At 71.7% G+C, this 56,244-nt stretch carries 47 protein-coding genes, 3 tRNA genes and 4 pseudogenes (1 of these 54 only partly in view); 28 read left to right on the top strand and 26 right to left on the bottom strand.

Annotated features, from left to right (window positions below):
- Both ACZ5TL_RS00940 and ACZ5TL_RS00935 read right to left on the bottom strand, forming a co-directional pair.
- A protein-coding gene (locus ACZ5TL_RS00940; protein ID WP_468586306.1) for an ATP-binding protein crosses the window boundary here: on the bottom strand, positions 1 to 473 show its 5' portion. The gene continues 166 nt to the left of window position 1, outside the view; the window shows 473 of its 639 coding nt (coding positions 1–473); the start codon lies at positions 471 to 473; the stop codon falls past the left edge of the window.
- A 169-nt stretch (positions 474 to 642) separates the two neighbouring features.
- Entirely contained in the window at positions 643 to 1,470 is an 828-nt protein-coding gene (locus ACZ5TL_RS00935) for a glycerophosphodiester phosphodiesterase (RefSeq protein WP_468586304.1), read from the bottom strand.
- A 287-nt stretch (positions 1,471 to 1,757) separates the two neighbouring features.
- On the opposite strand from ACZ5TL_RS00935, the gene ACZ5TL_RS00930 reads away from it, so the two are divergent.
- From ACZ5TL_RS00930 to ACZ5TL_RS00920, 3 genes are all read left to right on the top strand, one after another.
- Positions 1,758 to 3,182, top strand: a complete 1,425-nt coding sequence (locus ACZ5TL_RS00930; RefSeq protein ID WP_468586302.1) for a S1C family serine protease — start codon at positions 1,758 to 1,760, stop codon at positions 3,180 to 3,182.
- Positions 3,183 to 3,245: 63 nt separating this feature from the next.
- Positions 3,246 to 3,332: transfer RNA gene (locus tag ACZ5TL_RS00925), tRNA-Ser, on the top strand.
- A 418-nt stretch (positions 3,333 to 3,750) separates the two neighbouring features.
- Positions 3,751 to 4,977, top strand: coding sequence for a SpoIIE family protein phosphatase (locus ACZ5TL_RS00920; protein ID WP_468586300.1), 1,227 nt, complete (start codon positions 3,751 to 3,753; stop codon positions 4,975 to 4,977).
- Positions 4,978 to 5,110: 133 nt separating this feature from the next.
- On the opposite strand, the pseudogene ACZ5TL_RS00915 reads toward ACZ5TL_RS00920, so the two are convergent.
- The 4 genes and pseudogenes from ACZ5TL_RS00915 to ACZ5TL_RS00900 form a co-directional block, all read right to left on the bottom strand.
- Positions 5,111 to 5,317 (bottom strand): annotated as a pseudogene (locus tag ACZ5TL_RS00915) (site-specific integrase); the annotation flags it as partial.
- Between the two features lie 33 nt (positions 5,318 to 5,350).
- Positions 5,351 to 5,674 carry an integrase core domain-containing protein gene (locus ACZ5TL_RS00910; RefSeq protein WP_468586298.1) on the bottom strand — a complete coding sequence of 108 codons (324 nt, stop codon included), beginning with the start codon at positions 5,672 to 5,674 and terminating at the stop codon, positions 5,351 to 5,353.
- A gap of 194 nt (positions 5,675 to 5,868) precedes the next feature.
- A complete protein-coding gene (locus ACZ5TL_RS00905) occupies positions 5,869 to 6,084 on the bottom strand; it encodes a hypothetical protein (RefSeq protein ID WP_468586297.1) in 216 nt (71 codons plus the stop codon).
- Positions 6,081 to 6,254, bottom strand: coding sequence for a hypothetical protein (locus ACZ5TL_RS00900; RefSeq protein ID WP_468586295.1), 174 nt, complete (start codon positions 6,252 to 6,254; stop codon positions 6,081 to 6,083). Before ACZ5TL_RS00900 ends, ACZ5TL_RS00905 begins: the two co-directional genes overlap by 4 nt.
- A gap of 478 nt (positions 6,255 to 6,732) precedes the next feature.
- On the opposite strand from ACZ5TL_RS00900, the pseudogene ACZ5TL_RS00895 reads away from it, so the two are divergent.
- Positions 6,733 to 6,918, top strand: a pseudogene (locus ACZ5TL_RS00895) (MOSC domain-containing protein); the annotation flags it as partial.
- A gap of 1 nt (position 6,919) precedes the next feature.
- Here the strand turns inward: ACZ5TL_RS00895 and ACZ5TL_RS00890 are convergent.
- The 3 genes and pseudogenes from ACZ5TL_RS00890 to ACZ5TL_RS00880 form a co-directional block, all read right to left on the bottom strand.
- Positions 6,920 to 7,075, bottom strand: a pseudogene (locus ACZ5TL_RS00890) (MOSC domain-containing protein); the annotation flags it as partial.
- Between the two features lie 377 nt (positions 7,076 to 7,452).
- Complete coding sequence (locus ACZ5TL_RS00885) at positions 7,453 to 7,785, bottom strand: hypothetical protein (protein WP_468586293.1); 333 nt, start codon at positions 7,783 to 7,785, stop codon at positions 7,453 to 7,455.
- 105 nt (positions 7,786 to 7,890) lie between these two features.
- Positions 7,891 to 8,493: a hypothetical protein gene (locus tag ACZ5TL_RS00880; protein ID WP_468586291.1), complete on the bottom strand. Its 603-nt coding sequence runs from the start codon at positions 8,491 to 8,493 to the stop codon at positions 7,891 to 7,893.
- 203 nt (positions 8,494 to 8,696) lie between these two features.
- Between ACZ5TL_RS00880 and ACZ5TL_RS00875 the strand changes: the two genes are divergently transcribed.
- Positions 8,697 to 9,053, top strand: coding sequence for a hypothetical protein (locus ACZ5TL_RS00875; protein ID WP_468586289.1), 357 nt, complete (start codon positions 8,697 to 8,699; stop codon positions 9,051 to 9,053).
- Between the two features lie 235 nt (positions 9,054 to 9,288).
- Here ACZ5TL_RS00875 and ACZ5TL_RS00870 read toward each other — a convergent pair whose 3' ends face one another.
- Entirely contained in the window at positions 9,289 to 11,061 is a 1,773-nt protein-coding gene (locus ACZ5TL_RS00870) for a hydroxysqualene dehydroxylase (RefSeq protein ID WP_468586288.1), read from the bottom strand.
- Between the two features lie 1,904 nt (positions 11,062 to 12,965).
- Between ACZ5TL_RS00870 and ACZ5TL_RS00865 the strand changes: the two genes are divergently transcribed.
- Complete coding sequence (locus ACZ5TL_RS00865) at positions 12,966 to 13,481, top strand: DinB family protein (RefSeq protein WP_468586286.1); 516 nt, start codon at positions 12,966 to 12,968, stop codon at positions 13,479 to 13,481.
- A gap of 14 nt (positions 13,482 to 13,495) precedes the next feature.
- Here the strand turns inward: ACZ5TL_RS00865 and ACZ5TL_RS00860 are convergent, their stop codons facing one another.
- Positions 13,496 to 13,732: a hypothetical protein gene (locus tag ACZ5TL_RS00860; RefSeq protein WP_468586284.1), complete on the bottom strand. Its 237-nt coding sequence runs from the start codon at positions 13,730 to 13,732 to the stop codon at positions 13,496 to 13,498.
- A 200-nt stretch (positions 13,733 to 13,932) separates the two neighbouring features.
- Between ACZ5TL_RS00860 and ACZ5TL_RS00855 the strand changes: the two genes are divergently transcribed.
- Positions 13,933 to 14,691, top strand: coding sequence for a glycosyltransferase family 2 protein (locus ACZ5TL_RS00855; RefSeq protein WP_468586282.1), 759 nt, complete (start codon positions 13,933 to 13,935; stop codon positions 14,689 to 14,691).
- A gap of 197 nt (positions 14,692 to 14,888) precedes the next feature.
- On the opposite strand, the gene ACZ5TL_RS00850 is transcribed toward ACZ5TL_RS00855, so the two are convergent.
- A complete protein-coding gene (locus tag ACZ5TL_RS00850) occupies positions 14,889 to 15,101 on the bottom strand; it encodes a ferredoxin (RefSeq protein ID WP_468586280.1) in 213 nt (70 codons plus the stop codon).
- 305 nt (positions 15,102 to 15,406) lie between these two features.
- Entirely contained in the window at positions 15,407 to 15,736 is a 330-nt protein-coding gene (locus ACZ5TL_RS00845; RefSeq protein ID WP_468586278.1) for a hypothetical protein, read from the bottom strand.
- 509 nt (positions 15,737 to 16,245) lie between these two features.
- Here ACZ5TL_RS00845 and ACZ5TL_RS00840 point away from each other — a divergent pair.
- Entirely contained in the window at positions 16,246 to 20,355 is a 4,110-nt protein-coding gene (locus tag ACZ5TL_RS00840; protein ID WP_468586276.1) for an NACHT and WD repeat domain-containing protein, read from the top strand.
- 290 nt (positions 20,356 to 20,645) lie between these two features.
- Here ACZ5TL_RS00840 and ACZ5TL_RS00835 read toward each other — a convergent pair whose 3' ends face one another.
- The 3 genes and pseudogenes from ACZ5TL_RS00835 to ACZ5TL_RS00825 all read right to left on the bottom strand — a co-directional run bounded on the left by ACZ5TL_RS00835 (position 20,646) and on the right by ACZ5TL_RS00825 (position 22,556).
- A complete protein-coding gene (locus ACZ5TL_RS00835) occupies positions 20,646 to 21,170 on the bottom strand; it encodes a DinB family protein (protein ID WP_468586274.1) in 525 nt (174 codons plus the stop codon).
- A gap of 9 nt (positions 21,171 to 21,179) precedes the next feature.
- Positions 21,180 to 21,646, bottom strand: a pseudogene (locus ACZ5TL_RS00830) (hypothetical protein).
- Between the two features lie 34 nt (positions 21,647 to 21,680).
- On the bottom strand, positions 21,681 to 22,556 hold the full coding sequence (locus tag ACZ5TL_RS00825; RefSeq protein WP_468586272.1) for a bifunctional DNA primase/polymerase: 876 nt from the start codon (positions 22,554 to 22,556) through the stop codon (positions 21,681 to 21,683).
- 368 nt (positions 22,557 to 22,924) lie between these two features.
- On the opposite strand from ACZ5TL_RS00825, the gene ACZ5TL_RS00820 reads away from it, so the two are divergent.
- The 6 genes from ACZ5TL_RS00820 to ACZ5TL_RS00795 all read left to right on the top strand — a co-directional run bounded on the left by ACZ5TL_RS00820 (position 22,925) and on the right by ACZ5TL_RS00795 (position 28,477).
- Complete coding sequence (locus tag ACZ5TL_RS00820; protein ID WP_468586270.1) at positions 22,925 to 23,269, top strand: hypothetical protein; 345 nt, start codon at positions 22,925 to 22,927, stop codon at positions 23,267 to 23,269.
- Between the two features lie 240 nt (positions 23,270 to 23,509).
- Positions 23,510 to 24,424, top strand: coding sequence for a bifunctional MaoC family dehydratase N-terminal/OB-fold nucleic acid binding domain-containing protein (locus ACZ5TL_RS00815; protein ID WP_468586268.1), 915 nt, complete (start codon positions 23,510 to 23,512; stop codon positions 24,422 to 24,424).
- Positions 24,421 to 24,804, top strand: coding sequence for a MaoC family dehydratase (locus tag ACZ5TL_RS00810; RefSeq protein WP_468586267.1), 384 nt, complete (start codon positions 24,421 to 24,423; stop codon positions 24,802 to 24,804). Before ACZ5TL_RS00815 ends, ACZ5TL_RS00810 begins: the two co-directional genes overlap by 4 nt.
- Complete coding sequence (locus tag ACZ5TL_RS00805; protein WP_468586265.1) at positions 24,801 to 25,973, top strand: lipid-transfer protein; 1,173 nt, start codon at positions 24,801 to 24,803, stop codon at positions 25,971 to 25,973. Before ACZ5TL_RS00810 ends, ACZ5TL_RS00805 begins: the two co-directional genes overlap by 4 nt.
- A 132-nt stretch (positions 25,974 to 26,105) precedes the next feature.
- Complete coding sequence (locus ACZ5TL_RS00800) at positions 26,106 to 26,666, top strand: SigE family RNA polymerase sigma factor (protein WP_468586263.1); 561 nt, start codon at positions 26,106 to 26,108, stop codon at positions 26,664 to 26,666.
- 137 nt (positions 26,667 to 26,803) lie between these two features.
- Positions 26,804 to 28,477: a long-chain fatty acid--CoA ligase gene (locus ACZ5TL_RS00795; protein ID WP_468586261.1), complete on the top strand. Its 1,674-nt coding sequence runs from the start codon at positions 26,804 to 26,806 to the stop codon at positions 28,475 to 28,477.
- A gap of 52 nt (positions 28,478 to 28,529) precedes the next feature.
- On the opposite strand, the gene ACZ5TL_RS00790 is transcribed toward ACZ5TL_RS00795, so the two are convergent.
- The 3 genes from ACZ5TL_RS00790 to ACZ5TL_RS00780 all read right to left on the bottom strand — a co-directional run bounded on the left by ACZ5TL_RS00790 (position 28,530) and on the right by ACZ5TL_RS00780 (position 35,101).
- Positions 28,530 to 28,697 (bottom strand): hypothetical protein, encoded by a 168-nt coding sequence (locus ACZ5TL_RS00790; RefSeq protein ID WP_468586259.1) that lies wholly within the window; start codon positions 28,695 to 28,697, stop codon positions 28,530 to 28,532.
- 243 nt (positions 28,698 to 28,940) lie between these two features.
- Complete coding sequence (locus tag ACZ5TL_RS00785; RefSeq protein ID WP_468586257.1) at positions 28,941 to 33,953, bottom strand: PAS domain-containing protein; 5,013 nt, start codon at positions 33,951 to 33,953, stop codon at positions 28,941 to 28,943.
- A gap of 635 nt (positions 33,954 to 34,588) precedes the next feature.
- On the bottom strand, positions 34,589 to 35,101 hold the full coding sequence (locus ACZ5TL_RS00780; protein ID WP_468586256.1) for an SSI family serine proteinase inhibitor: 513 nt from the start codon (positions 35,099 to 35,101) through the stop codon (positions 34,589 to 34,591).
- Between the two features lie 211 nt (positions 35,102 to 35,312).
- On the opposite strand from ACZ5TL_RS00780, the gene ACZ5TL_RS00775 reads away from it, so the two are divergent.
- From ACZ5TL_RS00775 to ACZ5TL_RS00725, 11 genes are all read left to right on the top strand, one after another.
- A tRNA-Ser gene (locus ACZ5TL_RS00775) sits at positions 35,313 to 35,403 on the top strand.
- Between the two features lie 186 nt (positions 35,404 to 35,589).
- Positions 35,590 to 35,662: transfer RNA gene (locus tag ACZ5TL_RS00770), tRNA-Arg, on the top strand.
- A 97-nt stretch (positions 35,663 to 35,759) separates the two neighbouring features.
- The gene (locus tag ACZ5TL_RS00765) at positions 35,760 to 35,981 is read left to right on the top strand and encodes a hypothetical protein (RefSeq protein ID WP_468586254.1); all 222 of its coding nucleotides are present in this window, start codon (positions 35,760 to 35,762) and stop codon (positions 35,979 to 35,981) included.
- Between the two features lie 747 nt (positions 35,982 to 36,728).
- Positions 36,729 to 37,124 carry an HGxxPAAW family protein gene (locus ACZ5TL_RS00760; RefSeq protein ID WP_468586252.1) on the top strand — a complete coding sequence of 132 codons (396 nt, stop codon included), beginning with the start codon at positions 36,729 to 36,731 and terminating at the stop codon, positions 37,122 to 37,124.
- Between the two features lie 57 nt (positions 37,125 to 37,181).
- Positions 37,182 to 38,054 carry a DUF2797 domain-containing protein gene (locus ACZ5TL_RS00755; RefSeq protein ID WP_468586250.1) on the top strand — a complete coding sequence of 291 codons (873 nt, stop codon included), beginning with the start codon at positions 37,182 to 37,184 and terminating at the stop codon, positions 38,052 to 38,054.
- A gap of 106 nt (positions 38,055 to 38,160) precedes the next feature.
- Positions 38,161 to 38,901 carry a response regulator transcription factor gene (locus ACZ5TL_RS00750; protein ID WP_468586248.1) on the top strand — a complete coding sequence of 247 codons (741 nt, stop codon included), beginning with the start codon at positions 38,161 to 38,163 and terminating at the stop codon, positions 38,899 to 38,901.
- Positions 38,898 to 40,499, top strand: a complete 1,602-nt coding sequence (locus ACZ5TL_RS00745; RefSeq protein WP_468586246.1) for a sensor histidine kinase — start codon at positions 38,898 to 38,900, stop codon at positions 40,497 to 40,499. Before ACZ5TL_RS00750 ends, ACZ5TL_RS00745 begins: the two co-directional genes overlap by 4 nt.
- A 14-nt stretch (positions 40,500 to 40,513) precedes the next feature.
- Complete coding sequence (locus ACZ5TL_RS00740; RefSeq protein WP_468586244.1) at positions 40,514 to 41,980, top strand: bifunctional glycosyltransferase family 2/GtrA family protein; 1,467 nt, start codon at positions 40,514 to 40,516, stop codon at positions 41,978 to 41,980.
- Positions 41,977 to 44,070, top strand: coding sequence for a glycosyltransferase family 39 protein (locus ACZ5TL_RS00735; RefSeq protein WP_468586242.1), 2,094 nt, complete (start codon positions 41,977 to 41,979; stop codon positions 44,068 to 44,070). The genes ACZ5TL_RS00740 and ACZ5TL_RS00735 overlap by 4 nt, the downstream gene beginning before the upstream one ends.
- Positions 44,071 to 44,167: 97 nt before the next feature.
- Complete coding sequence (locus tag ACZ5TL_RS00730; RefSeq protein WP_468586240.1) at positions 44,168 to 45,664, top strand: MFS transporter; 1,497 nt, start codon at positions 44,168 to 44,170, stop codon at positions 45,662 to 45,664.
- A 164-nt stretch (positions 45,665 to 45,828) separates the two neighbouring features.
- Positions 45,829 to 46,656 (top strand): TetR/AcrR family transcriptional regulator, encoded by an 828-nt coding sequence (locus ACZ5TL_RS00725; RefSeq protein ID WP_468586238.1) that lies wholly within the window; start codon positions 45,829 to 45,831, stop codon positions 46,654 to 46,656.
- Here ACZ5TL_RS00725 and ACZ5TL_RS00720 read toward each other — a convergent pair.
- Both ACZ5TL_RS00720 and ACZ5TL_RS00715 read right to left on the bottom strand, forming a co-directional pair.
- Positions 46,589 to 47,059 (bottom strand): PPOX class F420-dependent oxidoreductase, encoded by a 471-nt coding sequence (locus tag ACZ5TL_RS00720; RefSeq protein ID WP_468586236.1) that lies wholly within the window; start codon positions 47,057 to 47,059, stop codon positions 46,589 to 46,591. The genes ACZ5TL_RS00725 and ACZ5TL_RS00720 overlap by 68 nt on opposite strands.
- Positions 47,060 to 47,069: 10 nt before the next feature.
- Positions 47,070 to 47,432 carry an STAS domain-containing protein gene (locus ACZ5TL_RS00715; protein WP_468586235.1) on the bottom strand — a complete coding sequence of 121 codons (363 nt, stop codon included), beginning with the start codon at positions 47,430 to 47,432 and terminating at the stop codon, positions 47,070 to 47,072.
- Positions 47,433 to 47,638: 206 nt separating this feature from the next.
- Here ACZ5TL_RS00715 and ACZ5TL_RS00710 point away from each other — a divergent pair, with 206 nt between their 5' ends.
- Positions 47,639 to 48,361, top strand: coding sequence for an ANTAR domain-containing protein (locus ACZ5TL_RS00710; RefSeq protein WP_468586233.1), 723 nt, complete (start codon positions 47,639 to 47,641; stop codon positions 48,359 to 48,361).
- Between the two features lie 57 nt (positions 48,362 to 48,418).
- Positions 48,419 to 49,120 carry an ANTAR domain-containing protein gene (locus ACZ5TL_RS00705; protein ID WP_468586231.1) on the top strand — a complete coding sequence of 234 codons (702 nt, stop codon included), beginning with the start codon at positions 48,419 to 48,421 and terminating at the stop codon, positions 49,118 to 49,120.
- Here ACZ5TL_RS00705 and ACZ5TL_RS00700 read toward each other — a convergent pair.
- The 3 genes from ACZ5TL_RS00700 to ACZ5TL_RS00690 all read right to left on the bottom strand — a co-directional run bounded on the left by ACZ5TL_RS00700 (position 49,103) and on the right by ACZ5TL_RS00690 (position 53,036).
- Positions 49,103 to 49,924 (bottom strand): YceI family protein, encoded by an 822-nt coding sequence (locus ACZ5TL_RS00700; RefSeq protein ID WP_468586229.1) that lies wholly within the window; start codon positions 49,922 to 49,924, stop codon positions 49,103 to 49,105. The two genes, ACZ5TL_RS00705 and ACZ5TL_RS00700, sit on opposite strands and share 18 nt — an antisense overlap.
- An 87-nt stretch (positions 49,925 to 50,011) precedes the next feature.
- A complete protein-coding gene (locus ACZ5TL_RS00695) occupies positions 50,012 to 52,450 on the bottom strand; it encodes an MFS transporter (protein WP_468587056.1) in 2,439 nt (812 codons plus the stop codon).
- A gap of 97 nt (positions 52,451 to 52,547) precedes the next feature.
- Positions 52,548 to 53,036, bottom strand: coding sequence for a MarR family winged helix-turn-helix transcriptional regulator (locus ACZ5TL_RS00690; RefSeq protein ID WP_468586227.1), 489 nt, complete (start codon positions 53,034 to 53,036; stop codon positions 52,548 to 52,550).
- 216 nt (positions 53,037 to 53,252) lie between these two features.
- Here ACZ5TL_RS00690 and ACZ5TL_RS00685 point away from each other — a divergent pair, with 216 nt between their 5' ends.
- On the top strand, positions 53,253 to 53,450 hold the full coding sequence (locus ACZ5TL_RS00685; protein ID WP_468586225.1) for a hypothetical protein: 198 nt from the start codon (positions 53,253 to 53,255) through the stop codon (positions 53,448 to 53,450).
- Positions 53,451 to 53,910: 460 nt separating this feature from the next.
- On the opposite strand, the gene ACZ5TL_RS00680 is transcribed toward ACZ5TL_RS00685, so the two are convergent.
- Together ACZ5TL_RS00680 and ACZ5TL_RS00675 are read right to left on the bottom strand one after the other, a co-directional pair.
- A complete protein-coding gene (locus ACZ5TL_RS00680) occupies positions 53,911 to 54,813 on the bottom strand; it encodes an RNA polymerase sigma factor SigF (protein ID WP_468586223.1) in 903 nt (300 codons plus the stop codon).
- A gap of 334 nt (positions 54,814 to 55,147) precedes the next feature.
- Entirely contained in the window at positions 55,148 to 56,041 is an 894-nt protein-coding gene (locus ACZ5TL_RS00675) for an RNA polymerase sigma factor SigF (RefSeq protein WP_468586221.1), read from the bottom strand.
- Positions 56,042 to 56,244: the final 203 nt, after the last annotated feature.

Below are 56,244 nucleotides of genomic sequence, written 5' to 3'. Positions count from 1 at the left end.
CGGACGCCCCAGTCGTCGGCGAGCGCGGTGATGATGTTCAGCCCGCGGCCGCCGTGCGCCGTGACGGACGGGGTCGCGGGGGCGGGGCGGGTCGGGCCGCCTCCGTCCGTGACCTCGACGACGAGCCGGCCGGCCGGTTCCACACGCCAGGCGGCGCGGACGTCTCCGTCGCCGGAGAGGGCGTCGCCCAGGGGCCTGCCGTGTTTGCACGCGTTGCTCAAGAGTTCGGAAAGGATCAGTACGGCGTCGTCGATGACCGATTCCGCTACACCGCCTCCGCGCAACTGCGTACGCATGCGGTGCCTTGCTTCTCCCACGCCCGCAGGGCCATGGGGTACGGCCATGCTCGACGACGTGGGCACCTCCTGTGCCACCACCAACGCCACCCCCGAGACCTCCTTCGCCCCACGCCACGGTGTGGATGCCCCATTGGCCTGTACCGGAAACCGGCCGGTCCGCGTCCGGTGACGCATTCACCACGATCGAATACGGAACGAACGCGCCGGAGCACTCCCTGTGACCGCGTGGCTGGAAACCATCGGTGTGGCCGAGATGGGAGGATCCCGCCTGTCCGCACATGGGGTCAAGAGGTGTGCGTGGGTCTTATGGGACGTGTGGGGTCGACGGGGCCGGCGCGGGGCGTCAGCGGCCGAGTTGGTCCAGCACCGCGCGCGGGCGGTTGGTGATGATGGCGTCGACGCCCAGCCCTACGCAGAGATCCACGTCCGACGGCTCGTTCACGGTCCACACGTGCACTTGGTGACCGGCCCCCTTCAGGCGCTCGATGTGAGCGGGGTGGTTGCGCACGATGCGGAGGGAGGGGCCCGCGATCCGCACGCCCGGGGGCAGCCGCCCGTCGCGCAGCCGGGGTGACACGAACTGGGTCAGATGGACCGTCGGCAGGGTCGGCGAGGCGGCACGCACGCGGTGCAGCGAGCGGGCCGAGAAGCTCATGACCCGGACCTGGGACTCCTCGGCGGAGGCCGGGGCGTCGAGGCCGAAGCGCTTCAGCAGCACCAGCAGCCGGTCCTCGACCTGTCCCGCCCAGCGCGTGGGGTGCTTGGTCTCGATGGCCAGTTCCACCCGGCGCCCGGCGTCGGCGACGAGTTCGAGCAGCCGCTCCAGGGTGAGAACGGACGTCGCCTCGCGGTCCTCCGGGCGGTGCTCCCAGTCGGGTTCCTCGTCGCGCGCCCTCCAGGCCTCGCCCGTCTTCCAGGAGCCGAAGTCCAGGGCTGCGAGATCGGCGAGTTCCAGTGCGGAGACCGCACCGCGGCCGTTGGACGTACGGTTGATCCGGCGGTCGTGTACGCACACCAGGTGGCCGTCGGCGGTGAGGCGCACATCGCATTCGAGGGCGTCCGCACCGTCCTGGATCGCCTTGGTGTACGCGGCCAGGGTGTGTTCCGGGGCGTCCTCGGAGGCTCCGCGGTGGGCGACGACTTGAATCACATGCTGCCGAGCGTGGGTCACCGCGTCATGGTGCCACCGTGTGCGGGTACGCGTCCGGTCGGACGGACACGGCGGTTGCTGCGGTCCGGACGGAGGCATTGGCATTGCACCCTTTTCGCCTTCAATAACCTATATAAAGAATGGCCCCGGACCCACAGCAACCGCTTATGGTGCTCTGACGGCCCGTGGGAAAAGCTGACGGCATACAAAGGGACAAGCACAGTGGTATCGCGCCGGACCGCCGACCAGCGTGACACAGCGCGACCGAGTGCGACCCAGAGGACAGCCGTGGATCGAGGAGAGAAGCTGTGAGCACCGAGAACGAGGGCACCGCGGTACCCCCCGCCCCGTCCGCACCCCCCGTGCCGGTGGACGCTCCCGCTGCTCCGGCGCCCCAGGGACAGGGCCCTCAGAGGCCGTACGGGCAGGACGCCCAGGGCCAGCCTCCGCAGGGCCGGGGCGCTGCAGGTGACGCCGGACACCCCGGCGTCTCCTCCTCCGCGCCCGACCCGTCCTGGCCCCCGCCCCCGCCGCCGACCGCCCCGTACGGCGACGGCGGTTCCGGGTCCGGCGAGGGCGGCTGGGGTGCTTCGTACCAGCAGCCGGCGCCGAAGCCCGGCCGCGGGCGCGGCGGTCTGATCGCCGGGGCCCTGGTGGCCGCGCTGGTCGCGGGCGGCGTGGGCGGCGGCCTCGGCTACACACTGGCGAAGGACAACGAGAGCACCGGCTCGACTACGGTGTCCGCCCCCACCAGCGGCGGCGACCTCAAGCGTGACCCGGGCACGGTCGCGGGTGTGGCCGCCAAGGCCCTGCCGAGCACGGTCACGATCCAGGCCGAGGGCACCAGCGGCGAGGGCGGCACGGGCACCGGCTTCGTCTTCGACAAGCAGGGCCACATCGTCACCAACAACCACGTGGTGGCGGACGCGGTGGAGGGCGGAAAGCTCACGGCGACGTTCCCGGACGGCAAGAAGTACGACGCCCAGGTGATCGGCAACGCACAGGGCTACGACGTGGCGGTCATCAAGCTCAGGAGCGCCCCCGATGACCTCAAGCCGCTCCCCCTCGGCGACTCGGACAAGGTGGCCGTCGGCGACGCGACCATCGCGATCGGCGCCCCCTTCGGCCTGTCCGACACGGTGACGACGGGCATCATCAGCGCCAAGAACCGCCCGGTGGCCTCCAGCGACGGCAGCGGCAGCCAGGCGTCGTACATGAGCGCCCTGCAGACCGACGCCTCGATCAACCCGGGCAACTCCGGCGGTCCGCTGCTGGACGCGCAGGGCAACGTCATCGGCATCAACTCCGCGATCCAGTCCACCGGCAACGGCGGCTTCGGCACCGGCCAGTCCGGCTCGATCGGCCTGGGCTTCGCCATCCCGATCAACCAGGCCAAGTTCGTCGCCCAGGAGCTGATCAAGACCGGAAAGCCGGTGTACGCGAAGATCGGCGCGTCCGTCTCCCTGGACGACAACTCCGACGGCGCCCGGATCACAGAGCAGGGCGCGGGCGGCGCGGCACCGGTCGAGCCGGGCGGCCCGGCCGCCGAGGCGGGTCTCAAGCCCGGCGACGTCATCACCAAGCTCGACGACCGGGTGATCGACTCCGGCCCCACCTTGATCGGCGAGATCTGGACCCACAAGCCCGGCGACAAGGTCACCATCACCTACGAGCGCGACGGCAAGCAGCGCACGGCCGACGTCACCCTGGGCTCCCGCGTCGGCGACAACTGACCCCCACCCGCCCGCGCCGACCCGTTACCCTTGTCCCCGCGCCGCCGATCACGGCCGGCGCGGGGAGGCGTGCCCGAGCGGCCGAAGGGAACGGTCTTGAAAACCGTCGTGGCAGCGATGTCACCGTGGGTTCAAATCCCACCGCCTCCGCGCAGGTCATAGATGTGCTGGTCAGAAGGGGCGTCCCTCAGTGAGGGGCGCCCCTTCTGCATGGGCTTGTCTCACCTTGATCCGGCCCTGTCGCCTTGTGGATCACCGCGTGTGGACCAGACGTGGACCAAGAAAACGAGAGAAGTAGCAGGTCAGGCGCCGTCCTACAGCGGGTCGTGGCACGGTGCACGGCAACTCGGAGGCGCACATTACCTGGGCGGCGATCACCCTGACGGCCAGGCGCCTTACGTGCGGCCAGGCGGCACCACCAGCCCTCAAGAGGGCGTCTCTCGCATTGGCAGCCTGATCTCGTAACACCACGCAGGCGTCCCAGAGCCGCCACGGGCGAGCCCGGACGCTGGACTGCCCGTAGATTGGAAGTGCCAGCAGTCGCGCTCGCGGCCCCGGAGAGCGTGTGATGACAGCGGACATCGATTTCGCGGCGTTCTTCGACGCCACACCAAGCCCGTACCTGGTGCTGGACTCGGATCTGGTGATTCGCTACGTCAACCCGGCATGCGTGCAGAGCACCGGGCGGGCCAGGGATGAGCTGATCGGGAAGTACTTCTTCGATGCCCTGCCGGAACGTCCCGGTTCCCCCGACGAGGCGCAGCGCAATCTGAAGGCGTCACTGCGCCTCGTCCTGGACACCGGGAAGCCGGACACCATGGTGCTGCAGCGGTACGACATCCCCCGGCCGGGTGGCTTCGAGGAGCGATGGTGGTCCGCGATCCACACCCCGATTCCCGGGGCTGACGGCAGGGTGAAGTGGATCGTCCAATGGAGCGAGGACGTCACCGGCTTCGCCCGCTCGGGCCGATCACGTCGGCTCACCGAGGAGTTCACCGACCAGGATCAGGGCATAGCAGCCCAGCTTCACGGACGGGCCCGAGCGCTGCACCGGCTGAACCAGGAACTGCGTCAGGCCCACGCCCGTGAACGGCAGGTCGCCGTCACCCTGCAGGAAGCCATGCTCTCCGTCCCCGACCTGGACCAGCACAGCAACATCGCCGTGCGCTACCTACCGGCGACCACATCGCTGAACGTGTGCGGCGACTGGTACGACGTCGTCGACCTGCCCCCCGACCGCTACGCCGTGGCCGTCGGAGACGTCGTCGGCCACGGCCTGCAGGCCGCCGCCGTCATGGGCATGCTCCGCAGCGCCCTCAGCGCAGCCATCCGCGCCATCCCCAGCCCCGCCCAGGCCCTGGAGGTCCTCGGTCTGTACGCCCGCTCACTGGACGGCGCAACGGCCGCAACCGCCGTCAAGGCACTCATCGACACTCGCAGCAGTCTGATCATCTATAGCAGCGCCGGACACCCACCGCCCGTCCTGCTCCACCCCGACGGGACCTGGGAACTGCTGGACCAGGCGACCGATCCGCCACTCGGCGCCCGCCCACACCATGTCCCCCGCCCCCAGGCCGGTCTGCCCTACAAACCGGGGGATACCTTCGTGTTGTACACCGACGGCCTCATCGAGCGCCGTGACGAGGACATCGACGCCGGCCTGGCACGCCTGACCACAGCCCTGGCTCAGAACAGCTCCCTCTCCCCTGACCACTTGGCCGACGCGTTGTTGGCCCGCCTCGACGTCGCTGGTGGCGGCCCTGATGACATCGCCCTCGTCGTCATCCGCCTATAACTCTGCGCGTCATCGACAGCTTCACAGCGCTGTCTCCGGGAGCGATCTAGAACACGCACAGGGTGGGATGACGAAGACGCCACCCCTCCTACGTCGGTGGGATGGCGCCTTTGATCGGCCGGAGCGCCTGCGCCTACTCGGTGTCGGCTGCCTCCAAGGCCCGCTCGATCTGTTGGTTCGCGCGCTGTTGGTTGCGGTGGATGGCTGAGGCATAGAAGCGGAACAGGACAGCGATGCTGTGGCCCGCACGGCGTGCGACCTCTGCCGGGGAGACGCCGGACTCAAGCCAGAGTGAGACACCCGCGTGGCGCAGGGAATACGGCACGTCAGCCAGCGGTGAGGTTGTCAAGCACCGGGTTTCGTGGAGACTGAGTTAGCTGGTTTTCTGGAGTGACGCAGGAGGTTCGGCCGAGAGGTAGTGGGCGGCCTCGTGTTCGGCGGGGGTGATGTGGCCGAGTTCGCCGTGGAGGCGGCGCTGGTTGAACCAGTCGATGTACTCGGCGACCGCGACCTCGACGTCGTTGATGCCGGTCCACGGCCCCTTGTGGCGGATCAGCTCGGCCTTGAACAGGCTGTTGAACGCCTCGGCCAGGGCGTTGTCGTACGAGTCGCCCTTGGAGCCGACCGAGGCCACGGCGGCCTCATGTTCGAGACGCTCGGTGTAGCACAGAGCTCGGTATTGGCCAGGTTCAACCATCGAGTCTACTCCCCGCACTCGCGGGGATGGTCCCTTCAAGGGCGACCTTGGCGGCCTGGTCACCGCCTGCATCCCGCATCCGCGGGGATGGTCCGTGCTCGCGGCAGCAACAGGCCCCGGCTCTCGCCTCTACCCTGACCTCTGGACCTGACCGCCCGCGGAAACCCCGGATATGGGGGAGGGCGACAGCGAGGTCAGGCCGTCGGCAGGCGCAGTGAGCGCAGGCGTTCGGCGACGGCGAACGAGTCGAGACGCAGGGCGGTGATGTCGGCGATCAGGTCCCGCCAGGCCTCGAACTTGGTGTTCACCCGCTCCCCGTGGATCCCGAGGTAGGCCACGGCCACGCCGAAGCCGTACAACTCGTTGCGAGCGGGCAGCGGCCGGAGCAGGACGCACTCCTCCAGCATCACGGCCGCACGCCAGAAGGCGTCCGGGTGGTGCTGGTCTGACGGGGCGGGTCGACCTTGTGCCGGGCGGCCAGGGCGACGAAGACGGAGTAGTCGTTGACCGCGAGATCGTCCAGCAGCTCAGCCTGGCGTTCCAGGAACCACCGGTAGTCGACGTAGTACTCGGCAGGCACAGGTCAGGCCGCCCGCGGCGCGGTCCGGGCCGGCGCAGGGCCACCGTACTCAGCGTCGAACGCAGCGGCCGTTTCCGGGTCGCTGGTGACCTGCCGGAAGATCTCCGCGCCGTCGGCCAGCGCGCGCTCGCGCCGCTTCTCCTCGGCGACCTGGGCGAGTTAGGCGTCCAGCGGTAGCCCCGCCGCGTCGGCCAGGGCCCGCAGCGCGTCCGCGGTGGTGTCGTCGATCTCGATGCCAGCCATGCGTCGAGTATGCCGCGAGGAGACCAATCCTAGGCCAGCCACCTGGGAAGAACGCCCTGACCTGCGGATTTCTGGGCGCCTCTGCCGAACGCCGGAGCCTTCCGTGCCCCTCGACCTGCTCCACGCCACTGCGGCCCACCCGCGATCGATCGTTGCTGTGCATTGAAGGGCCAGGGATAGGCTCATGCCTGGACACGATCACCGACGAGGGGGTTCCGCGGTATGAGCGGGCACAGTGACGGCGGTCAGCAGCAACGGGGAGTACTCGTTCACCAAGCCGAACCGTGACAGCATCAGATTGCTCGCCGGGCTCGGTGTGGAGGGGGATGTGCACGCCGGTGTGACGGTCAAGCATCGCTCGCGCGTCGCGCAGGATCCCACCCAGCCGAACCTACGTCAGGTCCACCTCATACATGAAGAGCGTCGATCTGCAGGCAGGGGTCGCGGAGGCCGGTGACTTCCAGGACTGCGGAGTCGCCGATGCGCAGCAGTGTGCCGACCGGCAGACCGAGCAGATCGATGCCACGCGTGGTGATGTTCTCGCCGAGTTCGCCCGGCGCCACTTTGAACCCCTCTTCACCGACGTCGGCGTACTGCTGCGGTTCGGTCACCCAGTCATCGGGGCGGTGCAGCTGACGCTCTGCGTTTTCCTGTCAGTCCACACGCTGAGTTCCTGGCCCTGACCCGGATGCGGTCGGAGTGGCTGTGCAGTGGGCGCTCACTGCACAGCCTCCGGAGGCGTCTTGGAACCGCAGGACGCCGAACTCGAACTCGTACGTCCCGGAGGGCTTTTGCCGACCTCGAAGACGGCCCCTCTGGTCGGCAGGGTCGCCACGAGCGCTTGCAGCCGAAGTTGACCGTGCGACTTGTCGCATGAGCATGTGCTGTCTGTGTGACGACGAGAGCGTCAGCACGGACACGTCGCCACGGGAGCTGTATCGACCGCACTCGCTGGTCAGAAGTCGAGGGGCTCGGCTGCGTATGTCCCGTCCTCCAGATGTACGTCAGTCAGTTCGTAGAGGCGCTGGCGGCCGTCAATCCAAGGAGTGATCTTGGTCCCGGTGGGCCGCGTGGTCTCGTACCGCACAGCCGTGCCGTCGGCGTTCTCGGTTCGCAGGAGGGTGAAACGACGGACGCGGGGCGGCTCGGGGGGAGCGGCTCGGCTCCGTCGGTACAGCCAGGAACCGGCGGCGGCAGCGGCGAGAAGCACGACGAGCAGCAACTGGCCCAGGGACGTGCCGAGAAGGTCCAGACCCTTGTCGAGGGCGAGAGAGACGAGGACGGGCATGGCGACATCACTCCTGGGAGGCGGCGTTCATGGTCCGCCGGGGTGACGGGCCGCGCCGACTCTCAGGGAGCGGGGGGTTAGCCGCGCAACCCCCTTTCACCTGCCTCAACCACCCTGCCCCTGACCACTGTTTGTGTCGTGGCCCGCCTCGATGTCGTTCTCGAACACCACCCTCGAGACGTCGTCGGCGGAGTCCCAGCCCGACGGCACGGCGAAGGCGGACGGCGCCCCTCCGCTCCAAGGGATGGGCGGCTCCGGTGACGCGGGGACCCTTCGATCGGTGGCCAGGGCGGCGATGGCGGAACGGAAGACGGGCACGTTCTCCCTGGTCATCTCGTAGGCGATGTTCTTGTGCCAGCTCGGGTTGTCCGGGTCGTACACCGGAGTGATGGGCGCGCTGATGCCCTCGGGCCACCAGCCCTCGCGCACGCCGCGCGGGATGGCGCGGGACAGGGCGACGGTCGGGCCGTTGAGTTTCCCGACGGCGGCGCGCAGTCGGTCCGCGTCGACATAGCCGTCGCCGTCGACGATGACCATCTCGGCGAACCTGCGGGCGCCGGCGGGCAGCGAGCGCAGGTAGCGCGTGGCGCGCTCGACGGTCCAGTTGGTGTCGACGGCCGCGACAGTCAGCTCCGCGTGATGCGCTGCGGCGAGCGCGACGAGCTTCTCGGCGAGATCCTTGTCTGCGCCCTCGATCGTGATCTTCATACGGCCTTCCGTCAGATTCTTACCCGGTTATCCGGGTTCTTCATGGAGAGTATGAGGTCGCCTGCCTCTCCTTATCCGACGCCAGAAGCAATCGGAGGAGCGCCCGTTGGCCACCGCCACCGGACCCCCGGCAGAAGGGCCCGGCGCGGCCCGGTTCCGGCAGAGCGGTCCCCCTCGTCGTTCAGTGGGCGGAACGCCACGGCGTGGAGGTTGCCCAACGCCTCGCGAACGCGGAGGACTTCGCGGCCGAGGTGCGGCGGCGACTGCGGCCGGCCAACACGACGGACACGTACGCGAAGGTCTGGACGCGGTTCTGCGCGACGCAGGGGTTCTCCGAACTGGAGGCCACGCGCGGCGCCTTCGTGGCGTTCGTCGTGTGGCTGCTGGACCGGGGCCAAGTGAACGGCAAGGGCTACGCCACATCGTCGGCGAGCACGATTCTCGCCGGGGCCGTCGTGGAGCTACGCCGCCGTGGCGCGAAGGTGGGCCGGGACGACCAGGCACAGGCGAGGGCGACGCCCTGGTTGCCGTCTCCTCAGGCTGGACCGCTTTCACCGTGATTCCCCGCTGTTCCCCGCCTGATCTGGTGTGCTTGTGGTGCGGCCGCCCGGCGCGCGCGTTCCGCTGTGCCGACGCGCACCTGGGGCTGCTGGGCGAGCAGGCCGCTGTCCGCAGGTGATCAGGGCCCCCGCTTTCCAGAGTGAGTGCTCCCCGGCTGACAGCTGGGAGGGCGACGAGAAGGGTGCCCTCGCCGGCGCCATGGCTGATCCGGTCGAGCGACCGCTCCCGACTGGATCACCCCAGGTCGAACGCGTTCGGCAGGCCCGCCTTGAAGCGGAAGTGGTCGTGGCGCTTGAGGCTCTCGAGCTCCGGCGGCCGGAACAGCGGGGTGACCGTGCAGCGCGGCGCACTCGAACCTGCTCGATCCAGAAGGGCATTGACCGCCTGACGGGCCGAGGCGTTCGCGCCCTCCATGGTGGCGAGGTCGATGTCCACGGCGACGTAATCCCCGGACAGGAAGAAGTTCGGGACCGTGGTCCTGGCCGAAGGGCGGTTGTGCAGCGTGCCCACGGGGTGGATCAGCAGCTCGTCCTGGTTGGTCGGGTGCGGGGTGCCGATCCCGTCCACTCCGGGGTCCAGGAACCACGAGTGCAGTGTGCCGTCGCGCAGCACTGTCTTGCCGGTGTCGTTGAGTGCGTCCTTGAGCTGAGCCCACACCTCGCGTGCGACCTCCTCGCGGGTGCACTGTTTGGCCGTTTTGCCGTACAGGACGCCAGGCTTGTCCCACTCGGAGATATCCACCGACAGACACTCCTTGGCCACGCCGTCGCCGTAGCCGGCGGCGAAGTCACGTCCTGGCCAGTGCCGGGCCTGGGCGATCGCGGTCAGCGACCATGGCGAGTCGATGCAGTTGAAGTGGCCCTGTACCACGGGCGGCGTCTCGGTCAGATAGAACTGAAGGCCCGTCATCCAGTCCGTCTGCAGCTTGTCGCAGCGCGCCAACTGTGGGTCGGCAGCGCGTAATCCGGCACTCCAGGTGCGCCGCGCGTGCTCCACCGGCATGGCGGAGACATAGTGATCGGCGGTAATGGAGCGACGGACGCCGTCCGCATCCTCGATGACGGCCTCGGAGACCCGCCCGTCTCCGCCCAGCCTCACCTCGTGGACGGTCCAGCCGATACGGAACTGCACGCCCAGGGAAGTGAGATGAGCCACCCAGGGGTCGATCCAGGCCTCATTGGTGGGTGCGTTGAGGATCCGGTCGGGTGGGCCGTCCGCACCCCGGCCGAGCGCGTTGAAAACGAAGGCCTCGCCGAGGGTGCCGACCGTGCGGGTGCTGGCCTCCTCAGCCTTGGTGGCGACGATGTTGCGGGTGACGCCGACCGCGAGGATGCGCTGGTACTCCTTCGACATCTGCCCGGCGCGTACGAAGGTCCACCAAGGGGTGGCTTCCCAGGTGGAGTTGCGGCGCGCGTCGCAACTGGTCAGGAAGACGACGGCGCGGTTCACGAAGTACGCGATCTCATGGAGAGGAAGATTGAATCCCGTCTCCAGGAGACCGGTGAGGGCGCGTCTGATGTCGTCGAGGGTGAGCTCGGCGGGCTCCTTCTCCCCGGGGATGGGTATCCGCAGATCCTCACGGCCGTTGTTCCGCGCGAACATCATCTCCTTGGGTGCGATCAGGTTGTCCCAGACGCCGCCTGCGTTCCCGGGAAAGGGGATGCGCCGCATCGTGTCGGGGAGGTTGTGGTAGATCCCCGGGATGAAGCGGAACCCGTGCTCCGCGGGCAGTGGCTTGCGGCTTCCCTTCGCGCTGTCCGGTACGTCCATGGAGCGGGCCTTGCCGCCGAGCGCCCGGCGCTCGTAGACGGTCACCGCGAAGCCCCGCTCGGCGAGTTCATGCGCCGCGGTCAGCCCGGCGACGCCACCGCCGAGCACGGCGACGGCCTGCTGCCGTCCCTGCGCCGGTGCCGCTGAAGCCGCCGTGCCGGTGCCCAGCGCCACCGCCCCGCCTGCGGCCGCGGCCCCCACGACAAAGGTGCGTCGCGTGCTGCCCGTTCGCCCCATGACCGGTCTCCCCTACCGTCGGTAACGCCTGCGGTCCGGCGGAGGAGCCTAAGGGAGTACCCCTCGACGCGGAAGGCATGGACATGACTGACGTGGGCATGCGCTCGAATGTGGCGCGTTTGCGTTGCCGGAGAGTCGGTCGCATCACCGCCAGGGGTGATCGAAGCGGCGTAGACGGCATGCCGTATCGCACGCCGCACAGGAACCGAGAAGCGTCGTCGACGGCGACGGAGGGGTGGCCAAGAGCCGGGTGGCGCAGGGTGGGAAATCGCGCTCGGGTTCGTCCGGGCGCGGGGCGATCACGCCGAGGCCGTGCAGGGCGCGGTCCACCTCAGGGTACTGGCCGCGCGATCACCGAAGCGCTGGCCGGTGCGGCTTACTTTTACGTCGGCTCCTGGCAGGAGACGCACCTGCCCGAGCGCCCCCAGTCGGGGCGCAGCCCAGCGGTTCGACTGTTCGACTGGCTGCTTCTGCGAGGCACCATCGACGAGTATCAGGCTCCCGTGCTGGACCCACAGCTGCGGGACGAACTGAACGCTCTCTACCGACCTCGCCCAGACGACCTGCCGTCCGAGTCCGCGGACGCCCAACAGCTGGATAGCTTTCTGGTTGAGCACATGTTCTGGTGCCTGCTCCCTGAGGAGAAGGCCCCGGCCGGCCCGTGAGACAGCGAGCACCGCTTTAGGAGAGAGGCGGGGACGTTTCGCCCGTGACCTGCGGCTTTTCCGACCAGGTGGCCGAAGCTGCGGACTACTGGCTCAGCGGCCACGGCGACGATGACCACGGCTCCCCTGAGGCTCCTACCCACCCGTGACCGGTGACCGGCCGGGGCTCCGGGCACGCGGTGTCTCCCGTTCTCTGAGGCAGCGTCCATCAGAAAGATCGGTTGGGGGCGCTGCTTCGGCGTTCCGGGGGAGGTGAGCTGCCTGCTGTGATGGCCGGACGGCATGCTGTGCCTTATGACAAAGGGGCGAGGGCGTGCGATCACCGGCTACAGCCTGCTTACCCTGCTGGGTACCGCAGCGTTGGCCTGGACTGTGATCACCGGCCTCGCGCGGCTGGAGCTGTGGGGAGACGCCGTTCACGTGCGACTCGCAGAGTGCCACAGCGAGAGCGCAGGGCGCGCGGGAAGCCGCTCCGTATGCAGTGGCCCGCAGGTGGGCAATGGGACGCATACGGTGAAGGTCCAGTACGAAGGCCACCCGGGAGAGATCGTTCGAGTGGTGCGTAAACCGTGGGGCAGTTACGAACCCGTGGAAAGGGGTCTCGTCGCGTGGGGAATCTGGGTGCTGCTTCCGGTTCTCCCTGCCATGGGGACGGCCGCTGCCGGAGCACTCACTGTGAGAGAGATACGTCGGGTACAGCGTGAGGCTCGTCGGGCATGATGGTGCCTCTGGGGCACGTAGCGGGCACGACGATGACGACGGCTCAGCCGGGGTGCCCGTACCCGTCTGACCTGCGGCCGACTAGCATGCTGGCCGTGAGGCAGGAAGATCTTGAAAACCGTCGTGGCAGCGATGTCACCGTGGGTTCAAATCCCACCGCCTCCGCGCAGGTCATAGATGTCGCAGGTCAGAAGGGGTGTCCCTCGTCGAGGGCGCCCCTTCTGCATGGGGCCTGTCTCACCTTGATCCGGCTCTGTCGCGTTGTGGATCACTGCGTGTGGACCAGGCGTGGACCAAGAACCGGAGCACCGGGACCTGGAACCCGCTGGTCAGAGAGACCAGTGCGGGCCCGAAGCGTGGACCATACTCAGGACAGCGAGAAGGCGACACCCTCTCCCGGGTAGGGGTGAGGATGGCGCCTGTGGTTGGAGTGCCGCTCGGTCCAGGGGGGTGTCCGGCAGATCCCGCGGCTTCCAAACCACGCGACACCGTCGCCGAGTTGTGGGAACCTCACCCGCGATGACACAACGAACCGATACACCCCCCGCGTGGGACGAGCGCACGCAGCTGGCCACCTTTCTGGATTACACCCGGGACACGGCGCGAGCCAAGTGCGAGGGCGTGTCCGAGGAAGATGCTCGCAAGGCGCCGCTCCCGAATTCACCGTTGATGACGATGTGCGGGCTGATCAGCCACCTGCGATGGGTCGAGCATCACTGGGTCCAGGTGATGTTCCTCGGTGAGGAACCCGAGGGGCCGCTCACGGCGGCGACCGACGACGATCCCGACCCCGAGATGCGGACGGCGGTCGACATCCCGTTGCCCCAGCTTCTCGCCGAATACGAGGAACAGAGTGCCCGCTATCGCCGCTTGGTGGCCGACCGCGACCTGAACTCGACGGCCAAGCGTCCTATCGGCGACGGCCGCCACGTCGACCTGCGCTGGGTGATCCTTCACCTCATCGAAGAGATTTCCCGCCACAACGGTCACCTCGATGTCGTGCGTGAACTCGTCGACGGACGGACCGGCGTCTAGTAGCGCTCGGGCTGCTATCGGGTGCCGAGCGGAAGAACTGCTGGCACCTGGCCGAACATTGGGTCCTGGAGGTTGATCGGGTTGTCATCGGGCCACTCCCGCTCCTCGCCCAGAGCGGCGACAGCGGTCTTCTGGGCGAAGCTCAAGCCCACGGGGCACACATCACGGATGAAGGTTGGGAAAGCATCGCCGGTGGACTTCTGGGTGGCGAGGATGACGAGCATCCCCACCGAACGGCCCTTCTTCACCAAATCCCAAAGGGCAGGCGGGGGTTGTCCCGCCCTCTCCGCGCGATGAACAGTTTGAGCACGGCCCCTGACCGGGTCCCGGTCGCGGGTCGTCCTCTTGGCCGGTCCAGGAGTGGCATGACGAACACCGAGGCGCGCACGAGCGGGCTGATCACGCACCTGGCCCTGGAGCTGAGCGCCGGGCCGGGCAGGTGAGGGACGCCGTGGAGAAGCGCGTTGTCGTCGTCACCGCTGTGCACGGACCGCATGCCCGCTTTCTGCCGGAGGCCTACGCCTCGTTGTCAGCGCAGCGGCTTCCCGAGGGCTGGGACTGGCACTGGGTGGTCCAGGAGGACGGGGAGAGCGCGGAGGTGCGGCCGTATGTGCCCCGCGACGCGCGGGTGACGTTCCGGCAGGGCCGGGCCGGGGGGCCCGGGGTGGCCCGGACCATCGCGCTGGCCCATGTCGAGGGCGCGTATGTGAAGGTCCTGGACGCCGACGACCAGCTGGCGCCGGGGGCGCTCGCCCGGGACCTGGCCGTGCTGGAAGGGGACCCGGATCTCGGGTGGACGACGTCGCGGGTGCTGGACCTTCTGCCCGACGGGTCGACCGTCGGGTTTCCCGGCGATCCCGGTGAGGGACCGATCGAGCGCGGGGCCGTGCTCGCGTACTGGAAGGCGAACGGGTTCCTCGCGCAGGTCCATCCGGCCTCGCTGTTCGTGCGGCGGGAGCTGCTGCTCGCGCTCGGCGGCTGGATGGCGCTGCCCGCCTCGGAGGACACCGGCCTGCTGCTCGCGCTGAACGCCGTCAGCCGGGGGTGGTTCTCGGCCGAGGTGGGGCTGCTCTACCGGAAGTGGGAGGGGCAGGTGACCGGGCAGGCGGCGCATGTGGACCGGGTCGAACGGGAGGCGAGGATGGCCGTCGTGGAGGCCCGGGCCAAGGCGTTGTCCCGCCTGCGGTGGAGCGTGTCGGCGGCTTCCTGACAAGTGACTCGGTCTCGTGGGGCGTGTCGGCGGCGTCATGGCAGCGGCGCGGTCCACGGGAGTCTGTCGGCGGCGGTCGTGGCAGTGACTCGGTCTGGTGGAACCGCCTGTCCGCGGCCCGTCCGCGGCTCTATGGCAGCAGCTCCGTCTGCGCCGGAGCGGCCGGGACCGGGTCGTGGCGGATGCGCGTGCCGGCATCACCTCTCGCCGGGGCCGTCCGGCGGCGAGGCGATCCGGATCGCCTGGCTCGGGCACTTCTCCGCCGCTTCCAGGACCTCCGGGTCCTCGCCCGTCCGTTCGCGGCCCGGGCGGACCACGCCGAATCCGTCGACGAACTCGAAGACCGCCGGGACCCGGTGGGCGCACTCGGCGGAGCCGTAGCAGACTTCGCGGTCCACGGAGACCTTCATGCCTCTTCAACCCCCTCGTCGCGGCAGCGGAAGCCCCGCCGTCGCATGGAGTTGACTGCCCAGCGCGCCGTCGGCTGAACCGGCCGTGTCAGTGCGCGCCGTCGGCTGAACCGGCCGTGTCAGTGCGCGCCGTCGGCTGAACCGGCCGTGTCAGTGCGCGCCGTTGACTGACTCGGCCGTGCCAGTGCGCGCCGTCGGTTGTATCGGCCCCGTCGGCGCTCGTCGTTGGCTGACCCGCCCGCGTCAGTGCTCGTCGTCGGCAGTACCGGTCCCGTCGACGCGCGCCACCGGCTGTACCGGCCTCGTCAGCGCGCGCCGCCGGCGGCCGCGAGCCAGTGGGCGACGCGGCGTACGGCGGCCTCGTCGAGCCGTTCGGCCAAGGCCTGGACGGTCGTGTCGTCCTCGGGGGAGAGGTCGTTCAGGCCCGCCTTGCCCAGGCCCGCCAGGAGGACCTGGTGGCGGCGGCCGGTCATCCGTTCCGCAAGGCCGGTCGGTGCGCCGGGGGCGGCCGCCGGGACGGGCCGGGGTGCGGCCGCCTGCTTCAGCGGCGCGTCGAAGAGGTGCCAGCCGCCGTCCCGCGGTCCCCAGAGAGCGACGGTCACCTCGTCGCCGCGTGCCCGCATGGTCTGGGTCATCTCGCCGAGCGCGTACAGTACGGGCGAACGGTGGGGCGACTCCGCGGCTGTCCGCCAGCAGCCCCCGGCCGGCCGGTAGAACATCGCCACCCAGCGCGGAGCCCCCTGCGGTCGTGGGCTCTCGGGACGTGACTCCACTGCGCTCACCCCTGTACGTCGCTTGTACATCGCTTGTCCAACGCTGCGGAAGCGGTACGGCCAGGCGACCATAGCTGACGTGTCGTCAGTTATCCAGGGGTGGCGGGCGCGGGCCGCGGGGGAGGATCACCACGTCGTCCGGCACCGGTCCCTCCCCTCGTGGGGACCGGTGCCGAACGGTGGGGCCGCCGTCGTCTGGCTCGGATAGAAGTTGACCGGATATGGGTGCGCTGCTGCGTCCGGATCCTGCCATTTCCGGCCGTGGAGGAGGAGGTTCCGGGGTCCAGCGGACCGCGTTGCCGCAGGTCAGATGTATAGAGTGAGTTTTCCGGTCCGGACGTCCAGGCGTGGGAAGTGGGGAGTGGAGACCCATGAGTTCCGACTCGGGGGCGCGCACCGCCTTCGCGGAACGCCTCGCTCTGCTGTACAAGGAAGCCGGTAACCCTCCGCTCAAGCGCGTGTCCGAAGCGGTCGTGCGACTGCAGCGGGTCGACGAGCGCGGGCGGCCCGTGCGGGTGTCCGCCCAGCGCATCAGCGACTGGCGGCGGGCCCGGAACGTACCCGCACAGTTCGCCGCCCTCGCGGCGGTGCTGCAGGTGCTGATCCCCGACGCGCGGCGCGCGCGGCCCACGCCGGTGTCTCCGGGCCTGTACGACCTCGGCCAGTGGCAGCGGCTGTGGGAGAGCGCGGTGGCCGGCCCGGCCGGCGAGCGTCCGGCCGCCTCCCCGGCCGGGGAGCAGGCTCCGGCCGAGTCCCCGGCCGCGCCCGGCGGGGTGTGCCCGTACCGTGGGCTGGCCTCCTACCGCCGGGAGGACGCCCGGTGGTTCTTCGGCCGGGAGCGCAGCACGGACGCGCTGGTCGCGCAGCTCCGGGCCGTGGCGGGGACGGGCGGCCTGGTGATGCTCGTGGGCGCGTCGGGGGCGGGGAAGTCCTCGCTGCTGAACGCCGGTCTGGTGCCCTCCCTGCGGGACGGCGCGCTGGGCGGCGAGGAGAACGGCGGAGCGGGGCACGTGGTGCAGCTCGTGCCGGGCGGTGACCCCCTGGCCGAACTGACCCGGTGCGTCCCCGAGCTGGGGCCCGTCCTGGAGACCGGGCCCGGCCCCTCCACCACGGCCGACGGCTCCCCCGCGAGTGAACCGGAGCCCACCGCTCCACCGGAGCCCACCGCTCCACCGGAACCCACCGCTCCACCGGAACCCACCGCTCCACCCGAGCCCACCGCTCCACCGGAACCCTTCGCGCACGCCGTCCGTGCCGCCGTCACCGGATGGTCGCGGCGGGAGGCGCCCTCCGGGACGCGCCCGGTCCTCATCGTCGACCAGTTCGAGGAGACGTTCACCCTCTGCCCCGACGAGACGGACCGGCAGCGCTTCATCGAGGTCCTGCACGCCGCGTGCTCGACCGCCGGCCCCGGCGAACCGGCCCCGGCGGTCGTGGTCCTGGGCATACGAGCCGACTTCTACGAATACTGCCTGCGGTATCCCGAACTCGCCGACGCCCTCCAGCACCGGCACATGGTGCTCGGGCCGCTGACCACCGCGGAGCTGCGCGAGGCGGTGACCGGCCCGGCCAAGGCCGTCGGACTGGAGCTGGAACCGGGCCTGGCCGAACTGATCGTCCGGGAGGTCAGCGCCGATGGCCCCCGGGGGGCGCACGACGCCGGCGTGCTGCCGCTGCTGTCGCACGCCCTGCTCGCCACCTGGCAGCGCAGGAAGGGAGGCCGGCTCACCTTGGCCGGCTACCGCGCGGCCGGCGGCATCCAGGGCGCGGTCGCGGCCACCGCGGAGCAGGCCTGGTCGCGGCTCGACCCGGCGGCGCGCACGGCGGCCCGGCTGCTCCTGCTCCGGCTGGTCCGGCTGGGCGAGGACACCCAGGCCACGCGCCGGCGCGGAACCCGGCGTCAGCTGGCGGAGGAGTCGACCGACCCCGGCAAGACCGAGGAGTCCCTCGAGGCGCTGGTCCGCGCCCGGCTGGTGACGCTCGACGCCGAGACCGTCGAGATCACCCATGAGGCGCTGCTGCACGCCTGGCCGCGGCTGCGCGACTGGATCGACGAGGACCGGCAGGGCAATCTGCTGCGCCAGCGCCTGGAGGAGGACGGCCGGGCCTGGGAGGAGTCCGACCGCGACACGTCCCTGCTCTACCGGGGCTCGCGGCTGGAGCAGGCGCACGACTGGGCGAAGTCCGCGGGGGGCACCTTCCTGACCCGCAGCGCGGTGGAGTTCCTGGCCGCCTCGGTTCGGCTGCGCCGGCGGATCCTCTGGATCAGCCGGGGCGCGGTGGCGACCCTGGTCGTGCTGGCCGTGCTGGCCGTCGGGGCGGCCGTCGTCGCCTGGAAGCAGCGGGACGAGGCCGTGTTCGAGCAGGTGCTCGCGCAGGCCGACCGCGTCCAGGACACCGACCCGTCGCTGTCCGCGCAGCTCGATCTGGTGGCCCACCGGCTGCGGCCGGACGACGAGGGCGCGAACAGCCGCCTGATCTCCATCGTGAACGCCCCGCTGGCCACGCCGCTGTCCGGCCACACCGGCGCCGTCTACCTCACGACCTTCAGCCCGGACGGACGGTTCCTGGCCACGGCCAGCTACGACCGGACCGTACGGTTGTGGGACGTGGCCGACCCCAAGCGCCCCAAGCCCCTGGGCAAGCCCCTCACCGGCCACACGAGCTGGGTGAGCAGCGCGGTCTTCAGCCCGGACGGCCGGACGCTGGCCAGCGCTTCCGACGACGGCACGATCCGGCTGTGGGACGTGACCGACCCCGGCCGGCCGAAGCGGCTCGGCGAGCCCCTGACCGGCCACGGCGGCACGATCTACCTGATCGCCTTCAGCCCGGACGGACGCACGCTGGCCTCCGCAGGGGACGATCACACCGCGCGGCTGTGGGACGTGGCCGATCCGCGCCGGCCGCGGGCGCTGGGCGAGCCGCTGACCGGGCACAAGTCCGCCGTGCGCTCGGTGGCGTTCGGCCCGGACGGCCGGACGCTGGCGGCCGGGGCCGACGACGGCACGTTCCGGCTCTGGGACGTGGCCGATCCCCGGCGTCCGGAGCCGGTAGGCAGGCCGGTGGCCGGGCACGCCGCCATCGTGCACTCCGTGGCCTTCGGCCCGGACGGCCGGACGCTCGCCAGCGGCGGCGAGGACGGCACCGTACGCCTGTGGAACATGGCCGATCCGCACCACCCGACGGCGATCGGGACACCGCTCACCGGCCACACCGGGCCGGTCTGGTCCGTGGCCTTCAGCCCCGACGGGGACATGCTCGCCGCCGCCAGCGCCGACAGCACCGCGAGCCTGTGGAAGGTCCGGGACCCGGCGCACCCCTCGCAGGTCGGCGGTCCCCTGGCGGGCAGCGGCGGTGAGATGTTCGCGCTCGGGTTCAGCCCCGACGGGCGCACCCTCGCCACCGGGGCGGGGGACAACAAGGTCCGCCTGTGGGCGCTGCCGACGTCGGACATGATCGGCCGGGCCGGGGCGTTCCGGCCGGACGGGCGGATACTCGCGACGGCGGCCCGCGACGGACGTGTCCGGCTGTGGGACGTGCGGGCGCCCGGCCGGCCCGTGCTCGCCGGCGAACCCTTCCGGCCCGGGCAGGGCGGCGGCGTCCGCTCCCTGGAGTTCTCCCCCGACGGCCGCACCCTCGCGGTGGTGACGGGCGACCGGGCCGTGCGGCTGTGGGACCTGAGCGATCCGGCCCGCCCCGTCCCCCACGGACCCCCGGTCACCCTGCGCATCCGGTACGCCGACCCGCTGGCCTTCAGCCCGGACGGGCGGATCCTGGCCACCGCCTACGACGACCGGACCATCCGGCTGTGGGACATCGGCGACCCGTCCCGTCCGCGCCCGCTCGGCGCACCGCTGACCGGTCACAAGGGCTACGTCAACTCCCTCGTCTTCAGCCCGGACGGCCGGACGCTCGCGAGCGGCAGCGCGGACGGCACCATCCGGCTGTGGAACGCGGGGGACCCCGGCCGGGTGTCCCTGATCCGTGCTCCGCTCAAGGGCCACCTCGGAGCGGTCAACGCCCTCGCCTACAGCCGCGACGGCCGGACGCTCGCCAGTGCCGGTGACGACACCTCGGTCCGTCTCTGGGACGTCACCGACCCCGCGGAGGCCTCGGAGCGCACCCGCCTCAGGGGGCACACGGAGGCGGTCGGGTCCCTGACGTTCAACCGGGACGGCCGGACCCTGGCGAGCGGCGGCAACGACAACACCGTCCGCCTGTGGAACGTCTCCGGCCCGGAGGGGGCCACCGCGATCGGCCAGTCGATGAGCCCTCATGCCAAGACCGGCAACTTCCTGGCGTTCAGCCCGAGCAGCCACATGCTCGGGGTTTCGAGCGGTGCCGACACCATCCGGCTCTGGGACCTCGATGTCGACGAGGCGACCCGCCGCGTCTGTTCGATGACCCGGGACGTGCTGACGCCCGACACCTGGCGGGAGTACCTGCCGCGGCTCTCGTACGATCCACCGTGCGACGGCTGAGGCGGCCGTCCGCCCCCGAGGCGGGGTACTCACGACACGTGAGTGATACGAGTCACAACCGGGTGTTCCTGACGGGGAGTCGGCACCGCGTGGGCAAGCGCTTGTTACCCTTGGCCATAGCTCGACCGCTGGTGCATCCCCCGTCGCCAGCGGTCGGGCCTTTTTGCACTGCGGGCCGAGGCGTGTCAGGCCGCGGAGATGACCCCGGCCGGGACCGGGACCGGGGCCGAGGTTGTGGCCGGCCGGACGCCGACGCGCGTGCATCCACGATGGTCACGCACCGCGCCGGGTCAGGCGGACGCCGCCCGCAGCAGCCGCAGCTGCCCGATCTCGCTCGCGTTCTTCGTCAGTTCCGTGTTCAGCCAGGCCGCCATGTGCGCGACGGTGTACTGAGGGTCGTCCGGCCAGGGGAACGGGGCCGTGGTGTCCAGGTCCCGGTCGGTGAGGGTGTCCAGGTGCGTCAGCCACTGGGTGCGCAGGTCGCGCAGCCACTCGATCGTCGGGGCGCCCTCACCTGGCCAGGCGATGTCCGTGCGGTCGCGGGGCGGGCGGCCCCGGGCGTGGTCGAGGGCGACGCTCCACCACCAGCCGATGTGCCAGCTCACCCACGCGATGGTGGGGACGGGGACGGGGTCGGGCTCCGTCTCCGCCCAGTCCGGTTTCCAGGTGTCGTCGGCGGACCGGTGCATCGTCCAGCAGCGGGGTGACGGCTCCCAGAGGAAGTCGCCGGGCTCCAGCCGCTCCAGGTGGTACTCGAACAGGGACCAGGTCAACTCGAACTGCCACCGCAGCAGTTCCGTACGGGAAGCGTTCATCGGGCGACCCTACGCAAGCACCCGGGCGTCCCGCGCCAGTCCCGCCCAGTCGAGGTTCCGCGCAGCCCCTGCTCCGCGTCACAGCCCGACGGCGGGCGGGGCGTGGCCTGGAACCAGAGCACGGTGAGCCGGGAGCGGTAGGCGACCGGGTCGTGGGCCGGGTCGAGGGCCGCGGAGTGGAACGTGCCGAGGCAGGCCACGGCCGGCAGTACCTCGACCGGGCCGAGGCCACCCGCGTACTGGTCGGGGTACTCGCGCCGGGGCGGGACCAGGTGGACCGGCGTGCCGGGCCGGGCCCGCTCGGCGGTGCGCAGCAGGCCTCGGATCCGCAGGTCGTTCACCGGCGCGCATGGGTAGCCCTCCAGCAGGTCGCCGTACGTCGACGTGAACCGCAGCTCGGCGAGGTCCACCGGGCGGCCGGATGCCAGGACGAGGCGGGCGAGCGCCAGGGCCGGCGTTTTGACGTGCTGGTGCATGGAGGTCTTTCGGTGCTCATGGACGGGGCCCGGCTCACGGCCGGTGCCCCGTCATCCGTGCCGCCGACGCGATCGTCGCCCGGGCCTCACGCTCGGACAGGCCGGTGGCGAGGGCCGCCTCGACCAGGGGTGCCACGAGCGTGGGGCCGATGCCGTCCTCGTAGGCCCTGCAGGCCGCCCAGAACAGCCGGGTGTTGCGCTGGCCCTCGTGCGCGGCGAGCACGAACTGGACCAGGCCCTGCGCGTGCGCCGCATGTCCGCCGCCCGGGGAGGGTGCCGGGTGGTGGGTCCGGGGCGGCGGCAGCAGCAGTCGCAGGAGGGAGCGCGGGCAGGGGGCGGGCGGCAGGTGCGCGGTGCCCGGGGCGGCGGCGTAGACACCCCGGCCCGTGCGGGAGCCCGGGCCGACGAGGTAGCCGCCCGCGCCCCGGATGTCGATGCCGGGGGCGAGCCTGCCCGCCGAGTTGGGGACGACCACCTCGGGCGGGCCGCTCAGCCAGAGGTGCCGCCCGCCGGAGGGGGTCACGACGACCACCGTCGGGGGGATCGTGAACAGGTGCCGTAAGGCCAGCTCCCGCAGTGCGGCCGAGGAGTCCGTGCCGGTCTTCACGTCCAGGTCGATGCCGATCAGGTGGTGCGGGGGCAGCCCGCAGGCGATGCCGTAGCCGGTCGCCCGGGGCGCCGCGGCGAACAGCTCGCGGATCCGGGCGGGGTCGCTGGAGGCGTCGTACACCCCGTGCCCGAGGCGGCCGCACTCGCCGTGGCAGGGGTTCGGGGCGGGGTCGGCACGGTGGGGGGAACGCAGCGCGGGGAGCTTGGTGCGGGACAGGGGGAGGACGGCCAGTCCGCGCTCGGCGGCTGACAGGGCGTGTGCGAGGGCCAGCGTCGTGGCCTGCCGGTCGGTGGTGGCCATGCCCCTAGTTTCGTACGTACGTTCGAAAAAGGAAAGAGGGGGCGGGCGTGACGCGCCGAGGGCCGGGTCCCGGCCGGGAGAAGTGCGGGAACGCTTCACCCCTTGCGGCACCCGGGCTCGAACGTCTGCTTCGGCTCCCATCTGGGGCTGAAGTGACGCATAGGGGTTTATCGACCTGTCCTCACGCTTGCGTGCGAATAGCGGTTTCCGATGTGGTTCGCCGGAGCCGGTGGGCAATTCTGGACTCGCGACGTCGAGCACCGCACCGGGGTGGTCGGCCAACTTCCCTGGTGGCAGCAGTGGTTCACGCGCAGGCGGCCATGAGCCGGTGCGCCCTCGGTTTGGGAAGTCCTGGAGGGACAAGAAACATGGCAAGCATCCGCACCGCCCGTGTCATCGCGGCCGTATCCGCCCTTCCGCTCGCAGCCGCCCTCTTCACCGGTGTCGCGACGGCGGACAACGGCGCCTTCGCGGACAACGGCGCCTTCGCGGACGACGGATCCATCGCGTCCGTCGCAGAGGCCGAGCAGGGCATCCTCGGCAGCGGCGTCGGCGGCGACAACTTCGGCAACGCGGACACCGCCCAGCAGCAGGCCGTCGGCGAAGGCGCCGCGAACCAGAGCAACACCGCCCAGGTCAACGGCTCGGCGTTCACCGCCGTCAGCCAGGGCAACGACAACACCGCCATCAGCTTCACCCCGCTGTGGTGGTGAGCTGAGCGGGCCGGTGTGCCGGCATCGGCCCGCCTTCCGCGTGGGTGTGCTTCGAGGGGGGACAAGCGTTTGAGCGGCGGTGCTTCGGTGCCGCCGCGCAGGCGTTTTCCGCGTCCTGCGGGCCGTCACCGGGTTTCGTCGGGCCTCGGCGGGTCTTGATACGGCCATGCGGCTCCTGCCGTTCCTGCGGCTCCTTACGGCTCTTGACGGGGAGACGGATCTGACGGACAGTCAGAAACTGTGACTGGTGAGCCGGAGGTCCACGAGGAGTTCGAGGCGCGCCTGAAGGCCTACGAGGGCCGTCCGGCCGCCGCCACCGGGGTCGGCCGGGACCCCGTCAACGAGCCGATGATCAGGCACTGGTGCGAGGCCATGGGCGACACCCACCCCGCGTACACGGGACCGGACGCCACCGCACCCCCCACCATGCTCCAGGCATGGACGATGGCCGGTCTCCACCGCCGCCCGGAACGCACGGCGGCGTACGACGAACTCCTCGCCCTGCTCGACGAGTCGGGCCACCACGCGGTCGTCGCCACCGACTGCGAGCAGGAGTACCTGCGCCCCCTGCGCCCGGGCGACGAGATCACCTTCGACTCGGTCATCGAGTCGGTGTCCGGCCGCAAGACCACGAAGCTGGGCACGGGGTACTTCGTCACCACCCGCACCGACATCCGGGCCGGCGGCGAACGGGCCGGCACCCACCGCTTCCGCATCCTCAAGTACGCCCCCGCACCCCGCCCGGCACCGCCGCGCGAACGCCGCCCCCGCCCCGTGGTCAACCGCGACAACGCCGGCTTCTGGGAGGGAGTGACCCGTCACGCGCTGCTGATCCAGCGCTGCACCGCCTGCCGCGCCCTGCGCTTCCCCTGGCTGCCGGGCTGCAACGACTGCGGCTCCCCGGACTGGGACACCGTCGAGGCGAGCGGCGAGGGCACCGTCTACTCGTACGTCGTCCTGCACCACCCGCCCTTCCCGGCCTTCGAGCCCCCGTACGCGGTCGGGCTGATCGAGCTCGCGGAGGGCGTGCGGATCGTCAGCAACGTGGTCGGGGTGCCGTACGACAAGGTGCGGATCGGCATGCCGGTGCGGCTGGAGTTCCGGCGCTACGACGAGGAGCTGGTGCTGCCGGTCTTCCAGGGGGTGACGCCGTGAACACCGGCGACCCGCTGCCGCCCCTGGAGATCCCCGTCACCCGGACCCTGATCGTCGCCGGGGCGATCGCGTCCCGCGATTTCCAGGACGTCCACCACGACCCGGAGCTCGCCCGGCAGAAGGGCTCCCCCGACATCTTCATGAACATCCTGACGACCAACGGCCTGGTCGGCCGCTACGTCACCGACCACTTCGGCCCCCGGGCGGAACTGCTCCGGGTGGCCATCCGGCTCGGCGCGCCCAACCACCCCGGCGACACGATGGTGCTGACGGGCACGGTCGAGGAGGTCGACGGGGACCTGGTGACGGTCCGGGTCGTCGGCGCGAACGGCATCGGCCGGCACGTCACGGGCACGGTGACGGCGAGGGTCCCGGCATGAGCCTGCGAGGACGGGACGGTCTCGGCGGGCGCGCGGCCATCGCCGGTGCCGGGGCCACCGAGTTCTCCAAGGACTCGGGACGCAGCGAACTGCGGCTGGCCGTCGAGGCGGTGCACGCGGCCCTCGCGGACGCCGGGCTGACACCGGCCGACGTCGACGGGATGGTCACCTTCACCATGGACACCAGCCCCGAGATCACCGTCGCCCAGGCCGCGGGCATCGGCGAGCTCTCCTTCTTCTCCCGTGTCCACTACGGCGGCGGCGCGGCCTGCGCCACCGTCCAGCAGGCGGCTCTGGCGATCACCGCGGGCGTGGCGGACGTGGTCGTCTGCTATCGGGCGTTCAACGAGCGCTCGGGCCGCCGCTTCGGCTCCGGGGTGCGGCACCGGGAGCCGACTGCGGAGGGCGCGGCGCTCGGCTGGTCGCTGCCGTTCGGCCTGCTCACCCCGGCCTCGTGGGTGGCGATGGCGGCCCAGCGCTACCTCCACACCCACGGGCTGACCCCGGAGGCGTTCGGGCACGTGGCCGTCGTCGACCGCAAGCACGCGGCGACCAACCCGGCGGCGTACTTCCACGGCCGGCCCATCACCCTGGCCGACCACGCCGCGTCCCGCTGGATCGCCGAGCCGCTGCGGCTGCTGGACTGCTGCCAGGAGACGGACGGCGGGCAGGCGCTCGTCGTCACCTCCGTCGAGCGGGCCCGCGACCTGCCCCACCCTCCGGCCGTGATCGCGGCGGCCGCGCAGGGCGCCGGACGCGCCCAGGAGCAGATGACCAGCTTCTACCGCGAGGACCTCACCGGCCTGCCCGAGACCGCGGTCGTGGCCCGGCAGCTGTGGCGGACCTCGGGGCTCACCCCGGCCGACATCGACGTGGGGATCCTCTACGACCACTTCACGCCGTTCGTCCTGATGCAGCTGGAGGAGTTCGGCTTCTGCGGCCCCGGCGAGGCGGCGGACTTCGTGGCGGAGGAGCGGCTGCCGCTCAACACCCACGGTGGTCAGTTGGGGGAGGCGTACCTGCACGGGATGAACGGGGTGGCGGAGGCCGTCCGGCAGATCAGGGGGACGGCGGCGAACCCGGTGCCGGGCGTGGAGCGGGTCCTGGTGACGGCGGGGACGGGCGTGCCGACGTCGGGGCTCGTCCTGACCGCCGACCCGCACGGGTGAACCCGCAGGACCCCGACCCCTCCGCTCCACCTACAGGAGGTGCGGTGACCCCTACCCCTCCAACCTGAGAGGGACTCCGCTTCGGGACCTGCGGCCGATCCGCTCGGCACCCCCCGCTCATAGCGTTGAGCCATGACCACACTCGTCTGCACCAGCGCTTCGAAGGCTGCCGCACCAGCGGCGCAGACCCTTCCGTATCCGTCGTTCTCGTCGTACGTCAGGGCACGCCAGCCGGTGCTGCTGCGTACCGCCCGCTCGCTCACCGGCAACCCGAGCGACGCGGAGGACCTGCTGCAGACCGCGCTCGCCAAGACGTACGTCGCCTGGGAGCGCATCGAGGACCACCGCGCCCTCGACGGCTATGTGCGCCGGGCGCTGCTGAACACGCGGACCTCGCAGTGGCGCAAGCGCAAGGTCGACGAGTTCGCCTGCGACGAGCTGCCCGAGCCGGAGCCGGTGCGCGGCGGCGACGACCCGGCCGAGCAGCAGGCCCTGCGCGACGCGATGTGGCGGGCGATCATGCGGCTGCCCGCCCGGCAGCGGGCGATGGTGGTCCTCAGGTACTACGAGGACCTCAGCGAGGTCCAGACGGCCGAGGTGCTCGGCGTCTCGGTGGGCACGGTGAAATCGGCCGTCTCCCGCGCGCTGGGCAAGCTCCGCGAGGACGCTGAGCTGGGGCTCGTCCGTCAGTGAACCGGCGGTGAGGTGCCGCCCCGCCTCGCTGTGAGCTGCTTCTCCGGCATGGCGTGATGTGATCGATCGCCCGGTCCTAGTGACATACCGCGTGGTATGTGCGCAGAATCAGCGCATCCCTTGCCACCGCGTAGGCAATGTCGCCCCGGGAGGACGCCGTGCTGAGCACCATGCAGGACGTACCACTGCTGATCTCGAGGATCCTGACCCACGGGTCGACGATCCACGGGACATCGCAGGTGACCACCTGGACCGGTGAGGACGAGCCGCACCGCCGCTCCTTCGCGGAGATCGGCGCCCGCGCGGCCCAGCTGGCGCACGCGCTGAAGGAGGACCTCGGCGTCGTCGGCAACGAGCGGGTCGCGACGCTGGCCTGGAACAACGCGGAGCACGTGGAGGCCTACTTCGCGATCCCGTCCATGGGCGCGGTCCTGCACACCCTGAACCTCCGCCTCCCGCCGGAGCAGCTGGCCTGGATCGTCAGCCACGCCGCCGACCGCGTGATCATCGCCAACGGTTCGCTGCTGCCCCTGCTCGCCCCGCTGCTGCCGCACCTCAAGACCGTCGAGCACGTGGTCGTCACCGGCCCCGGGGACCGCTCCCTGCTCGCCGACGCGACCGTGCGGGTGCACGAGTACGAGGACCTGATCGCCGGGAAGCCCACCACGTACGACTGGCCCGAGCTGGACGAACGCCAGGCCGCGTCCATGTGCTACACCTCCGGCACCACCGGCGACCCCAAGGGCGTGGTCTACAGCCACCGCTCCATCTACCTGCACTCGATGCAGGTCAACATGGCCCAGTCGATGGGCCTGACCGACGAGGACACCTCGCTGGTCGTGGTGCCGCAGTTCCACGTGAACGCCTGGGGCCTGCCGCACGCGACCTTCATGACCGGCGTGAACATGCTGATGCCGGACCGCTTCCTCCAGCCGGCCCCGCTCGCCGCGATGATCGAGGGCGAGAAGCCGACCCACGCGGCGGCCGTCCCGACCATCTGGCAGGGCCTGCTCGCCGAGCTGACCGCGCACCCCCGGGACGTCTCCTCCCTCACCCAGGTCACCATCGGCGGCTCGGCCTGTCCGCCGTCGCTGATGGAGGCCTTCGACAAGCTGGGCATGCGGGTCTGCCACGCGTGGGGCATGACGGAGACGTCCCCGCTGGGCACGGTCGCCCGTCCGCCGGCCGGTGCGGTCGGCACGGAGGAGGAGTTCGCCTACCGCCTCACCCAGGGCCGCTTCCCGGCCGGCGTCGAGGCCCGGCTGACCGGCCCCGGCGGCGAGCGCCTCCCCTGGGACGGCGAGTCGGCCGGCGAGCTGGAGGTGCGCGGCCCGTGGATCGCGGGCGCCTACTACAACGGACCCGAGGAACCCCTGCGCCCCGCCGACAAGTTCAGCGAGGACGGCTGGCTCAAGACGGGCGACGTCGGCACCATCTCCGCCGACGGCTACCTCACCCTCACCGACCGCGCCAAGGACGTCATCAAGTCCGGCGGCGAGTGGATCTCGTCGGTGGAGCTGGAGAACGCGCTCATGTCCCACCCGGACGTCGCCGAGGCGGCCGTCGTGGCCGTCCCCGACGACAAGTGGGGCGAGCGCCCCCTGGCCACGGTCGTCCTCAGGGAGGGCGCCACCGCCGGCTTCGAGACCCTGCGCGCCTTCCTCGCCGACGAGGGCAGGATCGCCAAGTGGCAGCTGCCCGAGCGCTGGACGATCATCGAGGCGGTTCCGAAGACCAGCGTGGGCAAGTTCGATAAAAAGGTCCTGCGCAGGCAGTACGCGCAAGGGGAGCTGGACGTCACCCGGCTCTGACGGGCCCGGGGGTCGCCGTACGGCAGCCCGGGGGACCGCCGTATGGCAGCCCTCACCGTCGTACGGCGGTCGGCCCCCAGCCCAGCACCAGCCGCCCGCCCGCGACCGCGCCCACCCCACCCGCGGAACCGGCGACCACGTACGCCGTGTTGGCGGTGGCGGTGGCGGTGGCGGTGGCGGTGGCGGTGGGGGTGGGGTGGCGGTGGTGGCGGCCCGCCACTTGAAGGCCTGCCCGGCCGGTTGCCGAGCGGTCGGACGGCTCGGATGCCCGGTCGGCCTGCTGTTCTTCGCCCGGTCCAGGCGACGGCCGAGGGCGCCGCGCCGAAGTCGCGGGCCATGAGCGGGTGCAGCGGTGCGGCGAGGCAGATGCTCACGGCGCGGTAGAGCGACGGCGCGGTGGAGCGACGGCGCGGTGGAGCGACGGCGCGGTGGAGCCCGAAGGCGGCTCGCGCCCCGGAGGCCGCTAGTTGGTCCCGATCCTGCTGAGCAGTTCGACGATCCGGGACTGCACCTCGTTGCTGGTCGACCGCTCCGCGAGGAACAGTACCGTCTCCCCCGACGCCAGCCGCGGCAGGTCCGCCTGGTCGACGGCGGCGGTGTAGACGACCAGCGGGGTGCGGTTGAGCTGCCCGTTCGCCCGCAGCCAGTCGATGATCCCGGCGAACCCCTCCTGCCGCCGGTGCACCTGCAGCAGGTCCATCACGACCAGGTTCGGCCGGAACTGTCCCGCCAGCGTCACCGCGTCCGCGTCGCTCGCGGCCCGCGCGACCTGCATCCCGCGCCGCTCCAGCGTCGCCGTCAGCGCCAGCGCGATCTCCGCGTGCTCCTCGATCAGCAGCACCCGTGGCGGATGCTGCTCACTGTCACGCGGCGCCAGCGCCTTCAGCAGCACGGCCGGATCGGCACCGTACGCCGCGTCCCGCGAGGCCTGCCCGAGCCCGGCCGTGACCAGGACGGGGACCTCGGCGGCCACGGCGGCCTGCCGCAACGACTGCAGCGCCGTCCGCGTGATCGGCCCGGTCAGCGGGTCCACGAACAGCGCGGCGGGGAAGGCCGCGATCTGCGCGTCGACCTCCTCGCGCGAGTTCACGATCACCGGCCGGTAGCCGCGGTCGCTCAGCGCCTGCTGCGTGCTGACGTCCGGCGCGGGCCACACCAGCAGCCGCCGCGGGTTGTCCAGCGGCTCCGGCGGCAACTCGTCGTCCATCGGCTGCGGCCGCGGCGGATCGGCCACCTCGACGGCCCCACCGGGCCCGTCCAGCGGCTCGGGCCCCTCGGCGGCGTTCACGTCCGGCGCGCCTATGGCATACGACCGCCCGCCGCCCTCGGTCATCTGCGCGAGCCGCGTCTGACCGGCCAGGGACGGCTGCGCGGGGACGGGAGCCTGGGCTCCCGCCGGGACCTGGGCCCCTGCGGGGGCCGGCGCGGGTGTCTGCTCGGCCGTCGGATGCGGCCGGGCCTGCTCGGGACGGGCTGCCTGCGCCGACGGACGCGGGCCCTGCTCCGGCCCGGCCGCCTGTTCCGTACGCGTGGCCGGGTCGGGCGGCGTACCGAGCTTGCGGCGGCGGCCCGACCCGCCCGGCTGGTGCGGGGGAGGCGTCGCCGAGGCGGCGGCTGACGGCTGCTGGGCCTGGGCCGCCTGCCGGTTGAAGGCTACGCCCTGCCCCAGCGTCCGGACGCTGAACGCCCGCCCCTGTGTCGAGTTGGGGTCGACGGCCGTCGCGGCCTCCGCGGGCAGCGGCTGAGCGGCGGCACGCGGAGCGGCACCCTCCGGGGGCAGCGGCGTGCCGGGGGCGGGGGTGCTCGGCCGGGGCGGCGCGCCGTTGGGCTGGGCGGGGTGCGCGGCGCCGTTCGGCGGTACGGCGACACCGGTGCCCGAGGTGCCGTCGGCGCTGGGCCAGGGCTGGGGGGCGGGAGTGCCCTGGGCCGGGGCGCCCGTGTTCTGCCCGGGGGCCGCCTCGGCGGGGAGCGGCTGACCGGCGGAGGTGTGCTGCTCCGGTGCGGGAACGCCCTGCTGCGGCCCGGGCGGGGGCGCGGCAGGGGCGGGGACCTGGACCGGCTGCCCCGGGAGCGCCGCCTGCACGCTGTGCCCGAGACCACCCTGCGCGGGGACGGACACGCCCTGCGGCGCTACGGCCGCACCTTGCTGCGCTACGGCGACGCCCTGAGGCAGGACGGCATGCGCGTGCGGCGGGACGGCGACGCCTTGCGGCGGTACGGCGGTTGCCTGCGGCCGGGGGGCGTTGCCCTGGTGAGCGGCGGTGCTTTGGGGGTGACCGGCGTTGGCTTGGGGGTGACCGGTGGCGTCCTGCGCGGGGAGCGCCACGCCCTGGGGGTGAGCGGCGGTGCTTTGGGGGTGACCGGCGTTGGCCTGGGGGTGACCGGTGGCGTCCTGCGCGGGGAGCGCCACGCCCTGGGGGTGAGCGGCGGTGCCTTGGGGGTGACCGGCGTTGGCCTGGGGATGACCGGTGGTGTCCTGCGCCGGGACCGCCACGCCCTGGACCGCCACGCCCTGGGCCGGCACGGCCGTACCCGGCGCGGCCTGGGCAGCGGCCGCCCCGACCTGGACGGGCGCACCCTGGCCCGCAATGCCTTGGCCTGGAGCGGCCTGGCCTGGAGCGGCCTGGCCGGGCGGAATCTGCCCGGTGGCGTCCTGCGCGGAGGCCCCTTGCGCGGGGACTCCCTGCGGGGGAACACCTTGCCCGGGACCCACGGGCGCGGTTCCCGCAGGCCCGGGACCCACGGGCGCGGCGCCCCCCGGCACGGCTCCCCCCTGGTCGGCACCCCCCGGTGCCGGGGGGTGCTGCCCGGCTCCCTGGAAAGGTCCCTGGGAAGGCGGACCGGCCGCAGCCGCGCCAGGCGCCTGTGCTGCGGCTCCCTCGGCCGGCTGGGGTGCCGTCACGGCTCGGCGTCGGCGCCCGGTCGGTGCGCTGGTCGGATGCGGCTGCGGCGGGGTGTGATCGGCGGACTGGTCGTGCGGGACGGCGTCGTGCCGCCCTTCGACGACGCCCCCGGCGTCGGCGGCAGCCGCACCGGGAACTCCCACGGCTCCCTGCCCTGGAACCGGCGCCCCGGCGCCACTGTCTGCGGCCTGCTGCTGTACCTGGCCATTCTGCGCAGCCTGCGTCTCAGGGGCGGCCGGGGATTGGTCGGCCTCGGCGGGAGGCAGCGCGAACACCGGCCGCGGACCGGCCGCAGCCGCTTCCTGGGCAGCCGCCGCCCGCTCGTTCGCGGCGGCCAGCGCACGCCGGCGACGCCCTGTCGGCTGCGGAGCCCCGGCCGGGCCCTGCCCCACACTCTGCCCCTGCCCCTGGGCCATGCCGGACGCCGCCGCGGGCAACGCCGGCGGCAGCGCGTGCTGCTCACCCGGCTCCCGCTGGGCCCGCCGCCCGGACGGCGCGGGCACACCCTGCGGCGGAACGGTCCCGCCCAGCCCAGTGTTCGAGGCGGCGGCCCCCGCCGCATGCTCGGCGGCCGTGACCACGGCCCCCTCGGCGACACCCTGGACGGCACTCCCGACGGCATCCGCACCAGCGTCCTCGGCGGCCCGCCCGCGCCGCCGCCCGGTACCGCCCGACACGGCGCCCTCACCGGAGGCCTGAGCCGGGAGGGCGGCCGGTTCCCCGGCGGCCCGCCTCCGGCGCCGCCCGGTGGGCGAACCGCCCTCGGCCCCGTCGCTCTCACCGGCCGGAACGTCCCCGTCCAGGAAGGCGTCGGTCGAGGACCGCCGCGCCCGGCGCCGCCCCCCGCCGGAGGTCTGCTCCTCGGGCGCGGCGGGAACACCCTCGTCCACCGGCTGGTCGGGGACGGCCCCGGCCCCGCCCCCGAGCGGTACTTCGAGGACGTACGCGCTCCCGCTCATCCCCGGCACGTCATGCGTCTGCAGGACACCGCCGTGGGCCCGGACGATGCCGCGCACGATGGGCTCGTGCACCGTGTCACCACCGGCGTACGGCCCGCGCACCTCGATGCGGACGACCTCGCCGCGCTGCGCCGCCGCCACCACGACGGTGTTGTCCAGGTAGCCGCCCGCGGACACGGGCGTGTTGCCGGTGGCGTCGACCCCGGCCACGTCGGCGACGAGATGCGCGAGGGCGGTCGCGAGCAGCCGGGAATCGACCTCGGCCTCGATGGGCGGCGCGTGCACGGCGAACTGCACCCGCCCGGGCCCGATGAGCTCGACGGCCCCGTCGACACCGGCGGCGACGACGGCGTCCAGCATGACCTTCGTCCGGGTGACGCTCTCGCTGCCGGTGTCGAGCCGCTGGTACCCGAGGACGTTGTCGATCAGCGTCGTGATGCGTGAATAGCCCGCCGACAGGTGATGCAGCACCTGGTTGGCCTCGGGCCACAGCTGCCCCGCGTCATCGGCGGCCAGTGCGGCCAGCTCGCGGCGCAGTTCATCCAGGGGCCCGCGCAGGGAGCGCCCGAGCAGGGTCAGCAACTGCTCGTGCCGTGCGGCGAGCGCCTCGAACCGGTCCTTCTCCCGCTCCCCGAGCGCGGCGTACCGCTCCTCGTTCGCGCCGAGTTCCTCGGCGTGCCGCTCGCGCAGCTCCTCCAGCTCGGTGACGTGCTGCTGGCGGAGCGCGGTGAGCCCGGAGGCGTGCTCCTCGGCGATCCGCTCCAGCTCCTCGGCGTGCGCCTTCTCCGCCGCCTCCTTCTCCTCGACGACGGCGTCGTAGGGCCGCCGGTCGGTGAAGGTCATGACGGCGCCGACGAGCTGGTCGCCGTCGCGCACGGGCGCGGTCGTCAGGTCGACGGGAACCTTCCCGCCGTCCTTGGCGTACAGCACCTGCCCGCGCACCCGGTGCTTGCGCCCGGAGCGCAGGGTGTCGGCGAGCGGCGAGTCCTCGTACGGGAAGGGCGACCCGTCGGCACGCGAGTGCAGCACGAGGGTGTGCAGCTCACGCCCGCCGAGATCGCTGGCGCGGAAGCCCAGTATCTGAGCGGCGGCCGGATTGACGAGCACGATCCGCCCGTCGGTGTCGGTCCCGACGACACCCTCGGACGCGGCCCGCAGGATCATCTCGGTCTGCCGCTGCGACCGCGCCAGCTCGGCCTCGGTGTCCACGGTCCCGGACAGGTCACGCACGACGAGCATGAGCAGCTCGTCGGCGGTGTAGCCGTAACTGTCGTAGGCCTGCTGCCCGTTCTCCAGATTCGCACTGGTGACCTCGACGGGGAACTCTGTTCCGTCCGTCCTGCGCGCGACCATCCGGGTCGGCTTGGTCCGGGCCCGCGGATCGAGGTGCTCCGGCCGCCGCATGGACCCGGGGATCAGCTTGGAGTCGAACTGCGGCAGCAGATCGAGCAGCCCGCGCCCCACGAGGGCGGTCCCCGGAGTCTCGAAGGCCTCCAGGGCGATGGTGTTGGCGTTGACGACCGTCCCGTTGGCATTGACCAGCACCAACGCGTCAGGAAGAGCGTCCAGTATGGCTGCGAGGCGAGCAGCGCCTCGGGATGGCCTGCTGCTCACGAGACGCTTCCTCCCTGTTACCGCACCTAGCCGACCGCTCGGGCCATCTTGCCAACCTGCCCGCGGCGTGTCACGCGAGGGAGTCTAAGGGCTGCGGTTGCGCTCGCGACGCCGATGAGAGGGAGGTCGCACGAGGAAGTGACCCCGAACTGACGACCGAGTAACCGGAAACGCCCGCGGTCCTGCGACGACGTCGCGAGACCTCCGCTGGACCTTTACGACGACGACGTTTCTGTACCTTTTGGCCAGGCTGGCCTGATGAGGGCGGAGTGTGGCGCAAACGGGGGGTGCGGGTCGGGGCCGGCGCGGAACGCGATGGCCCTCCGGCGGGGGTACGGGAGTACGGGGCGCGGGCGGCCGGGCGGGTCGGCGCGGCGGCCCATGTACGTCCGGCGGCGTAACGGAGCCGATATGCGGAGCCGATATGCGGAGCGCGAAGCGCTCCGGAACGCGTGCGTGGGGCCCATCGCCCGGCTCAGCCCGGCCCGCCTCCGGCACCCAGCGGCCGCCGAGGCGCCGACGAGGCAGAGCGCCAGCAGGGAGACTCCACGAGCGCCCGGCCTCATCGGACCCACCGACCCCATAGACCCCACCGGTCCCACCCCACCGACCCCCACGCCTCATCCGAGGCAGGCTCAGACGGCTCCTCCCTCGCCTCCCACACCCGGCAGGAGCGGGACGAGCCGGTCCCAGCGGGAGATCTGGCAGCCGTCACGGCGGTCGTACGTGGCGTCGACGGGCCGGCCGGCCCAGGTGCCGGTGACGTGCGCGGTGGCCGGTCCGCCGTACTGCATGGTGCAGAAGCCGCCTTCCGGGGCGGGCGCGAAGAGGTCCTGTCCCCAACGCGTGTCCCGCTCCAGCACGGCGCAGGCGCCGCGGGGGTCGGGGTGGCTGCCGCCGTCGGGCCCGCAGTACAGCTCGAACGTCCCGTCGGCTCCCTCGCCGGCGTTCCGGACGGTGACGGTGAGGTGATCCCGCTCCTGTCCCACGCCGAGCCGGGGCGGAGGCAGCAGATCGAACACACTGGCCTGGGCGGCAGCGGCGGGAGACACGGCGGCCAGCGACCCGGCGGTGGCGACGGAGGCGGCGGCAGCGATGAGGAGACGCCGCAGTACGGGGCGGGCGGTGGCCCGGGGAGTGGCACGCAACATGCCCTGCCTAACGCGACACGGTCCCGGATGTTGCGCGAGGCCCCCCGTCCGGGCCCCGTCGAGTCCCCCGCAGGGGCCGCCCACGGCCCGACAAGGCCTTTGCCCTGCGCCCTTCCCGCCTAGTACCGTGGGGGTCGATTGGTGACACCGCGCCCGACTGTGTCATCATCGGCACGCACCGACTCGCGCTCGCGCGGGGGGATGCGCTGGAGGCGTCGCCTAGTCCGGTCTATGGCGCCGCACTGCTAATGCGGTTTGGGTCTTAAAGCCCATCGAGGGTTCAAATCCCTCCGCCTCCGCACTCGATCACGAAGCCCCGGTCACCTGACCGGGGCTTCGCTGTCGTTACCCCCCCGTTGGGGCCGTTTCTGCAGCTCACAAGGGGTGCGGCTAACGGATTTCACATGGCGGCGGCAGTCATGTAATGTTCTTCCTGTCGCCGCGAGCGAGCCGAAAGGCCCGGGAGCGGCGAAAAAACAGAACAAGCACTCGTAGCTTAACGGATAGAGCATCTGACTACGGATCAGAAGGTTGCAGGTTCGAATCCTGCCGAGTGCACACAGAGCGTAGGCCCCGGAGAGATCCGGGGCCTACGGCGTTTCAGATGCGGCAGTGACCGCAGCGGGGGGTTGCGCGTAGGCGCATACTGAGGGCAATGACTAAGCCTGCTGCACAGAAGCGTCATCTGCCCACCAGCCCCTTCAAGGCCCCGGTCGCGCCCGCACCCAAGCACTTCGCGGTGGGCGACCAGGTCACCCACGACGTGTACGGCCTCGGCCGGGTGATCGGCATCGAGGACGGCATCGCGGTGCTCGTGGACTTCGGCTCCGCACCCATGCGGATCCTGAGCCCGTACGCCAAGATGACCAAGCTCTAGAGCCGTCACGACGAAAGAGAGACTCTCATCGAACCGACTTCGCTGTTCTCCGCTCCGGAAGCGCAAGCGAGCCGCCCCAGCGCGGTGTCGCCGCCTCCGACGACAAACCCCTTCCAGGCCCCGGACTTCGGGGAGGACGAGACCTTCCTGCCCGAGGAAGCCTGGGAGCCCGTTCCGGCCGGGCGCGCCGGGCGGCCCAAGGCCGCATAGCTCCACACGTGGCCTGGACTCGGACAGGCCACCAGTACGGCAAGGGTGCCCGGCCTGGCCAGGTGAGCGGAGTGGGCACAGACCAGAGGCCCTGTGGATCGATCCACACGGCCTCTGGTGTTGCCTGTCGCCGTGCCGTCAGACCGTCGCGGCCCCTTGCGCCGTCGGTCGAGGCGGCGGGTGAGGCAGCCGGCTGCGCTCCGGACGGTTGAGGATGCCTGCCCGCGCCCGTGGTGACGTGGACGCGGGCTGCCGGGTCTCCGGGCGTCGGAAGCGTCTCGCCGGCCTGGATGACGTAGGCGAGGCAGGTGAGGTCGGTCACACTCATTCCCGCCTGTTGGGTGATCCCGTGATGTCCGACCAGGTGTGCCGCGATGAGGTCGTCCGTCGCCCACAGGGCCTGCTCCCGTGCGGCTGCCGGACGCGGCTCGGCTTCCATTCCCAAGATCCCACGGCTCGTGAGAGGTTCAGCCGCACGTCGTGGTTCATGAGGAGTTCTGGGGGCCTGTGGACGGGGCCCCGTCGGAGGGGGAGCACGTGAGCGCACATCAGTATGACCACGGGCACACGGTCGCGGGGTGGGTCGGATGCGGCATCGCGAGCGTCGGGGCCGGTGTGGCCGGGGTCGGGGTTTGTACCGTCTCGGGCGCGCTGATCGCCGGTGGTATCGCGATCGGGGTGGTGAGCCTCCTTGTCACCTGGGCCCTGCACCTGGCCGGGTGGGGGAAGGGGCCCGGCGTGCGGCCCCGGGAGGAGTGGGCGTGGCGGGCTCGGGACTCGGCGGCCCCGGGCGGGCATGAGGGGTGCCTAGGGTGCCGGCTGGCCGGGCGGGGACGGCGGCGTGCCGGACGCTCGGGGGAACCGGCCGTGCCGGTCCAGCGGGACGGGGAGCCGGAGACCGCCGATGCCGTGGGTGCCGACTCCGTGCGGTGAGGCCGGTCCCCGTCGGCTACCCCGCGTTGTCAGTGGTGCCGCCTACTCTCGGCAGAGATGGCACAGGCATGGAGGTGCTCGGGGCTGCGGTGGTCGGCGCACGGTCCCGTGCTGACGTGGGACGGTGGGCGGCGCAGCGCGCTGACCTGGGGGAAACGTGTGGCCTTCGGGGTCGCGGACGGGGATGTGCGGACCTGCGTGGGGGCTCGGGGGCATGTGTGCCCGGTGGGAGCGGTCGTGGCGGGGCGGAGTACGGGCACCCGCTGCGAGGAGTGTGCGCGGCTGGACCGGGCGCACTCCGTGGCGGCGGACACCCTCGCGGACGACCCGCGGCCGTACCACGTGTATCTGGCGTGGTTCGGGCCCGGCATGCTCAAGGTCGGCATCACGGCGGAGGAGCGCGGCTCCGCGCGGCTGCTCGAGCAGGGGGCCGTCTGCTTCAGCTGGCTCGGCGTCGGGCCGCTGATGGCCGCGCGGCGCAGCGAGGAGCTGCTGCGGGCGGCGCTGCGGGTGCCCGACCGGATTCCGTACGCCGAGAAGCGGGCCGTGCGGTCCGCGCTGCCCGGCACCGAGGCCGAGCGGGCCGCGGAGATCACGGAGGTGCATGCCCGGGCCGCGGCGCTCCCGGCCTGGCCGGAGTCGCTCGTGCGGGAGCCCCTGCGGGTCGTCGACCACGTGGGCGTGTTCGGACTCGCCGGGCTGCCCGTCGCCGTCGGGGAGGTGAGTGAGCTGGTCGCCGGGGGTGTGGTGAGCGGGGAGCTGGTCGCCGCCGCGGGGCCCGATCTGCATCTGGCCACGGAGGGCGGGGTCGTCGTGGTCGATACGCGGTTGCTGACCGGGTGGGGGCTGGTGCCCGCCGCGGGGGGTGAGCTGACCGTTCCGGTGCGGCGGATCAAAGAGGCGGCGGGGGTGCAGGACGGGCTGTTCTGACCCGCCCGGCCTTCCCAGGCGCTTCCTGAGAGGCGCCTGTGCGTTTCTCAGGGAATTCACAGGGTGTGGAAAGGACGCTCTCAGAGCTTCTCGACATCGTGTTCACATGACCACGACCTCGCCCCAGGGGCGCACCGAACTGCTGAGGCCGGACGGGAGCCCCGTCCGGGTGCTTGTGGTGGATGACGAGATGTCGATCACCGAGCTGCTGTCCATGGCCCTTCGCTATGAGGGATGGCAGATCCGCAGTGTCGGCGACGGCACCGGCGCCCTCCAGGCCGCCCGCGACTTCCGGCCCGACGCCGTCGTCCTCGACATGATGCTGCCCGACATGGACGGGCTGGCCGTGCTCGGACGGCTGCGGCGGGAGTTGCCGGACGTGCCCGTGCTGTTCCTGACCGCCAAGGACGCCGTCGAGGACCGGATCGCCGGGCTCACCGCCGGTGGGGACGACTACGTCACCAAGCCGTTCAGCCTGGAGGAGGTCGTCGCGCGGCTGCGCGGGCTGATCCGGAGGTCCGGTGCGGCCGACCGGCGGTCGGACTCCACGCTGGTCGTCGGCGACCTCACGCTCGACGAGGACAGCCACGAGGTGACCCGGGCCGGCGACAACATCCACCTGACCGCGACCGAGTTCGAGCTGCTGCGGTTCCTGATGCGCAATCCGCGGCGCGTGCTCAGCAAGGCGCAGATCCTCGACCGTGTCTGGTCGTACGACTTCGGCGGGCAGGCCAATGTCGTCGAGCTCTACATCTCGTATCTGCGGCGGAAGATCGACGCGGGGCGGGAGCCGATGATCCACACCCGGCGGGGTGCCGGGTACCTGATCAAGCCCGCGGCGTCATGAGCGGGCGGCGACGGCCGCGTACGCAGCAGCAGGCAGGCGGGCAGCGAGCAGGCAAACCACGCACGCTGCGGACGAGGCTCGTCGTCGCGTCCGTGGTGCTGATCGCCGTGGTGTGCGCGGTGATCGGGACCGTGACGACGCTCGCTCTCAGGTCCCATCTGTACGAGCAACTGGACGGGCAGGTCGAGGACACGGGCAAGCGTCTGTCGGTGCCCGTGAATCCCGGTGGTGGAAACGACACCGACTCGACGGACAGGATCACGGGCTTCATCGAGGGACCGGCGCTGCCGGAGACCATCGCCGCCGAGGTCGCCGCCGACGGCACGCTCACCCAGGCGGTCTTCGCCCGGGAGGCCTCCAACGACAACGGCCCCTTCCAGCGGAACTCGCCCGTCGACCTCACCGACGAGCAGAAGGCCGCCCTCGCCGAGGTGCCGACCACGGGCACGCACACCGTCGACATCCCCGACCTCGGCGAGTACCGCGTGCGGTACGTCGACGGGCTCGACGGAGGCAACTACTACGTGGCCCTGCCGACCGAGTCGGTCAACAGCACCATCAACACCCTCATCCTCGTCGAGGTGAGCGTCACCGGCGCCGGACTGGTCGCCGCCGCCATCGCCGGCTCCGTCCTCATCGGCGTGGCCACCCGACCCCTCCGCCGCGTCGCCGCCACCGCCACCCGGGTCTCCGAACTGCCCCTCCACACCGGCGAGGTGAACCTCAGCGAGCGCGTGCCCGACTCCGAGACCGATCCGCACACCGAGGTCGGGCAGGTCGGGGCCGCGCTCAACCGGATGCTCGATCACGTCCACGGCGCGCTGCACGCACGGCAGCAGAGCGAGACGCGCGTGCGGCAGTTCGTCGCCGACGCCAGTCACGAGCTGCGCACACCCCTCGCCTCCATCCGCGGGTACGCCGAGCTGACCCGGCGCGGCAGAGAGCAGGTCGGCCCCGACACGCGGCACGCCCTCGGGCGCATCGAGTCCGAGGCCGGCCGTATGACGCTGCTCGTCGAAGACCTGCTGCTGCTCGCCCGGCTGGACGCCGGCCGGCCCCTGCGGTTCGAGGAGACCGATCTCGTACCGCTCGTGGTGGACACCATCAGCGACGCCCGCGCGGCCGGACAGGACCACAGCTGGCGCCTCGACCTGCCCGACGAGCCCGCGCTCGTGGCGGCGGACACGGCCCGGCTGCAACAGGTCCTCGTCAACCTGCTCGGCAACGCCCGCACCCACACGCCACCCGGCACGACCGTCACCGCCCGCGTCCGGCGGCGCGGCACCTCCCTGTGCGTGGACGTCGAGGACAACGGGCAGGGCATCCCCGCCGAGTTGCTGCCGCACGTCTTCGAACGCTTCGCGCGTGGCGACTCCGCGCGGTCCCGCGCCACCGGCTCGACCGGCCTCGGCCTCGCCATCGTGCAGGCCGTGGTGACCGCGCACGGCGGTACCGTGACCGTCGACAGCGTGCCCGGGCGGACCGTGTTCACGGTGCACCTGCCCGCGTCGGCGCCCTCACCGCAGCCGGAAATGAGCCGGCAACAGCACTCACAGGCACACCACAGCGTCACCACACGGGCACGACAGGGCGCCTGACGAAAGTCGGTTCCATGCGAACCGACTCTTCTCCCGGCACCCTGCCGGCGCGGGAGCACCTCCCGGCCGCACCAGCCGGTACGCCTGTCCTGGACGTAGTGATCCCCGTCCACAACGAGGAGAAGGACCTCCAGCCGTGCGTCCGCAGACTGCACGAGCACCTCGCCCGCACGTTCCCGTACGCGTTCCGCATCACGATCGCGGACAACGCCTCCACGGACACCACCCCGCGGGTGGCGGCACGGCTGGCGGCGGAGATCCCCGAGGTCACCACCTTCCGCCTGGAGCAGAAGGGCCGCGGCCGGGCCCTGCGGGCCGTCTGGTCGGCCTCGGACGCCCCCGTCCTCGCCTACATGGACGTGGACCTGTCCACCGACCTAAACGCCCTGCTCCCGCTGGTGGCGCCGCTGATCTCCGGCCACTCGGACCTGGCGATCGGCTCCCGGCTGGCCCGCAGCTCCCGCGTGGTGCGCGGCCCCAAGCGGGAGTTCATCAGCCGGGCCTACAACCTCATCCTGCGCGGCTCGCTCCAGGCCCGCTTCTCGGACGCCCAGTGCGGGTTCAAGGCGATCCGCCGTGACGTGGCGCAGGCGCTGCTGCCCCTGGTCGAGGACACCGGCTGGTTCTTCGACACCGAGATGCTGGTGCTCGCCGAGCGCGCGGGTCTGCGGATCCACGAGGTGCCGGTCGACTGGGTCGACGACCCCGACTCGACCGTGCACATCGTCAAGACCGCGACCGACGACCTCAAGGGCGTGTGGCGGGTCGCCAGGGCCCTGGCCACCGGTTCGCTGCCGCTGGACCGGCTCACCCGGCCGTTCGGCGACGACCCCCGCGACCGCGAGATCCAGGACGTGCCGACGGGCCTGGCCCGCCAGCTCGTCGGGTTCTGCGTGGTCGGCGGCCTGTCCACCCTCTTCTACCTGCTCCTCTACAGCGGCTTCCGCGTCTTCACCGGCTCCCAGACCGCCAACGCCCTCGCCCTGCTGGTGTCCGCGATCGCCAACACCGCGGCCAACCGGCGGCTCACCTTCGGGGTCCGCGGGCGCGGCGGGGCCGTACGGCACCAGGCGCAGGGCCTGATCGTCTTCGCCATCGGGCTCGCCCTGACCAGCGGCTCGCTCGCCGCGCTCAACGCGGCCACCTCCGAGCCCGCCCACTCCACCGAGCTGGCCGTCCTCATCGCCGCCAACCTCGCGGCGACCGTGCTGCGCTTCCTGCTCTTCCGCGCGTGGGTCTTCCCCGACCGGCGCGACGAGCAGGAGCCCCCCGCCACCGTCGACGCGTCCGGCCCGCGCCACGCGCCCGGCCCGCGCCACGCGTACGGCCCGCTCCCGCAGCGGCCGGCCGAGCGGCGGTACGCCCCGTACGACACGACCCGGTTCCGCGCCGGTGACGCCGCGGACCGCACCTCGAGGGACGCCACCGTGCAACTCCAGCCGGTACGCCCGGCCGACACCGACCCGAGGAACGCCCGATGACGACGTACTCAGAAGAGAGAACCCGCGAGACGGGCCCGAGCCCCTCGACCTGGGAGCGCCCCGGCGAGGCACCCCCGCCGCCCCCCGCCTCGAAGCCGCCCTTCCCGCGGCGACTGTGGCGCGGCCGGCCCGAGGACCCCCGCTGGGCCCGCCCGGCCTTCCTCGCCCTGCTGCTCGCGACCTCCCTGCTCTACCTGTACAACCTGAGCGCCTCCGGCTACGCCAACTCCTTCTACTCCGCGGCCGTACAGGCGGGCAGCCAGTCCTGGAAGGCCTTCTTCTTCGGCTCGCTGGACGCGGCGAACGCCATCACCGTCGACAAGCCCCCGGCCGCGCTGTGGCCGATGGCCCTGTCCGTGCGGCTCTTCGGCCTCAGCTCCTGGGCGATCCTCGTCCCCGAGGTCCTCATGGGCGTCGGTACGGTCGCCGTCGTCCACGCCTCCGTCCGCCGCCGGTTCAGCCCCGCGGCCGGGCTGATCGCGGGCGCGGTGCTCGCACTCACCCCCGTCGCGGCGCTGATGTTCCGCTTCAACAACCCGGACGCGATGCTGGCCCTGCTGATGGCCGTGGCCTGCTACCTCGTCATCCGCGCGCTGGAGGACGGCCGCACCAAGTGGCTGCTGTGGGCCGGTGCCGCGATCGGACTCGCCTTCCTCGCCAAGACCCTCCAGGCCTTCCTGATCCTGCCGGCGCTCGCCCTCGTCCACGGCGTCTGCGCCCCGGTCACGGTGAAGAAGCGGATCGGGCAGCTGGCCGCCGCCCTGGCCGCGATCGTCGTCTCCGGCGGCTGGTGGGTCGCGATCGTCGAACTCTGGCCCGCCTCCTCCCGCCCGTACATCGGCGGCTCGCAGGGCAACAGCTTCCTGGAGCTGACCTTCGGCTACAACGGCCTCGGCCGGCTGAACGGCGAGGAGACCGGCAGCGTCGGCGGTGGCGGCGGTGGCGGCGGCAACTGGGGCGAGACCGGCTGGGACCGGCTGTTCAGCTCCTCCATCGGCGGCCAGATCTCCTGGCTCATCCCGGCCACGCTGATCCTGCTCGTCGCGGCGCTGGTGGCCACGCGCAAGGCGAAGCGCACGTCGGTGACCCGCGGTTCGTTCCTCGTGTGGGGCGGCGCGCTGCTCACGACCATGCTGGTCTTCAGCTACATGCAGGGCATCTTCCACGAGTACTACACGGTGGCCCTCGCCCCCTACGTCGCCCCGCTGACCGGCATGGGCGTGGCGCTGCTCTGGGAGAAGCGGGACAAGGCGTGGGCCTCCCTGACCCTGGCCGCCGCGATGACGGCGACCGCGGCCTGGGGCTACGTCCTGCTCAACCGCTCCTCCGACTACCTGCCCTGGCTGAAGTGGTTCGTCCTGGCCGGCGGCCTGACGGCGGCCCTCGGCCTGATCTTCGCCGGGCGGCTGGGGCGCCGACTGGCCCTGGGGGCGGCCGGGCTGGGTCTCGTGGCGGCACTGGCGGGACCGGCGGCGTACACGCTCACCACGGTGAACGAGGGGCACACCGGCTCGATCGTCACGGCGGGACCGGCGGTCGCGGGCGGCCGCGGCGCTCCGGGCGGCGGTGGTGGCCCCGGCGGCGGCTTCCCGGACGGGGGCCAGAACCAGCAGAACCAGCAGGATCAGCAGGGCTTCCCCGGCGGCGGCATGCCGGGCCAGAACCAGCAGGGCCAGAACCAGCAGAACGGTGACGGCGGCGGTGGCGGCATGGGCGGCCTGCTCAACGGCGCCGGCGTCAGCTCCGAGGCCAAGGAGCTGCTGGAGGCCGACGCCGGTCAGTACACCTGGGCCGCGGCGGCCATCGGCGCCCAGAACGCGGCGAGTTACCAGCTGTCCACCGGGGAACCGGTGATGGCCATCGGCGGCTTCAACGGCACGGACCCGTCCCCGACGCTCGCCCAGTTCAAGGAGTACGTGGCCGAAGGGAAGATCCACTACTTCATCGCCTCCGGCGGCATGGGCGGCGGCCCGGGCGGCAGCACCGACAGCACGTCCTCCCAGATCACCTCCTGGGCCGAGGCCAACTTCGAGAAGATCACGGTCGGTTCGTCCACCTTCTACGACCTCACCCAGCAGGCGAGCGGCTGACACTTCCCTCCAGGGGAGAAGGGCGGTGGCCGGGAGCCACCGCCCTTCTCCGGAACTTCGTTGTACGCCGTACGGGAACTGTTCTACGGTGTATAGCATGACCACGTCCCCCCAGGAAGCGGCCCCGCCGCAGACGGTGCGCGCAGCCCATCCCCAACGCTGGCTGATCCTCGGTGTCATCTGCCTCGCGCAGCTCACCGTGCTGCTCGACAACACGATCCTGAACGTGGCGATCCCCTCGCTCACCCGCGAGATGAACGCCTCGACCGCGGACGTCCAGTGGATGATGAACGCGTACTCGCTGGTGCAGTCCGGCCTGCTGCTCACCGCGGGCAACTCCGCCGACCGCTACGGCCGCAAGCTGATGCTGATGTCGGGCCTCGCGATCTTCGGCGTGGGCTCCCTGGCGGCCGGCCTGTCCCAGAGCCCGGCCCAGCTGATCGCGGCCCGGGCGGGCATGGGCGTCGGCGGTGCGCTGCTGATGACCACGACGCTCGCGGTCGTCGTGCAGATCTTCGACGACAGGGAGCGCGTGAAGGCCATCGCGCTCTGGTCGACGGTCAGTTCGCTCGGGTTCGCGGCCGGGCCGCTGATCGGCGGTGTGATGCTGAACCACTTCTGGTGGGGCGCGATCTTCCTGATCAACATCCCGGTCGTGCTGCTCGGCCTGGTCGCGGTCGCCGCGCTCGTGCCGGAGTCCAGGCACAAGGCGGGCGACCGGCCCGACCTGGTCGGCGCGGTGCTGTCGACGATCGGCATGACGTCCGTCGTGTACGCGATCATCACCGGCCCCGAACACGGCTGGACGTCCGGGCAGGTACTGGTCTCCGCGCTGATCGGCCTGATCGTCCTCGGCCTGTTCGTGCTGTGGGAGCTGAGCACCGAGCATCCGATGCTCGACATGCACTTCTTCCGCAACCAGAGGTTCGTGGGCGCGGTCGCGGGCGCGATCCTCGTGGCGTTCGGCATGACGGGGTCGCTGTTCCTGCTCACCCAGCATCTGCAGTTCGTGCTCGGCTACGAGCCGTTGGACGCGGGTCTGCGGACGGCGCCGCTGGCGTTGACCGTGGTCGCGCTCAACTTCACGGGGGTCGGGGCGAAGCTGGTGCTGCGGGTGGGGACGCCGGGGGCCATCGCGCTCGGTATGACCCTGGTGTCCGCGGGGCTCGCGGCGATCGCGCTGCTCGGCGGGCACGGGTACGGGGGCATGCTGCTCGGCCTGGTCGTCATGGGCGCGGGTGTGGCGTTGTCCATGCCGGCCATGGCCAACGCGATCATGGGGGCGATACCGCCGGAGAAGGCGGGTGTGGGGGCCGGGATCAACGGCACGCTCGCGGAGTTCGGGAACGGGCTCGGTGTCGCCGTCCTCGGTGCCGTGCTCAACTCCCGGTTCGCCTCCCTGGTCGCCGTGTCCGCGGCGTCGTTGCCGGCGGCGCTGGCCGCGGCCGGCAGCGCTGAGGAGAGGGCGCGCATCTCCGACGCGTTCGCCTCCGGGCTGGAGACCAGTCAGCTGGTGGGGGCGGTGGCCGTGCTGGCCGGCGGATGGGTGGCGGCGGCGTTGCTGCGGCGGGCTGAGCGGGCAGAGTCCGCCTGAGGGCTCGGGTTGCCGGGTAGCGGGGTTGCCGGGTAGCGGGCTGCTGTCGATCGTTCGCTCTGGTCGCGCCCACGCGGCGGAGCCGCAGGTCGGCACAGCGCCGCGCCCCCGGCAGGGGAGCCCTACTAGCATGACCGGCATCAGCACAGTCAGGAAGGTGCGCCATGGCGAAGGCAGCCGAGAAGGCCGCGCGGTCCAGCGTCTGGCTGGAAGGCACAGCGCACCGGCGGCGCGGTGGAGGGCAGCCCTCGGGGCTGGACCGGGCGCGCATCATCGCGGTCACCGTGCGGCTGCTGGACGCCGAGGGGCTGGCCAGGTTCTCGATGCGGCGGCTGGCCGGTGAGCTGAACGTCACCGCGATGTCCGTCTACTGGTACGTCGACACCAAGGACGACCTCCTCGAACTCGCCCTGGACGAGGTCATGGGCGAGGTGCGGCTGCCCGACCCGGACGACGGCGAGGACTGGCGGGACCAGGTGCGGGCGCTCGCGCGGGAGTACCGGACGCTGCTGGTGCGCCACCCCTGGGTGTCCGCGCTGGTCGGCGTCTTCCTCAACATCGGCCCCAACAACCTGGCCTTCTCGCGGGTGGTCCAGCGCGTCGTGCGCAGGACCGGGCTGCCCGCGAAACGCCTGACGGGCGCGATCTCGGCCGTCTTCCAGTTCGTCTACGGCTACGGCACCCTGGAGGGCCATCTCGGCGCCCGGGCCGCGGCCGGCGGCATGACCCTGGACGAGTACTTCCAGCAGGCCCTGAGCACGGTGACCGACGCCCCGCAGGCCGCCGACGTCCTCCAGGAGTCCCAGGAGATCATGGCGGCGCGCGGCGGCGACACGGTCGCCGAGATGTTGGAGCGGGACTTCGAGTTCGCGATGGAACTGCTGATCGCGGGCATCGATGCGATGACCGCCCGCGAACGAGGGGCTACTCCCCCTCGACCAGCCGCGCCGGGAACCCGCCCGTCGCCACCGGCCCCCACCGCTCCGGAGTGATCCGGATGATCGACTTGCCCTGCCTGACCATGGCCGCGCGGTACTCGTCCCAGTCGGGGTGCTCCCCGGAGATGTTCCGGTAGTACTCCACGAGCGGCTCGACGGAGTCGGGTGCGTCGACGACCTCGGCGGTGCCGTCGATCTGGACCCAGGGTCCGTTCCAGTCGTCGCTGAGCACGAGCAGGCTCACGCGCGGGTCCCGCTTGGCGTTGCGGGTCTTGGCGCGCTCCGGGTACGTGGAGACCACGATCCGGCCGGAGTCGTCGACGCCGCAGGTCAGCGGGGAGCCCTGGGGGCCGCCGTCGGACCGCCGGGTCAGCAGGACCGCGTGGTGCCGGGGCCGTACGAAGTCGAGCAACTCGTCCAGGGAGACGCGGGTGTTCGTCGCGATGTTCGGTGCCATGCCCGGCAGCCTACGACGCCAGCGCCTCCGCGAGGCTGTCGTACACGGGGACGTCCCGGCGCACGCCGGTCACCTGCAGGACGCGGCGTGCGACGCCGTCCGGACGGGCCACCAGGCGCACCCGGGCCCCGGGGCGCAGCCGGTGCCGTATGTCGTTGATGAGGCGGATGCCCTGGGAGTCCATGAAGGACGTCGTGGTCAGGTCCAGGACGAGGACCTCCAGCCGGTCCCCTCGCTCCTGAGCCGCGGACATGATGTGCGGCAGCAGCTCCGCGGCGTTGCAGAAGTCGATCTCCGCGGGCAGGGTGAGGTGGACGCGGCCGGGCAGGTCGCGGGGTTCTGTGGGATTCGTGAAGAAGGTCACGGCACTCACCTGGCAGACGTTCGTCCGGATTCCGGTAAGGCCGCTTCCTGACCCACGGCTCATTCCATCACGCCGGGTGGCGGCCACGGAAGCGCTGGGCCGGGCCGTCGGCCGGACGTCACTTCGAGGCAACCGAGCAGTTAGAGTGCTGTCCGTCCTGTGCTCGCAGTCGGGAATGTGCTGCGGAGCTCTCCTGCGCACGGCCATGGCCGTGCATGCCGAAGAGGTTCGTGGTGGCTGCGTCCGAGTTTCCTGATTTGCCCCGTTTTCCGGTTGGCGTCGAGCTGGCCGAGGCCCTGACGGTGGCGTCTCAGCAACTGCACGAGACCCTCACGCCGCACAGCACCCTGCGCGCGGCGGTCCGGCTGGCCGTGCACATCATGCCGGGCGCCGAGCACGCCGGCATCTCCGAGATCGAGCGCGGCAGCACGCTCCGCACGCTCGCCTGGACCGACGACGTCGTGCGCTCCGCCGAGGTCCGGCACACCGGCCCGGAACCGCACGGGCACTGGGACCGGTTGTGGAACAGCCCGGTGGCGCGGATAACGGACAGCGAGGCGGACGACGGCTGGGACGTGCTGGCGGCCCTGGGACTGCGCTCGGCGCTGTCGCTGCGGCTGCGCGCCGACCGCCGCCGGCTGACCGTGCTCACGGCCTACGCGCGCAAGCCGGGCGTCTTCGACGAGGACGCGACCCGCGTCGGCCGGCTGTTCACCGCGCACGTCAGCATCGCCCTGGAGTCCGCGACCGTACGCGAGCAGCTGACCGAGGCCATGCACACCCGGGACTTGATCGGCCAGGCCACCGGCATCCTCATGGAACGCCGGGGCATCGACGCGTCGGCGGCCTTCGAGAGCCTGGTGCGGGCCTCCCAGCGGGAGAACGTGAAACTGCGCGATCTCGCCCGCGGGATCGTCGGCGCGCACAACACCCCCTGAGACGAGGTGAATCACGCCAGAGGCGTGTTCGGCCGGCGACGGGATACCTGTACGGTCATGAGTTCCGAGACGTCCGACACGCTGGACCAGGCGATGGTGCGCAGCAGCGGTCTCGACACCCTGCTGCGGGATCTGACCGACCGCGCGGCGCAGGAGGTGCCCGGCGCCGCCGCGTGCAGCATCACGGTGTGCCGCGGCGGGCGGCTGCTCACCCTGGCGGGCAGCGACGGCCTGCCCAGCGGCCTGGACCTGCGCCAGTACGAGAACGGCTCGGGGCCCTGCGTCGACGCCGCCGAGACCGGCGTCGAGCAGTACGCGCCGGACCTGGCGGCGGAGTCCCGCTGGCCGTCGTACACGCGGTACGCGCTGTCCGCGGGCGTCCGCTGCGTGCTGGCGGTGCCGGTCGCCGTGGAGGACGAGAGCGGCGCCGCCATCAACTACTACGGGGTGCGGGCGGAGGAACTGGGCACGGGCCGGGAGACGGCCCGTGCCTTCGCTTCCCGGGCGGGGGACGCGATCAATGTGGCGCTGCGCATCGAGCGCCGGCGGCAGTCCGCGGCCGACGTGCGCACCGCGCTGCTCTCCCGCAGCGTCATCGACCAGGCGATCGGCATCCTCATGGCCCGGGAGCGGGTCGACGCGCGCATCGCGCTGGAGCGGCTGGGCCGGGCCTCGCAGGACCGCAACGTCAAACTGCGTGACCTGTGCGGCCAGTTGGTGGCGAAGGTGTCCGACCCCGGCTCAGGCCGCCGGAAGTGACCCACCCCGCACGGCCTGGATGTCCAGCTCCACCCTGAGCGTGGTGCCGATCGCGGCGATGCCGGCCTGCAGGACCTGGTTGTAGTTCATCGCGAAGTCCTCGCGGCGCAGTTCGGTCGTGGCGCGGAAGGCCGCGCGGGTGCCGCCCCAGGGGTCCGGACCCGTGCCGAGGTAGGCCAGGTCCAGGTCGACCGGTCGTACGACACCGTGCATGCCCAGCTTGCCGTGGACGGTCCACCGGTCGGACCCGGTCGCCGTGAGCCCCGTGGACCGGTAGGTGATCTCGGGGAACCGCTCGACGTCGAGGAAGTCCGGCGACCTCAGGTGCCCGTCGCGCGTGCCGTTGCCCGTGTCGACGGACGCGGCCCGGATCACCGCCTCCACCCGCGACCTGGTGACGTCGTCCGGGGCGATCTCGATCGAGCCGGAGAACTCCGTGAACCGGCCGTGCACGCTGGAGATGCCCAGGTGCTGGGCCACGGCGGCCACGCTGGAGTGCACCGGGTCGACGGTCCACGGCCCCGACGGCGGCAGCTCGGTACCGCCCTGCCGGGCCAGCGTCACCGAGCCGACCTCGGCCCGTTCGCTCGCCGTGACGATCACACTGGAGGCCGCGGGCGCGTACCCCACAGCCGTGACGATGACCGTGTACGCCCCCGGCCGCAGCGGCGTCGCGTCCCACACGGCGCCCTCCGCGTCGGCCTCGGCGCGCAGCACCTGCGCACCGGTCATGTCCGCCACCGTGACGACCGCGTGCGACACGGCCCATCCGTCCCGGGTGCGGATCCTCGCGGTCAGTCCCATCTCACGCAACTCCTCAGAAGGAAACCGGCCCGCGGCAGGGGCGCACCTCCGCTCGAAGCGCGCCCACCGCCACGGGCCGGGGTTCGACTACTCGCCGGGGTGGGCGAGTTCGATGTCGTGGGCGTCGGCGCCGCGGCCCGTCACCGTCAGGGCGGTGGCCACCGGCGGGTAGCCCGTGGCGATGACGGTGTACTCGCCGCCGTCCAGGTCGGTGAAGGCGTACGCCCCGTCCGTCCCGGTCGTGGCCGAGCCGACGACGTTGCCCGCCTGGTCGATCAGCGTCACCCGGGCGTCGGCCAGCGGACCGTGCGGGGCGCGGACGACACCCTGGACGCGGGCTCCCGCCTCCAGGTCGATCTCGACCCGGGTGACCCCGGCACCGCCCACCTCGACGGGCAGGGCGCGCGGCCGGAACCCGGCGGCGTTCACCGCGACGGTCACCGCCCCCGGCACCAGCTCGGCGAAGGAGAACTCGCCCTGCTCGCCGGTGGCCTGGGTGGCCAGCAGGTCCCCGCGCACATCGGTCACGATGACCATCGCGTCCTTCACCGGCTGCGCGTTCCCGGCGGCCCGCACCAGGCCGGTCAGCCCGCTGGTGCCGCTGAGCAGGATGTCGTAGGCGACCGGCTCCGCGTTCACCACGACCGTGGACGCCTGCGGCTGGCAGCCGTCGGCAGAGGCGATCAGGACGTACGACCCGGCGCCCGGGGCGTCCACCGCGTAGGAGCCGTCGGCCCGCGCCACGGACCGGCCCAGCTGGCGCCCGGCCAGCGAGATCAGTGTGACGGCGGCCCGCGGCACGGGCGCGGACTCGGCGCCGCGGACGAATCCGCGGACCGGGACGCCGCCGCCACCCGACGCCGGCTCCTCGGCACGGGCCGCGGTGGCCACGGCGGTGAGCCGCCGCGCGCCCTCGGGCCCGGTCCCGTCGGCGGCACCGGTCCCGTCCACGGCCCAGCCCGGCACGGTCTTCTTCCCGGCGGGAGCCTCCGCGTCGGCGTCGCTGTCGGCGGCCTGCGCCAGCCCGCCCTTCGTCTTCAAGGGGACCTCCTTGATGAACAGCGACACCAGCAGCGCGAGCAGCGCCAGCGGAGCCGAGTAGAGGAACACGTCCGCGACACCGTGGCCGTAGGCGCTCTCCACGACCGTGCGGATCGGCGCGGGCATGGCGTCGAGGTCGGGGATGCCGCCACCGCCCGTGCCGGCGTGGCCGAGGGCCGCGCCCTTCGCTTCGAGACCGGCGAGGCCGTCCTTCACGTAGTCGGTGATCTTGTTGCCCAGGACCGCGCCGAGCGCCGAGACGCCCACCGCACCGCCGAGGGACCGGAAGAAGGTCACCGTGGAGCTCGCGGCACCGAGATCACCCGGCTCCACCTGGTTCTGCGTGCACAGCACCAGGTTCTGCATCATCATGCCGATGCCGAGACCCAGCAGCGCCATGTAGACCGCTATGTGCCAGTACTCGGTGTCGTACCGGATCGTGCCCAGCAGCCCGAGCCCCGCGGTCACCAGCACACCGCCGCCGATCAGCCAGCCCCTCCAGCGTCCGGTCCGGGTGATGACCTGGCCGGAGACGGTGGACGAGAGGAACAGACCCGCGATCATCGGGATCGTCATGACACCGGACATCGTCGGTGACTTGTCCCGGGCCAGCTGGAAGTACTGGCTGAAGAAGACGGTCCCCGCGAACATCGCGACACCGACGAACAGCGAGGCCAGCGACGCCAGCGCGATGGTCCGGTTGCGGAACAGCCGCAGCGGGATGATCGGCTCGCTCGCCTTCGCCTCGATCAGGACGAACAGCGCCAGCAGCACGACCGAGCCGCCGACCATCGCGTACGTCTGCCACGAGCTCCAGTCGTACTTGTCACCGGCGAAGGTGACCCAGACGAGCAGCAGGCAGACGGCCGCCGTGATGAAGAACGCCCCGGCCCAGTCGACCTTGGCCTTCCGCTTCACGACCGGCAGGTGCAGGGTCTTCTGCAGCACGATCAGGGCGATCACGGCGAAGGGCACGCCGACGTAGAAGCACCAGCGCCAGCCGAGCCAGTCGGTGTCGGTGATGACACCGCCGACCAGCGGACCGCCGACCATCGCTGTGGCGAAGACGGCACCCAGGTAGCCGTTGTAACGGCCGCGCTCCCGCGGCGAGATCATCGCCGCCATGATGATCTGGGCCAGTGCCGACAGACCGCCCATTCCGATGCCCTGCACCGCGCGGAAGGTGATGAGCATGCCCGGGTTCCGGGACATGCCGGCCGCCGCCGAGCCCAGCACGAAGACGACCAGGGCGAGCTGGATCAGCAGCTTCTTCGAGAACAGGTCCGCGAGCTTGCCCCACAACGGGGTGGAGGCGGTCATCGTCAGCAGGGACGCGGTCACGACCCAGGTGTAGGCGCTCTGGCCGCCGCCGAGGTCGCCGATGATGCGGGGCAGGGCGTTGGAGACGATCGTCGAGGACAGGATCGCGACGAACATGCCGAGCAGAAGGCCGGTGAGGGCCTCCATGATCTGCCGGTGCGTCATCGGCGCGCCGCCGCCGGAGGAGCCGTGGGAGCCTCCCCCGTGCTTGGCATGAGCCCGCACACCGGCTGGTGTGGTCGTTGCCATGGGCTTCCTTTTCTCACGTGCTTGCGGGTGTACGGGTGGTCTGGTCGAAAGCGGCCGGTGCGGTCCGGCTCCCGGACCGGCAGTCGAAGCTCTCCCGCAGCCGCGCCATCAGGTCCGTCAGCCGGCCGACCTCCTCGTCGGTCCAGTCGCTCAGGCGGTCGGCGAGGACCTCGGTGGTCCGCCGGGACAGCTCGGCGAGCTGTGCGTGGCCCGCGGGCGTGAGGCGCAGGATGCGCGAGCGCTTGTCCGCCGGGTCGGGGGAGCGTTCGATCCAGCCCCGGTCCACGACGTGCGCGACATGGCGGCTGGTGACCGACATGTCCACCGCGAGCAGCTCGGCGAGCTTGCTCATGCGCATGTCGCCATGGCGATCCAGCAGTGTCAGTACGGCCGCCGACCCGCCGGGGCACTCGGCCGGCATGATCCGGCCCAGCTCCCGCTTCACGGCGCCGAAGGCACTGAACTGGCGGACCAGCTCTTCGTACTGCGCCCTCTCGGCCATGGCCCCTCCCACTTTCGTTGCTTAGAGCAACCATAGAAGCCGTTGGTTGCTACAGGCAAATAAAAGAGCGGGGGCACGGTACAAAAACTTGGCAAAGGCAAGTATTGCGACAGTAAACATGCAGGTGGCAAGCCCGGCGGTACGGGTCAGGCGGGACCAAACGGAACGCCAACCCCCACTTGGGGAGCCCCGGCGTTTTCGCTAGGGTCTCGGGCCATGGCTAACAACCAGGCCCCCCAGGGCAATCACGACCCTGCCGGCAGCACCCAGATGTTCCGCGCGTTCGTCGACGAGGCGCCGCAGGGGCGGCAGGCAGCGGCGGCGTCCAGCGGCGGGCCGCGTATCGGTCTCATCCTCGGCGTCGTCGCCGCGATCGCGGTCATCGCGGCGGTGGCTTGGCTGGCGCTGTCCTAACGCGTACGGCGGGTCTCTGGCGGCGCGGTGTGTCGCACAGCCCGGCGTCTTCAGGTCCCCGGCGTTGCAGCGGGGCCGGGTGGGTCCGCACCCCGGCGGAGCGGGCGGGGTGCCGCTGCGCCCACCCTCCCCCAAGCTCTCAGCTCCGCTCGAGCAGGGGGACCCCATCACCCTTAGCGGCACGATTGCCCGCGCCAGGGCAGCCAGCGCCAGGGCGGCCCGCAGCAAGGGAGCTGAGCGGGGCCCCGACGCGCTCGCACCCGCGTACGGCGAGTAGGGGACGTGCCGGGGCGTGTCCACCCGTAGCGGTTGGCGTGTCAACGGGGAGCCAGCCGGCGACCGACCCCATCGCGCCGTTCCGAGGACGGACACCCTCCGGCGCGGCCCCGACTCACACCCGGCGAGAAGGCGCTACGCGCATCCACGCCGAAGCAGCCACGGGCCGCCGCAGGCACCCCACTCAGTCCGAGATCAGACCTTCCCGCAGCTGCGCCAACGTCCGCGTCAGCAGCCGCGAGACGTGCATCTGAGAGATGCCGACCTCCTCGCCGATCTGCGACTGCGTCATGTTCGCGAAGAACCGCAGCATGATGATCCGACGCTCGCGAGGCGGCAGTTTGGCCAGCAGCGGCTTCAGGGACTCCCGGTACTCCACGCCCTCGAGCGCCGTGTCCTCGTACCCCAGCCGGTCCGCCAGCGACCCCTCGCCGCCGTCGTCCTCAGGCGCCGGCGAGTCCAGCGAGGACGCCGTGTAGGCGTTCCCCACCGCCAGCCCGTCGACCACGTCCTCCTCGGACACTCCGAGCACCGACGCGAGTTCGGTCACGGTCGGCGACCGGTCCAGCTTCTGCGAGAGCTCGTCGCTGGCCTTGGTCAGCGCCAGCCGCAGCTCCTGAAGCCGTCGCGGCACCCGCACCGACCAGGACGTGTCCCGGAAGAACCGCTTGATCTCGCCCACGACGGTTGGCATCGCGAACGTGGGGAACTCGACGCCCCGTTCGCAGTCGAACCGGTCGATCGCCTTGATCAGCCCGATCGTGCCGACCTGGACGATGTCCTCCATCGGCTCGTTCCGCGACCGGAAGCGCGCGGCCGCGTACCGCACCAGCGGCAGGTTGAGCTCGATCAGCGTGTCACGGACGTACGCACGCTCGGGGCTGTCCTCGTCGAGCGCGGCCAGCCGCAGGAACAGGGAGCGGGACAGGGTGCGGGTGTCGATGGCCCCCGTGGCCGGAAGAGCCGGGACGGGCTCGGCCGCCAGGGCCGGGACGTCATCGATGGGGCCGAGTGAGTCGAGAGCATGGGGAGCTGTGTCGCTCTCCGCGAGCGTGAGCACCTTCGAGCTGCCCTGTTCTGCGGACATGCCACCCCCTTTGGGTCGCGGGACGGTCGCGGCGAACGCTCCCGTCTGAGGAACGCAGCCTTCACCTGAATACCGGAGCCGGAGCTCCGGCAAACGCGCTTCCCGCAGAATGTCACATGTCGGCAACACGCTGTAGTGACATGTCGACATCTGAGACGCGAATACGCCCTGCAAACAAGGGGTCTGATGGTCTTTCGGCACGCAACTGCCGTGAACGGCTCCGATGGGCGATTCGCTCTCCCCGGTGACCATTCGATCCTGCTTGCGGTTACCCGCCGCCGCCCCCGGCTGCCCCCTCCGCCGCTCCCGGCCGCCCCGACCGACCGCCTCGCGCCTACGCGTCGATCCGGTTCGCCGACCGCAACCGCTGGAAGCTGCGCGCGAGCAATCGCGACACATGCATCTGCGAGACGCCGAGTTCCGCACTGATCTGAGACTGCGTGAGGTTGCTGTAGTACCGCAGCAGCAGGATCCGCTGCTCCCTCTCGGGCAGTTGCACGAGCAGATGCCGTACGAGATCCCGGTGCTCCACGCCGTCAAGCGCGGGGTCCTCGTAGCCGAGCCGGTCCAGCAGTCCCGGCATCCCGTCGCCCTCCTGCGCGGCCTCCAGGGAGGTCGCGTGGTACGAGCGCCCGGCCTCGATGCAGGACAGCACCTCGTCCTCGGTGATGCGCAGCCGCTCGGCGATCTCCGCGGTCGTCGGGGACCGCCCGAAGGCGGTCGTCAGGTCCTCCGTCGCGCTGTTGACCTGCACCCACAGCTCGTGCAGCCGGCGCGGCACGTGGACCGTACGGACGTTGTCCCGGAAGTACCGCTTGATCTCGCCCACGACCGTCGGCATGGCGAACGTCGGGAACTGCACGCCCCGGTCGGGGTCGAAGCGGTCGATGGCGTTGATGAGTCCGATGGTGCCGACCTGGACGACGTCCTCCATCGGCTCGTTGCGGGAGCGAAAACGGGCGGCGGCGTAGCGCACGAGCGGGAGATTGGCCTCGATGAGCGCCCCACGCACGCGGTCGTGCTCCGGCGTGCCCGGCTGGAGCTCCTTGAGCTGCGCGAAGAGGACCTGCGTGAGGGCGCGGGTGTCGGCGCCGCGGCTCCGCTGCGGGGCGGCTTCCGAGGTGGGTGCCTGAGGTGCGGCTTCCGAGGTGGGTGCCTGAGGTGCGGTACTGGCCAGCACGGTCAACTCCACCTCGTCGTTGTTCAACTCATTCGTCAACTCTTCCATCAAAAGCGGTCATAGCATCACAAGACATGTGCACTGTGTGCAAGCACCGCATAACTACGTGTTGAGGAATGAATGCCGCACAAATCGACTCGGGGGGGGGGGGGGAGGAAACCCCCCACCAACAAAGACGCGCCCCCCACCCCCCCATGCTCAACCCACAACCCCACCCCCCCCTCCCCACCCAACCCGAAACCCCCCCACAC

This window comes from Streptomyces sp. NPDC033136 (assembly GCF_055578235.1).
Note: the sequence above shows the minus strand (reverse complement) of the source record. Positions and strands in the feature narration are given on the sequence as shown.

Bases quoted from the DNA above. Each gene is read 5' to 3' on its own strand.
- ACZ5TL_RS00825 (WP_468586272.1), bottom strand. From the start codon at position 22,556: ATGGCCACCACCGACCGGCAGGCCACGACGCTGGCCCTCGCACACGCC.
- ACZ5TL_RS00795 (WP_468586261.1), top strand. From the start codon at position 26,804: ATGTCGCCCCGGGAGGACGCCGTGCTGAGCACCATGCAGGACGTACCA.
- ACZ5TL_RS00845 (WP_468586278.1), bottom strand. From the start codon at position 15,736: ATGACCCAGACCATGCGGGCACGCGGCGACGAGGTGACCGTCGCTCTC.
- ACZ5TL_RS00700 (WP_468586229.1), bottom strand. From the start codon at position 49,924: ATGGGACTGACCGCGAGGATCCGCACCCGGGACGGATGGGCCGTGTCG.
- ACZ5TL_RS00850 (WP_468586280.1), bottom strand. From the start codon at position 15,101: ATGAAGGTCTCCGTGGACCGCGAAGTCTGCTACGGCTCCGCCGAGTGC.
- ACZ5TL_RS00735 (WP_468586242.1), top strand. From the start codon at position 41,977: ATGACGACGTACTCAGAAGAGAGAACCCGCGAGACGGGCCCGAGCCCC.
- ACZ5TL_RS00695 (WP_468587056.1), bottom strand. From the start codon at position 52,450: ATGACGCACCGGCAGATCATGGAGGCCCTCACCGGCCTTCTGCTCGGC.
- ACZ5TL_RS00835 (WP_468586274.1), bottom strand. From the start codon at position 21,170: ATGAACGCTTCCCGTACGGAACTGCTGCGGTGGCAGTTCGAGTTGACC.
- ACZ5TL_RS00680 (WP_468586223.1), bottom strand. From the start codon at position 54,813: ATGTCCGCAGAACAGGGCAGCTCGAAGGTGCTCACGCTCGCGGAGAGC.
- ACZ5TL_RS00745 (WP_468586246.1), top strand. From the start codon at position 38,898: ATGAGCGGGCGGCGACGGCCGCGTACGCAGCAGCAGGCAGGCGGGCAG.
- ACZ5TL_RS00740 (WP_468586244.1), top strand. From the start codon at position 40,514: ATGCGAACCGACTCTTCTCCCGGCACCCTGCCGGCGCGGGAGCACCTC.
- ACZ5TL_RS00705 (WP_468586231.1), top strand. From the start codon at position 48,419: ATGAGTTCCGAGACGTCCGACACGCTGGACCAGGCGATGGTGCGCAGC.
- ACZ5TL_RS00710 (WP_468586233.1), top strand. From the start codon at position 47,639: ATGCCGAAGAGGTTCGTGGTGGCTGCGTCCGAGTTTCCTGATTTGCCC.
- ACZ5TL_RS00910 (WP_468586298.1), bottom strand. From the start codon at position 5,674: ATGGTTGAACCTGGCCAATACCGAGCTCTGTGCTACACCGAGCGTCTC.
- ACZ5TL_RS00725 (WP_468586238.1), top strand. From the start codon at position 45,829: ATGGCGAAGGCAGCCGAGAAGGCCGCGCGGTCCAGCGTCTGGCTGGAA.
- ACZ5TL_RS00865 (WP_468586286.1), top strand. From the start codon at position 12,966: ATGACACAACGAACCGATACACCCCCCGCGTGGGACGAGCGCACGCAG.
- ACZ5TL_RS00880 (WP_468586291.1), bottom strand. From the start codon at position 8,493: ATGAAGATCACGATCGAGGGCGCAGACAAGGATCTCGCCGAGAAGCTC.
- ACZ5TL_RS00685 (WP_468586225.1), top strand. From the start codon at position 53,253: ATGGCTAACAACCAGGCCCCCCAGGGCAATCACGACCCTGCCGGCAGC.
- ACZ5TL_RS00920 (WP_468586300.1), top strand. From the start codon at position 3,751: ATGACAGCGGACATCGATTTCGCGGCGTTCTTCGACGCCACACCAAGC.
- ACZ5TL_RS00730 (WP_468586240.1), top strand. From the start codon at position 44,168: ATGACCACGTCCCCCCAGGAAGCGGCCCCGCCGCAGACGGTGCGCGCA.
- ACZ5TL_RS00840 (WP_468586276.1), top strand. From the start codon at position 16,246: ATGAGTTCCGACTCGGGGGCGCGCACCGCCTTCGCGGAACGCCTCGCT.
- ACZ5TL_RS00765 (WP_468586254.1), top strand. From the start codon at position 35,760: ATGACTAAGCCTGCTGCACAGAAGCGTCATCTGCCCACCAGCCCCTTC.
- ACZ5TL_RS00675 (WP_468586221.1), bottom strand. From the start codon at position 56,041: ATGGAAGAGTTGACGAATGAGTTGAACAACGACGAGGTGGAGTTGACC.
- ACZ5TL_RS00720 (WP_468586236.1), bottom strand. From the start codon at position 47,059: ATGGCACCGAACATCGCGACGAACACCCGCGTCTCCCTGGACGAGTTG.
- ACZ5TL_RS00885 (WP_468586293.1), bottom strand. From the start codon at position 7,785: ATGCCCGTCCTCGTCTCTCTCGCCCTCGACAAGGGTCTGGACCTTCTC.
- ACZ5TL_RS00870 (WP_468586288.1), bottom strand. From the start codon at position 11,061: ATGGGGCGAACGGGCAGCACGCGACGCACCTTTGTCGTGGGGGCCGCG.
- ACZ5TL_RS00690 (WP_468586227.1), bottom strand. From the start codon at position 53,036: ATGGCCGAGAGGGCGCAGTACGAAGAGCTGGTCCGCCAGTTCAGTGCC.
- ACZ5TL_RS00805 (WP_468586265.1), top strand. From the start codon at position 24,801: ATGAGCCTGCGAGGACGGGACGGTCTCGGCGGGCGCGCGGCCATCGCC.
- ACZ5TL_RS00800 (WP_468586263.1), top strand. From the start codon at position 26,106: ATGACCACACTCGTCTGCACCAGCGCTTCGAAGGCTGCCGCACCAGCG.
- ACZ5TL_RS00750 (WP_468586248.1), top strand. From the start codon at position 38,161: ATGACCACGACCTCGCCCCAGGGGCGCACCGAACTGCTGAGGCCGGAC.
- ACZ5TL_RS00820 (WP_468586270.1), top strand. From the start codon at position 22,925: ATGGCAAGCATCCGCACCGCCCGTGTCATCGCGGCCGTATCCGCCCTT.
- ACZ5TL_RS00755 (WP_468586250.1), top strand. From the start codon at position 37,182: ATGGCACAGGCATGGAGGTGCTCGGGGCTGCGGTGGTCGGCGCACGGT.